The following is a 57671-nucleotide window of genomic DNA, read 5'->3' as shown; positions in this document are numbered from 1 at the left end:
CAGCATATTTGATCCTTATATCAGAACCGAAAGGTGGCACGTAAACGTTTGCGTGGCGATATTACTGTATAAATTTGCCAAGTAAAGGCAAACCACACGAATTATGTGCTGGAAGATAACAGATCTAAAGAGTCATTGCGCGAGATCAAATCTTAAACGAGCAAAATATTCGATCTGATTACCTTGAGCTGCAGTTATATTGGCGTTGAATACAAAAAGGGCTGCATATAGCAGCCCTTCAAGGAATGGGTAATCTCACTTGGCGTTAACCTCTAAGAGGTAACTACCTAATATGGTCGATTAACGATCCCAGTATGTTTCTTCTAAGCTATCTTCGCGTTCAGGTAATGCACGAGAAAGGCGAGGAGAGTGCTGAGTCAACACTTCGTAGCTTACACGGTTTGCGTACTTACAAATTTGAGACAGTGAAGAGTACGTCAGACAAGCGTGCTCGTGTTTCTCCGAGTTTGGTACATTCACGTGGTGGTAGCTGTTTGCTGCCATGTCGTGAAGTAGTGCTGAAAGTGCACCATCGCCAGCGCCATTGGTGTTCTTAATCTCAAGTGGGCCGCCTAGGTAAGGGCCAATGTGAGAGTACACTTTTACTGGGTCTTTACAGTCTTGCTTACGCATCGCACGGCTGAATTCGTATTTATTGAACTCAGGGATGTTACCCGGTAACAATGGCAGTGTGGTTTCGCGTTTCGCTGGTTCGTCAGTGTAACCTGCCATGTATAGACCAATAGGGCCAGCAGTACATAGAACGAGGTCAACCCACTCAAGTGCTTTGTTAGCAGCCAATAGAGGATCTTTTTCACCCGTTAGCGCTTCACCTTCGTCTTCGTTCATCGCGACGATGGTTACGTTTTCTTTCAGGTATTCTTGCCACCATTCAGCGTTGCCTTCGATCACATACTTAGTACCAAGTGTTAGTACAACAGGCACATTGTGCGCTTTCGCGTATTCAATCGCTTTTTGTACCGCTTTTGGCATCGGATCTTCAGGTTTGCCACGCATTAAGTATGACGACACAACCAATGCAGAAGCTTTCTCGAACACTTTTTCAGGAATGCTTTCTGGAAGAAGTTGGTTCATGTGGCCTTCGTTGATTGCAAACGTGCGTTCGCCATCTTCAGAAATCAGCGTGTAACAACGACCAATTGGACCATCAACAGTTTGAAGGTGGTTTAGATTCATACGAGAAGAAGTGCGGCAAAGGTAACGATAACCAAATGAGCCAACTTCAATCTTCTTAGACATTACGCCAAGCAGGACAGATTTACTGTCTGCAAGTACGGAATAGTTGTGCAGTGTGTTGCCGATAGTATCGCCAGGGTATTGATGCGTGATCAAACCGCGCTCAACTAACTCTTCATACAGCGCATCTGCTTTACTTTCTTCCAATACCAGTGAGTGACCTTTACTCAGCTCGTACTTTTCTAGGAACTCGTTATCAACACGGGCTTCGATGTCAACAATCGTTTGACCTATACCGACCACTGTCGCGCGGTGTAGTTTAGGTGTTTGTTGAATTTGGTTGACCAACGGATCACGTGCGTGAGTTGGAAAGTAGTGCTTAGATTTACGCTGTCCAGGAAACTTCATATGAAAAATACAGTGAAAAAATTTTGCCGCATGATATCACATTTTGTTTCTGTTTCTTTCATTTTTATTACATTTTGAATCACCTGCACAATGTCTGTACAGGTGAATCGTCTTACTTTGGCTTGAAGCTATTCCGCTGGAACAAGTGTTGCTGGATCTACGTAAGCCTCTGTACCCCAAAGCGGAACGGTTGAAAGGCTATGCTTGAAACTGCCTTCCGTTTCTTTGGTGGTGTAAGACAAGTAAAGCAGCGACTGATTCTCTGCATCGTAGATACGACGAACCTTCATTGTTTTAAAGAAGATACTTTTCGATTGCTTGAATACCACTTCGCCAGACTTACTCTTGTCTATTTGAGCAATCATTTCTGGTGTGATTTCACCTGTTTGACGACAAGAGATAGAGCTATCACTTGGATCTGAAAGGCTAAGGTTTGCTTCGATTGATGCGATATGACAGGTAACACCTGCGATCTTATCGTCATCTAATGAAGACATCTTGATATCCTTCATTGTGAAGAAACCCAGTGAGACGTCGCCAACCTCGTTGTCCGAACAGCCAGCTAACATTGTGACGATACCTGCTGCTATTAAGGCTTTTTTCATAAGAAGTCCTTTTTATTTATATAGTTCTGTTTACTATAAGGATATTGAAAGCTTGAATACGAGTGTAGAGCTTTTCGTTAAGTTCTTAAAGGATGTTGTTGGATAATGAAAAATATGAAGCATTTAAAGTACTTGTTGGCCTTGGTCATGCTCTGTATGCTCTCTGCTTGTAGCTCGGCACCTCAGCCGACCATATGTCTTCCAAATAACTGCGATATTTGGGGATACTAACCGTAGGTACTAAAAGAATGAATAACGAAATACCTGAAATTGCACACAAGAAAAACCAATGGCTGTTTAGCCAGCTCGATATTGCTTACCCCGCAAAAGATAGTCTTCTCGGCCGTGAACTTTATCAAAGCAAACTCCCATCCAAGACATACCAACTCCTAGCACAAGATCAAACTCCTTCCCAAATTGATGAACTTCATAAAGTCGATTTCCATAAATTGACCGTGCTTTTTTCACTTAACCAAGCAAGCGTTTACCAAGATGAAACGGAAAGGGCACACATGCTTGAGTTCCTGAGCCAAATTATGCTTTCTGACGATCATGTCTTATATATTGGTACTCAAAATGGTGACGTTGTGGCGAGCGCTATCGTCACAGAAGCAGATGGTTCCCTATTGATCTCGGATGTCGTTGCTGGAAGTGGCCAAAGTATCAACAACTTTGCTAAGCAGTTATACGATTTTTGGGCACAAGATCATGCTTCTTGCGATAAAGTGTGGATCGAGAACTAAAGATTCTTTGACAAAGCGTTAATCTAAGTACAATACCCCGTCTTATTTAAAGGGTATTGTATGTACAAGCTATTGATATCAATCGCTGTATTGTGTGTTAGCGCTTATTCTTCACTCAGCGTTGCTAACGACTGGGATATTAAACGCATCCTAGTTTTACACTCATACGAACCTTCTTATCAATGGACTGCTGACTTCCAAAAAGGGATAGACAGTGCGTTCAGCCAGTCTCAAACCGAAGTTAAACTCTCAATAGAGTATTTGGATTCAAAGCGTGTCCACAGCCCAGAGTATTACGACTCTCTCGCGAACTACTTACGTGCGAAATATGCGGGTTATAAATTTGATGGCGTAATTGCGACGGACGATAACGCGGCCAATTTTCTTGAATCTTTGCCTAATTTGATTGACCGCTCCACACCTGTCGTTGCAGTCGGCATCAATGATTTCAGCACCGATATGTACGCGGTGTCTGACAGAGCAACCGTGCTTTATGAGAACGATCAGATAGACGTTAATATTAAGCTGATCTCCAAATTAAGACCCAATCTAAAGAACCTCTATTTTGTAAATGATTACAGTGTCACGTCTGAGCTGATTCACAAAGAAATGAACAGAATGATGGCTGAGTTTCCGAATATCAATCTCGTAGAAATTCGCGATTTGTCGCTTGTACATACAAGCCAGTTTTTGGAAGGGATCTCTGCGGACGATGCGGTATTGCTCAGTCATTACAACACCGAGTTGAAGCAAGGGGTTTACCACACTTACCAAGAGATTGCGGATACGTTGTCAAAAGCAAGTGCTGCTCCGGTGTTTGCTTTGTGGCAGTTCTATATTTCGGGTGATGTACTCGGTGGCTACGTTAATCACTCACAAAGCATGGGTGAAGAGGCTGTCGATGCATTGGATAAATATCTTCCTCTTGGTTTTACGACACCGCTAACTCCAGGAGACAACAAGCGTTTTGTATTTAATTACCCTGCAATGAAACGATACGGGATTAGTGCAAACGCGTTACCTGACGAAGCAGTTTTCATTAACGAGCCTTCGTCCTTTATTCGCAAAAACTTCCAGTTGTTATTGGGGCTGTCGATGGTGATTGCGGGTTTAAGCCTGATCATCTTGATGCAATTCGTTACTCTGCGCCAAAAGAAAGAGTTGGCGAATAAGAACAAACGCATCTTAAAGCTTCAGAAACAGACCTTGAATATTCAAAAGGATATGATTCATGTTCTTGGAGAAGCAATTGAAACCCGCTCTGGCGAAACAGGTAATCACGTTAAGCGTGTAGCCAAGTTGTCTGCACTGCTTGCTAAGTATCGTGGCTTGAGCCATCGCGAGGTCGAGATGATTGAGATCATCAGCCCAATGCACGATGTGGGTAAGATTTCTGTCCCTGAATCAATCTTGGATAAACCTGGGAAATTAACCGACCAAGAGTGGGAGGTGATGAAGCTTCATACTACGGCTGGCTATAACTTGTTGAAGAGCGGATCTGGTGATATTACCAACCTCGCGGCAATCATTGCTCACGAACATCACGAGCGTTGGGATGGTGCTGGATACCCGAATGGCAAAGTGGGGGATGAAATACACTTGTTTGCTCGTATCACAGCCGTAGCCGATGTATTTGATGCGCTGCTTAGTGCACGTTGCTACAAAGAACCATGGCCGTTAGATATGGTGGTCGATTTGTTCGAGCGAGAGTGTGGCTACCAGTTTGATCCTCAGTTAACTAAATTGCTACTGAAACACTTACCCGAGTTTGTCGCTATCCGAGATTCGTATCCCGATACTGGAACCGTGGAATATACGTTTTCACCTTCGATTGAAGCTAAAGTCTTAGAAGAGTCGGTTGTTAGCTAACTGTCGCTCTATCTGAGTAGCCTATAAGCCGTATTTTTTATCGATTCACCACGATCCGGCTAGGAAGTGGTGATTTATATTTTCCCCTGAAATTGAGTCACTTATGTAAACCTCGCAGTATTTGGTTTCGTAGAATCTGGGTTAATTTGATGAAAACTGTTGCTTATGCCGAGCGATAAAGTGATCAACTCCATATTTCGCGAAGAGAAATAAGCCTGTATCCGCAAACTGTTACCTCAATCATCTCGCCCATTGAAAGAACACTATAGGATAAAACTTGGATTCAATCTAAGTGAGATACCTATGCGGTTAGAACAGACTAAATGTGTGATTTTCGATTGTGACGGAACACTTATCGATAGTGAAAAGCTGTGCTGCCAAGCTTTGGTGAACGTTTTCACTGGCTTTGGAGCGGAGCTCAACGTCAACGACTGCTATGCGCATTTCCAAGGTGGGAAGCTAGCCGACATCTTAATGGATACACAAGAACGTCTTGGGCTATCTATCTCGATTGATACACTTGAACCGTTATACCGTACTGAATTAGAAGCACTGTTCCAACGTCATTTAAAACCGATGGAAGGCGCTATCGAACTTATTGAATTCCTCAAACAACAAGACATTGAGTTTTGTATCGCTTCCAATGCACCGAAATCTAGAGTTGAATCTTCATTGGCGATGACAGGCATGCTAGACGACTTCAAAGGCAAAGTGTTCTCTGCTTTTGATGCTAACAGTTGGAAGCCAGAGCCAGATCTAATCATGTACACGGCCATGAACATGGGTTTTCTACCGAATGAGTGCATCTATGTGGATGATACGTTGAAAGGGATTGAGGCTGGTGTTCGCGCGGGTATCCAATCGTTTCGATTACGCCCGAGTATTGATGAAGCAATCGTAGATCCCGAAGCCGACTCAGCAGAACTCGCGGCTCAGGATATCTATAGTTTAGAAGAAATTTCAGTTTGGATTAATGGCAAGCACTGCTCAAATGGTGGTATATCGAATTCTGCAGCTTTGGTGGGGTAGAGCTTAATTGAAGGCTGACTACCTTACTAAATTGTTTGGTATGGAAACCGCAAGATGCACAAGTAAACTTCTCTCCACTTTCTGAAAGAAGATACTCGTCGTGTTGGCATAAAGGGCATGTAATGTCGTCGGTGTTTGGTGTTTCTGTTTTATTCATTATGTGTCACCTGCAGCAAGAGGGTAAGCGAAAAAAGACCCGTTCAATTAGATTACTCCTAAGCTCGAATATTAGACAGTTCTGACACTTCTTAATCTCTCCTTTGCGACTTGCTTCATGGTAATTGATAATGTCATCGTTATTGACCATGCCTCTTGTAATGTTATTAAACAAAAGCCAAAAAAAAGGACCCATTACGAGTCCTCATTAGTTTGTTTTCAATTCGCGCCGCTAGTTCGACAGTTGAGTCTTAAGTGCGGTAGCGTGCCAACGTCTGAGACAGAGAAACTGATGCTTCTGTTAGCCTAGAGACGCCATTTGAAGAATTCTGAGCCACGTCTTTAATCACATCGGATTGGCTGCGAATATCGTTAAGTTCAGCTGCAATCGTATTGGCAACGTTACTTTGCTCGTCTGCCGATGTTGCGATTTGGATACTCATGTCCATCAGTGCTTGAGCTGAATCTGCAATCGAGTTTACGTCGTGACCAATGTCCGAAATTAGTTGGCTACTGGTTTGCGCTTGATCAACCGTCTGTTCGGTGATCTTCGCGATATTTTGGCTCTCTTGTTGTAAGCGCTCAATCATCGCTTGGATTTCTACCGTAGCTGACTGAGTGCGGCTTGCCAGTGTTCTTACTTCATCAGCAACAACAGCGAAACCACGGCCTTGTTCGCCCGCACGAGCGGCTTCAATCGCGGCATTCAAAGCAAGTAAGTTAGTTTGCTCTGAAATAGCATTGATCGTCGTGATGACTTCGTTAATTTGGCTCGTGTTCACATTCAAGCTAGTAACAGAAGATGAGGTTTGCTCAATCAAAGAAGAAAGGGTGGTGATTTCCGAGATTGCTTGTTGAACTTTTGCGTGGCTATCGTTGATTTGCTGCGCGTCTTGCTCTGTTTGTTCCGTTGAACGTGCAGAGATGTTAGAGACTTCATTCGCCGAAGCTGTCATTTGGTCCATTGCTGTCGCAACAGAGTCTAGAGAGGCGTTTTGGCTCATGATTTGTGTTTCGCTGCGCTTCATCTCTGTTTCGAAAGAAGCCGACGTTTCACTTAGCGTTGCTGCACTGTGGTTTACGTTGTTAACTAACTCACTAAGCGTGTCCATTGAGCGGTCAAGCGCACAACCAATCGTGCCAAACTCGTCACGGCCAGGGTGGAAGCCAAGGCGTGATGTTAAGTCCCCATCCCCAATCTTTTGAGTGGTTGAGTAAAGAACCCAAAGTGCGCCGCCTAGGAAAGTCGCTACCCAGTAACAGAAAAGACCAAAAGGCACACACCACAAAAAGCTCAGTAATAAAGTGTACAGTGCTTGCTGCTTTTGGTTCTGTATATCGTTAGTTGAAACGGTAAGTGAGTAGTAGTTGCCATCTTGTGCGAGTGCTGTGGCAATCACCGAACCATTGTTTGAAATAGTGGTTTGTTGAGCGCGAGTTTGTTGGCTAACAGAGCGAACAGAAGCAGGGGAATCTGATGCTGATAAAATACCTTGCAGTTGATACTCGACCTGCTGTTTTGCAGTTACGTCAATGTGTTCCATTTTGTTGACGTAGTTCAGTCCAGCTAGGCTTGCCAAAGCGGCAAAAAAGATTAAGAAAATGACCCAAAACTTGTCGTTGATCGACATCTTGATAAACAGTTTGTCTATCGTTCGAAATTGTACTTCTTTCATAAAAACTCCACGGTAAATCCTTTACCGTGGACTCTAAATAACCGACCTCAATAAAAATGTGACTTCAATCGACTAATTGTGAAAATTAATGATAGTGACATGTTATTTATGAGATCTGTATCAAGTAAATTAGTTCTGTATAGGTTTATTAGCCCAAAGAAGGCAGTAACCCTACTGAAATAAGAACTTGAATGGCAATGATAAATACGCCAATGCTACCTGCTAAAAACAACGCTTTGCTACCGCCTAACACTTGGTAACTGGCTTCTGCAGATTGAGGTTTGACAGAGAAATCAGTGTAACGAACCTTGTAGACCATCACTGTTGGTAACAGAATCGCGAGCACTGAAAGTGCAATGGCTGCATAGCCTAAAGCCATGATGAAGCCTTGTGGGTAAAATAAGGCAAAACCCAGTGGCGGTAAGAAGGTGATAGCAGCTGTCTTAACACGTTTTGCGTCACCTAGTTTCTTGCTCAGTGAGTCGCCCATGAATTCAAATAAGCCCAAGCTCACACCAATAAAAGATGTCAGCAGTGCTAGGTCCGCGAATACACCGACGATCACGCTTAGGTTGGATTGATGAACAGTCTGCGATAGTGAGACTAATAGCGCGCCTAAACTTGTATCAGACAATAATTGCTCTTGGCTAATCACACCCAAAGTAACACTTTGCCAGAAAACGTAGATAACCAGAGGCAGTGCCGAGCCAATAATCATTACCTTACGTAAAGAACGAACGTCACCATCTAGGTATCGAACGATTGATGGGATGCTTCCGTGGAAACCAAAAGAGGTAAACACAACCGGAATCGCCGCCACAATCAGGCCTTGCTGTAAAGTCATGCTCATTAAGTATTGAGAGGTAATGTTTGGAGCTAGGAAGCTAAGTACCAACATCATTGCGATAAGCTTTAAGCCAAACAAAACGCGGTTAACTTTATCAACACTGTGTGTACCAATCGTCACAACGCCAGCAACTAATAGGGTAAATAGAAGCGTGGTGATTTGAGCGTTGAGTTCGATACCCGCGATATCCGAAATTCGTTGGTTAAATTGCGCACCGCCGCCAGCTATGTATGCCGCACACAGAGCGTAGAAAAGAAACATCACCGCGAAGCTCGCAATCCACTTTCCTTTTGTCCCTAAAATGGTGTGAGCTAACGTGTGTAGGGTAGCGTCAGATTCTGCGAATTGGTGAAGCTCTACCATTAATAGAGCCGTAAAGGCCATTAACGCCCATAAACCCAGCATCAAGAAAAGTGAAGTTGAAAAGCCAATACCTGCAGAAGCAAGTGGAAGAGCGAGCATGCCAGCACCAATGGTTGTGCCTGCAATGATCAAAGTACTACCAAAAACCTTTGATTTATTTATTGTATATAATTCTTTACGTTAGGGTGTGTTTTCATTGTAATTCTTCTAGCTTAAGCGCATAAACCCAAAGAATATCTCGATTTTGAAGTATTCTGATTGAGTTTAATTCCAAATGCAATACTTAATGTAATTAAAAATATCCACTGTAAATTAATATTTACACTCAGGGACGTAGCAGCATTCAAATGAGCAAAGCAAACGTTTGACCATGACCGGCTTCAAAATTTATAGAGTAATTTGTTGTACTTGGTGTAAGGTGGCAGTACATATGTCGTTCGCGTATACCCCTTTAGCGTAAAAAAGCGTTAATGATCGCGAGTAGCTTTAAGCTATGAATATGGAATGGGTAGAGTAGAGTGCGTTCATCAAAGTGACATAATATAAGTCCAAGATGGTGCACTAGTTAATAGGACATCATGTCCACATCAAGGAATAGAGGGGGCACAATGAGTGACCAATCTTATAATGACGAAAGTCTAGAGTTGTTAGATGCTATGGAAATTGGCATTGATTTGTCTGACTATGAACAGACAGTGAAACAGTTAGCAGAAGAGCTTTTCAAGTCTTCGAACTAAGCTTTTAAGATCTTTAGTAGAGTTTCAACTGAAACGTTTAAAGCTAAAAGTTTTCTTAGCTAAAGCTTCTCAAAGCAAACAATTCTAAACTGAGCAAATCTTATTCGCTCACACGTCATACCAAAACTATCCTCATTAAAGTTCGCGAAGATAAACGAGTACGTTTACCATGTTACTTAGTTCTCGATACTTTAATGAGGTTCAATGAACTTTCTCGCACACCTTCACATCGCCAAGCACTGTAACAGCAACTTAGCAGGTAACCTGTTAGGTGATTTTGTTAAAGGCGACCCTAATAAACACTATTCTGATTCCCTTTCTGACGGTATTAGGCTTCATCGATTTGTTGATAGCTATACTGATCGTCATGATGTATCTCGTTCTGCAAAATCACTTTTCTCAGACCAAACACGACGCTTTGCGCCTATCGCACTCGATGTATTTTGGGATCACTGCTTAGCCAATCATTGGGCTCAGTTTTCACAGCAGACATTAGAGCGTTTTTGTTTCGATAGCCATGAGCAGATCTTTGAACATCAAGAGCCACACTGGCCAGAAAATTTCGTTATGGTTCATCAGAAAATGGCTGAACACAGATGGTTAGAGAGTTATCAAGACATGTCGTCTATAGAGGTGGTATTGCAGCGAATGGCGATGAGAAGGCCCAAGCTCGGTATGCTCGAAGCATGTTACGATGACCTCGAACGTCACTACGATACGTTGCAGTGTCACTTTAATGAGCTTTATCCCAACGTCTTAGAAGAAGCGAAGCAGTTTAATGCGCTTCAAATGAAGAAAAATCAAAAGGAAAGGTAAACAGCGTAATGCAGGTTTGCTACAATCCGCGCCTATTTAATCTTTGAGCATCATACTATGTCTGAATCTACAAAATCTTTTAACCAACTAGGATTATCTGAGCATCTTCTTGCCACGCTGTCTGAGCTTAATTTTACGGCTCCTACCAGTGTTCAAGAACAAGCGATTCCATTGGTATTAGAAGGCAAAGATGTACTGGCTGGTGCTCAAACGGGTACAGGTAAAACGGCTGCGTTTGGTTTACCGATTATTCAAAGATTAATCGAGACGAAAGACAACGTTATTCCGAACCCTAAGCTCGTTCGTGCTCTTGTTTTAGTGCCAACTCGTGAATTGGCACAACAGGTTTTCGATAACTTAACTAGCTACGCAAAGGGCACCGACATTAAAGTCGTGGTGGCTTACGGCGGCGTCAGCATGAAGGTACAAACTGATAACTTACGCGGTGGCGCAGATATTCTTGTCGCGACGCCTGGTCGTCTTATTGATCACATGTTCACTAGAAACATCATGTTGAGCCAAACGGAAGTACTGGTACTGGATGAAGCTGACCGTATGTTAGATATGGGCTTCATGCCTGACATCAAGCGTATTCTTTCTCGCATGAACGAAGTGCGTCAAACTCTGTTCTTCTCTGCAACGTTTGATAACAAAATCAAAGCGATTGCACACCGTATGATGCAGAAGCCGAGTGAAATTCAAGTTACGCCAAAAAACAGCACCGCTGAAACCGTAACACAGATGGTTTACCCGGTAGATAAGTCGCGTAAAAGTGAATTATTAGCGTATTTGATTGGCTCAAAAAACTGGCAACAAGTGTTGGTGTTCACTAAGACTAAGCAGGGCACTGATGCTCTCGTTAAAGAGCTTAAGTTAGACGGCATTAAAGCGGCATCAATCAATGGCGATAAGAGCCAAGGTGCGCGTCAAAAAGCCCTAGACGATTTCAAGTCAGGTAAAGTTCGCGCGTTGATCGCGACTGACGTTGCAGCCCGTGGTATCGATATTCAGCAGCTAGAACAAGTTGTGAATTATGACATGCCATTCAAAGCAGAAGATTACGTTCACCGCATCGGACGAACTGGCCGTGCGGGCAACAGTGGTTTAGCGATCTCTTTGATGAGTCAGGACGAAGCTTACCTATTGGGTGATATTGAGCGATTACTTGATACTCGCTTGCCTCAAGAGTGGCTAGAGGGCTTTGAACCAAGCTTAGAAAAAGATCTAGCGCCCGATCGTGGTGGTCGCAGCAAAAGCCGTTCATCAGAAAAACGTAAGATGAAAGCGAAGCTTAAGGTTCATCAAAATCGCGGTAAAGCCCGTCGCTAATAAGCTGTACAAAGCTCCAGTTTAAAGATCTCTACATATAAAAACGCGCCGTTACAGTGACTTCTGTAACGGCGCGTTTTTGTATCTTATAAGCTCATAATGGTTATGAACCCGATTAAGCTTTGTGTTCCTGGTTACACTTCCATTCACATGGCACTTCATAAATCAGCTCTTCAATCGAGGTTGGGTTTAGAACCCACTCTTCATCAATATTGAACTTGCTGACCATCTGCGTGTTGAAAAGCTGCCAATGCTTAAGTAGGGCATCTTCAGGAGAGGTGACCATATCGCCTTCATTCCAAGTGCTTTCCATAAAGGGAGTGAGGCATACAGCGCCGTTTGCGTACATGATCATTTGCCATTTAACTTCGTAAATGTTGATCATTTTGTCTGGGTTAGCTGCATTGTACTCAGCGGCAAGGCCGTTAATCTCTTTTTCAACATCGCCGACATTGTCGATGAAGTAATCAACAAGGTTGTCTTCTTGGCGAACAGAGTCTGAAATAAGCTGCATTGGCCTACGTGAGTGAATCATGTTGGTGAACAGACGCATGCTAAACAGGTAGATAGCGATATTTGGCGCAACATCTTTTGGCAGCTCTTCCATAATCTTACTGATGTAAGACTGAAAATAATCATGTAAACAATCACTTATCGCATGCCAAATCTTTTCTTTACTACCAAAGTGGTGGCGGATAAGGCTATGTGATACGCCTGCCTTTTCACTGATGTTTCGCAGTGATACACGATCGTAGCCAAAGTCACAGAACATGTCTGCGGCAACGCTCATGATCAAAAAACGCGTCTCTTCGGCGTCTTTTGCACTTCTTCTACCTTGCTTTTTTTCGGTCATCTTCATTTCACATAATTACCTGATTACCACATTCTACACTGTTTTTACTGAAATAAAAAATACTGCACAGGTGGAAAGTAAAGCTTGAGAATTATTTAATATTAAATATACTGCCCACCTGTGTAATAAATCATAATAATTAAATGGAGAGACATCATGCAGTCCAATTTGTCTATCAATGCCATATCGAGCAAGCGCATGGGAGCTGTTATTGCAGCACTATTGCTCGCAGGTTCTCTAACTGGATGTGACAAAGTTCAGTCAGAGGAAAATGAGCAGGTAATCAAGCCTGTAAAGCTGTTCGAAATCCCGCAACAGACTGATATCGATCTTGATAGCTTCATTGCAAAGGTTGATGCAACCGACCGTGCGGCACTTTCTTTCCAAGTGGGTGGTGATATAGAAACCTTCGATGTTCGTATGGGACAAGAAGTGAAGAAAGGTCAGGTGTTAGCCGTATTAGACGCAACGGATTACCGTATTGCCGTTGACGCAGCCCAAGCTAAATTTGATCTGGCGAACAGCCAATACAAACAAGCTTCTGAGTTGTATGCGAAAAAACTGGTCAGTACCGATTACTACGACCAAGCCGTCAACACCTTTACTGCCGCTGAAGTTGAGTTGGACCAAGCAAAAACAAACCTTGGCTACACTACCTTAGTTGCTCCATTCGATGGCGTGGTATCGATGGTGTTTGGAAAGCAATATCAATTGATCGCAGAAAAGCAGCCTGTACTGAATATCTTGAATCACAGTGAAATGGATGTGACGTTTTCAATTCCAGTATCAAAGCTTGAAGACCGTTCTATTCAAGACCTAACGAGCTCAAACATGTGGGTTGTGATGGACAGCCACCGCGGCATTCGTATCCCGACTCGCTTTAAAGAAATCTCTACGCAACCAGATGAAGACACCAACAGCTACCAAGCGGTTGTGTCTATCGAAAAGCCAGAAGGCATCAATCTACTTTCTGGTATGACAGCGCAAGTTGAAGTTCAGAAAAGTAAATCTGACTACGGCATTGGTATTGTGGATTCAGCTTGGTTAAACAAAGACGCAGGCCATGGTGAACTATGGCGTTATAACCCTGACTCTCAACTGATTTCTAAAGTACAAGTCCTTCTAGATGAGCAAGGCAAGGTTATCGACGGATTGTCGTCTGGCGACCTTATCGTTGAAGCGGGTGTGGATGTGTTATCAGACGGACAACAAGTAAAAGCTTGGCTTCGTGAAGGCGGTATTTAATGAACCTTTCAAAATTATCAGTTGTTGTCGCGTCGGCTCTGTTACTTCAAGCCTGTAACAATGAAGCTGTGCACCGTGAGCAACCGCCTTTGTTGGTTTCTACCTTTGAAGTTGGCGCACCGCTGACTAATCAGTTCAGAAGTTTTAATGGACAGGTGATGCCAGCTGAATTGACTCCCTTGGCATTTAAGCTAGCAGGCGAGATTCAACAAGTATTAGTAGAAGCGGGCGATAACGTCGAAAAAGGGCAGTTATTAGCCACCTTAGATAACGCAACGTACGTACAAGATCTGACTGATGCTCATTCTCAATTCAAACTGGCGAGCAAACAGTTGGCCCGTGGAACGGAGATGTTTGGCAGCGAAATGTTATCGCAATCAGAACACGACCAATTGACGGCTAACTACAAGCTCGCATCGGCGAATTTGGCGGCGGCGAAACGCAAGCTAAGTTACACAGAACTTTTAGCGCCGTTCTCAGGAACAGTTTCAACTGTCGATAAGCAACGGTTCGAAAACACGACGCCTGGAGAAACACTACTGAGTGTGTACCAGAACGACAAAGTGTATGTGCGAATTCAAGTATCAGATTCGATCTTGGCATCAATTAGCCCAGACATGCGTTCAAATAGCTATCGTCCTGAGGCGACCTTTGGCGGTCACACAGGCCAATACCCACTGACGTATCTAGAGCACACCAGTGAACTACACCCGCAATCACGTACCTACGAATTTTGGATGCAGATGCAGCAGCCTGAAAGTGAAATTCTGCCGGGCACGAGCGTTACGGTCAATGTGGATATGGCGAAAGCGGGCCTGAGTGATGTTCAAGGCTATCAGCTACCAATGACAACGCTAGAAGCGGGCTCTGAAGCGAATCAGTTCTATGTGTGGAAAATGGAAGACGGACAAGCATTCAAAAGCGAAGTAGAAGTCGACAAGATCAGTGGCCAAGGCGCATTAATCGCTCATGGCGTTGAGCAAGGTGATCGACTCGTAAACTCGAATCTAAGAAAACTCCGTGACGGAATCCAATTGTCAGGAAAAGCAGAATGAACATCGCAGAATATTCAATAAAAAACAAAGTAATCAGCTGGCTGTTTCTAGTCATTTTAGCCATTGGCGGTGTGTCGTCTTTTGGCAACCTATCCCGTTTAGAAGACCCGGCTTTTACTATTAAAGATGCCATGATTATTTCAACTTACCCTGGCGCTACGTCAATGGAAGTTGAAGAGGAGTTGACGTATCCACTTGAAAAAGAGATACGACAGCTGCCTTATATCGACAAGATTACCTCAACCTCATCGAATGGCATGTCTCAAATTATGGTGAGCATGAAGATGGACTATGGTCCGGATGAGCTACCTCAAATCTGGGATGAAATGCGTCGTAAGATCAACGACCTACAGCCAACGCTGCCTAGTGGTGTTAATTCTGTTCAGATCATCGATGATTTTGGTGATGTGTTTGGTGTAATGATCATGCTGACGGGTGATGGTTACGATTATGTCGAGCTCAAGCAGTATGCTGATTATCTCACACGTGAAATCGAACTGGTTGAAGGCGTAGGCAAGGTAAGTATCGCAGGCGACCAACAAGAGCAATTGTTCGTTGAGATGTCACTTGAGCGTTTAGCGGCGTTAAACCTAGACATGTCGACAGTGACATCATTGCTCGCACAGCAAAATAGTGTGGTATCGGCTGGCGAGGTCATGCTCAATGGTCAAAGCCTAACCATCAAACCTAACGGCACGCTGAGCACGGTTGAAGAATTAGAAAACTTAATTATTCATGGTCGCGATACGGGTAACCTAATTCGCTTGAAAGATGTCGCTGAGGTTACTCGCGGAATCCAAGAAAAGCCAGGTAACGTATTAACTTACAATGGCAAACCAGCAATCAACCTAGGCATTGCGTTCTCATCGGGCGTAAACGTGGTGGAAATCGGTAATGCGCTTGATGCAGAACTTGATCGTTTAGAAAGCATTAAGCCAGCCGGTGTTGAGTTGAATTACTTCTACAACCAAGCACAAGAAGTGGACAAGTCTGTTGCTGATTTCTTGATCAGCCTAGTGGAAGCGGTTGCAATTGTTATCATCGTACTTCTGTTCGCGATGGGCTTACGCAGTGGTTTAATCATCGGTTTAGTACTGCTACTGACGGTGTTCGGTACGTTCATTTTGATGGACTACAACGATGTTGAACTGCACCGTATCTCGCTGGGTGCTTTAATCATCGCACTGGGTATGCTGGTGGATAACGCGATTGTTGTCGTTGAAGGTATTTTGGTTGGCTTGAAGAAAGGCAAAACCAAGCTTCAAGCAGCGAAAGACATCGTGAAGCAAACGCAATGGCCACTATTAGGTGCGACCATAATCGCTATCACAGCGTTTGCACCGATTGGTTTGTCGAAAGATGCGACAGGCGAATTCATGGGTTCGTTGTTCTGGGTACTGTGTTTCTCACTGTTTTTGAGTTGGGTAACAGCACTAACACTAACGCCTTTCCTTGCCGAGATGTTGCTTAAAGAAGAAGACAAGGTTGATGAAAACGAAGACCCATACAAAGGCATCCTGTTTGTGGTATTCGGTGCGTGTCTGAAAGTAGCACTTCGATTTAGATGGCTTACTGTAGTTAGCATGGTCGCGCTATTAGCAGTTTCTGTGGTCGGTTTTGGTATGGTGAAGCAGCAGTTCTTCCCACCGTCAAATACGCCAATGTTTTACGTAGACATGTGGATGCCAGAAGGCACCGATGTTCGTGAAACGATCAAGCAGACAGAAAAAGTTGAAAGCTACATTCGCCAGCAAGACGATGTAGAGTTCGTGACAACAACGGTTGGACAGGGCATGCAACGTTTTGCGCTGACATACCAACCCGAGAAAAGTTACGAAGCGTACAGTCAGCTACAGGTACGAACGACTGACCGAGACACCATGTTTAAAGTCCTAGAAGGGCTAGACAAGGACTTGGCCAATAAATTTGAACAACCTACGTTCCAATTTAAACTGATTGAGTTTGGCCCGTCGCCAGCTTCAAAAATCGAAGCTCGTATTAGCGGTGCCGACCCGCAGATTCTTCGCAGCATTGCGGTTGAGGTAGAAGATATCCTGTTGGCGGACCCTGGCTCTCGAAATGTGCGTCACGATTGGCGTGAACGTACCAAAGAGCTCGTGCCACTGTTTAACGAATCAAAAGCACGTCGCCTTGGCATTTCAAAGACAGATCTGTCTGAGACACTACAGATGGCGTTTGGTGGTTACAACATCGGCTTACTGCGCGATGGTACGCACATGTTACCTATCGTGGCACGCCTGCCTGAAGAAGAGCGTTTTGATTTTGAATCACTAAACAATGTGAAGATCTGGAGCCCATCACTGCAAACCTACATTCCTGTAGAACAAGTGATCGATGGAGTTGAGCTTCAATGGTCTGAGCCACTGATTCAACGTCGTGACAGAAAGCGTACGTTAACGGTTCTGGCTGATCACGATGTATTGGGTGATGAAACACCAGCTAGCTTGTTTGCTCGCGTAAAACCAAAGGTTGAAGCACTCGATTTACCAGCAGGTTACAACATTAGTTGGGGCGGTGAGTACGAGAGTTCTAAAGATGCACAAGAATCTCTATTTGGTTCACTGCCAATGGGTTACTTGCTGATGTTTATCATCACTATGCTTCTGTTTAACTCGGTTCGTAAGCCACTTGTGATTTGGTTTACGGTGCCACTCTCTATCATTGGTGTTTCGATTGGTCTGTTAGGTACTAATATGCCATTCAGCTTCACTGCGTTCTTAGGTCTATTGAGTCTAAGTGGCATGATTTTGAAGAACGGTATCGTACTGCTTGACCAGATCAACAGTGAGCTACAAACAGGTAAAGACCCATATTTAGCGGTTGTCGACAGTGCGATCAGTCGTGTGCGACCGGTATCTATGGCAGCATTAACAACTATCTTGGGCATGATTCCCTTGGTATTCGATGCATTTTTCGGCTCGATGGCGATTACCATCATGGCAGGCTTAGGCTTTGCTACCGTACTAACGCTAATAGTAGTACCAGTGATGTTCGCTATTCTATATAGAATCAAACCGTCCACTGCGGGTTATTAGGGATTGATATAAACCAGATTCTTTTAAGCCAGCCCAGTCAAATTTGACTGGGCTTTTTTATACGTATTGTCCCGTCCTGAAATGTCTTAACAAGTGAAAGTGGTAAGAGGGTACGAATAGATAAGCATTAAAAAAGCCGCTACCCAATGGGCAAGCGGCTTTAAGTAAGTTGAGGGGAGGCTCTAGATTGCTAGGCGTATGTCCAACTCAATCGGCTTTGGCATGGCTAAGTGGTAGCCTTGATACATATTGAAGCCTAAGCCTTGCATCGCTTCGAGTTGTTGTTGGGTTTCTATGCCTTCAATCACAGTCTTTGCGCCAATTTGGTTTGCAAGATCAAGCACTAACTCCATTTCTCGAGTGTCGCCTTTTTCAAAGTCCAACATAACCGAGCGGTCTATCTTGATGATATGAGGGTTAATGTGACGAACGCGCTGTTCGGTTGATGCTTGTGTTCCAAAATCATCGACCGCTATTTGAAAGCCATTATCCGCAAGCGAAAGGGCGGCATCCTTCAAACGCTCTTCACTTTCTGCATTCAACTCTACCAACTCCATCACTATCTGTTCGCATGAAAGGTTAAGCTCGTGAAGGCGTCTAGCTAACAAGCTATCGCTGACCTTTTCTGCAGCAAACAACTCACCCACGTTTGGAAGAACGTTCAAAAATAGATGTAAATGACGGATTGTCGATTGTGCGAAGTTACGGATATGAATGGCTCGACTCAGCCTCTCGACATTGATTTTGTCTGTGCTTGAGGTTTCGTCGGAATGGAAGAAGTGATCAGGACGAACAATATCACCTTTGTTATTTGAAATGCGCACCAAAGCCTCAACACCTATTTGAGTCATAGAAGAGTCGAATATAGGTTGATAGACGCTTCTAAGCGTCAGGTCTTGGTATTTCGCAATAAACTGCATATCAGCATCTACGGATATACAGCTAATAAATTCACTTCTGTCTGATAAAATCATAGTCGCTAGTAAAGAGGGCTTATTCAATGGCGGACGTACATGTCGCGGCTGTCACAATATTGACAGGTGTAAGTAAATTGTCAATTAATAAAAACTCATTTGTAGAGCCATTATTTAAATAAATATAATTAACGAAAAAACAGCATGATAATTGATATTAGTCATTAAAATTACTTATCATTCACCATTAATAATGACTATTGTGAATTTAATCTCTGAGTAATCTATCTCATATCAACACCAATCAATATAAGCTTTCAACGCCAATACACCAGGTGAAAGTAAGGATAAAGCCTCAGGTTATGGGGGAATGTCAAAGTTACATTATTAACAAACAACTCTGTTTGCATATAAATGATATCTACTTCTCAAAATATGAACGATGAGCTGATAAGTTATTATTTTATCGAAGATAAACTTTGATTGACTATTGGGTATGGCTTGAGTTAGGTTTTATAAAATATTGGGATGGAGGTCTAACTATTTACTTTCAAGACTGATTAAAAAAGTTGACCCGTATTCTTACTGCCATTGAAGTACTGCGTAAAGTTGCAGGTATTTACGAACCAGTTGTTGATTTCCTGACCGCTTTAAAGGGTGTCCAAATTTAATGAAGCAAGGGCTGATTTTAAAATTATTATTTAAGTCAGTAGCGAATTGAGAATCACTCTCTCTTAGCGTGATACCTTGTTGGCTATATTCAGTGATCTCGTCTGGGAGTTCACCCATCCACCAATGTAATAATTCGCCACTATTTTTACTTCGGCTAATCCAATGGTCGGAGACAATGATCAAAACGTCATTGGGTTGAATTGAAAATCCATACTCTTGTTGCCAATTATGGATGTCCAACATCAACTTTCTACGACAGGTTTTCCCGGCGCTCACCATATGATGACTGATCATCCAAACGGTACCAATTTCGGAAGATATTCGGAAGTGACGAGGCGTTTCGCCAGAAGAAAGCATTTCAAGTGGGCTGATGTTGCTTGCATGATTAAAGCTAACGAAGGTGTGCTCCATTCGGCGAGCAAATGCCTTTCCTATATGGTGCTCACTGATCCCTTGATTGTGCACCGTAGGGTAGTGGCGTTCACAGAGCTTTAGGCAATCGTCTTGAAACTGATTAACGCTTTTAATCACTAGATCTAATAACAATGAAGTCCCTTATACACAGCTACTATCTTATTGATGGGCAATAGTACGGTAATTGCGGTTCCGTTACCTATCGTCAAAGTGCGAGTTCTTGATCTCTCTATCAAAATTAACCATTGCTGAGTGATTTTATGGATAGCACTGGCGCTCTACTGGTCTGTATTCTAAATTATGAGGAATTCTAGCTAGTTACCTCGACTATAGTCTAGTCAGCAAATCACAATTGATCTACTTACTCTTTATTTGGAAACATTCATGACCATTCAATTAGATTCGAAACAAAAATCTGAGCTTACTCATACGCTCCAAAAGTACCTGCAAGATGAACTTGATGTGGAGCTTGGTCAGTTCGACACGGAATTCTTGGTCGACTTCATTAGCAAAAAGTTTGGTGCTGTTTACTACAACAAGGGGATAGAAGACGCTCAGAAAGTGATGGAACGCAAAATGTTAGACATCTCAGATGAGCTCTACGAGATCGAGCAAATTGTTGAAATTTAACGTTTAGCCCAAACTTGTTCAAATAATTTGAATAACTCGTTTAATTTGCAATGATGTAACTATTGTAAAGCTTGGTAAATAATATGTTACACAAACTTAGTGTAGGGTACGCTTGTCAAAACTACACGATTCGTTAACATTCGGAAGAGATGCATGGACAACAACGTTAGAAATTACAACCCTTTAGCTAGAGCGATGCATTGGATTTCAGCTCTCGCAGTATTTGGCTTATTTGGTGTAGGCCTGTGGATGGTTGATCTTTCATATTACAGCGAGTGGTACAAAACAGCGCCAGACTATCACCGCTCGGTAGGCATTCTTTTGGCTACTGTTACTGTTATCCGCTTGGTTTGGAAACTAGTTACCGTGTCACCTAAAGTAGAAGGTAAAAGCTATGAAGTTGCAGCAGCGAAGATCGCTCACGGCTTTATGTACATTAACTTAGCGGTTTTATTTATTTCAGGTTATTTGATTTCAACATCAGATGGCCGCGGGATCGACGTGTTCAACTGGTTCACTGTACCAAGTATGGGTGAACTGTTTGCAAACCAATCTGATCTCGCAGGAACGATTCACTACTATGCTGCATGGGTACTGATCATCATGGCATCAGTACACGCCTTAGCGGCGATAAAACACCACGTTATCGACAAAGACGATACGCTACGAAAAATGATAGGAGCTTCAAAATGAAAAAGTCAATTATCGCTACAGGATTAGCATTTGCAATGGCAATGCCTTTCGCTGCGAACGCCGCTGATTACGTGATTGATACAAAAGGTGCGCATGCTTCAGTTAACTTTAAAGTTAGCCACCTAGGTTACAGCTTTATCCAAGGTCGTTTTAACACATTCTCAGGTGACTTCTCATTTGATGAAAGCAACGTTGAAGCGTCTACAGTAAACGTAACGGTTGATACTACAAGCCTTGATTCAAACCACGCAGAGCGCGATAAGCATATCCGTAGCGGTGATTTCATCGACGCTGGTAAGTTCTCTGATGCGACATTCAACAGCACAAAAGTGGTTGATAAAGGTGACGGCAAACTTGAAGTTATGGGTGATCTGAAACTTCACGGTGTAACTAAGCCTATCGTTATCGAAGCTGAATTCATCGGTGCTGGTCAAGACCCATGGGGCGGTGAGCGTGCAGGTTTCGTTGGTACAACTCGTCTAGAGCTTGCTGACTTCAACATTCCAGTAATGGGCGCTTCAAGCTATGTAGATATGGATCTACACGTTGAAGGCGTAAAGAAGTAATCTAGCTTTCTAGCTTTCTAGCTTTCTAGCTCTCTGACAGGTATCAACATTTTTTAGAGACATCATCGATACTAAATAGGTCAACAGTTAGAAATAGAGAAAGGCGCAAAGTTTTCACTTTGCGCCTTTTTTATTGAGAGAAATGGCAACGTGTTTAGGTCTGTTTTGTGTCAAACCGTTTAGTACGTTAAAAGCCACCATTTACCTCTAGCCAGTCAACGTTGCCATGACTGAGTTATCTAATTGAACTACTAATCCCTAATAGTTCAACTTAAGATTAGTTAAGCTGTTTCTAGTTCAGCTTTAGGAACCACGTTTAGTCGGTCACCGTAGATTGGACGCAGTGCTTGCATCACTTCAATGCGAGTCAATACACCCGCCATTACGCCATTTTCTAACACTGGAAGCATATGTGGTTGGCTTACTTTCATCGCTTTTGCACGCTCTTCTAGAGAAAGAGATGTCAGGCGAGTAGCGAAGCCCATGCTTGTCGTCGGGTACAATTGCTCTTTGTCGATGCATAGGAACTCAGCAACATCTACTAGCTTGTCGTTTGCATCAATTGCCACAACGTCACGGCTCATTAGGTCTACGACTTTCTGGCCTTTAGTTGGGATGTAATCTTGGCACCAAAGGTCAACCATTACGTCATGAACAGAGAAGATACCCACTAGACGGCCTTCAACATCGCAAACAGGAGCGCTAACAAGTTGCGCGTCTAAAAGTGTATCAATCGCGACTGATGTTGGCATTTCTACGCTCAGTGTAATTGGTTGAGTGTTCATGATTTGCTTGATAGTAGTTGCTGTGTTCATAGTAATTTCCTTAACTGACGTAATTTCTGTTGTTTGTGTAATAGCGGTAATTTTTGCTGCTTTAAGTTGTGGGCGACGGTAGATACTCCAGTTGGCTAAGCCGACCAATACTGAACCACCTACGATGTTGCCGATTGTCACTGGTATTAAGTTTGCTGTGACAAATTGCATGACGTTTAAGTCTGCGTACTGCGCTGGTGTTGCACCGATTTGCATCCAGAAGCTTTCCGGGGCGAATGTTTGAATCGTGATGCCTAGCGGAACCATGAACATATTCGCCACACAGTGTTCAAAGCCTGAGCTTACGAACATTGCAACGGGTAACACGGTCATCATTGCTTTGGTCATTGCGTTAGCAGAGCTGAACGTTAACCAAATCGCTAAACACACCAACAAGTTACAAAGCACACCCAAAGCAAACGCTTGAACAGGGCTGTGGTGTAGCTTGTGTTGAGCAATGTTTAGAGCGTTTAAGCCCCATTGCCCGCCATCCAGTTGATATAAGCCTGCTGCGCTTACCAAAGCCAATAGGAACATGGCACCGATAAAGTTGCCGACATACACCTTGCCCCAGATAGACAGCATCTTCGTAAAGGTGATTTGCTTGTTAGCCCATGAGATGCTTGATAACACTGAGCTGGTAAATAGCTCACCACCGCAAATCACAATCAAGATCAAACCCATACTGAAGGCAAGACCGCCGGCTAAGCGACTTAATCCCCATCCAGCATCTGCGCTGCCCGTGGTTACCGTGATGTAGAATAGAAAAGCAAGCCCGATGAATGCGCCAGCCATGATTGCCAAACTCAATGTCATGCTGCTGGTTTTATTTGCTTTACTTAATGCAAACTTCTCTGCTTCCGCCATCATTTCTGTTGGTGAGAACAGTTGATGATTTTCAGAAGTGCTGGTTGCCATATCCCCCCCTTGAACAATCCGTCATGTGTAATTCCTAGTGTTAATGACCTGGTTAATCCGTAATGGTTAATCAGTAATGTTTTGCAGGGCTCGTTGTGTCCTGCCATTTCAGATTAGGGCGTTGAGGGGTAGAGGTAAAATTGATAATTTTTAGAAACCACATCAAATTTATTGATATAGATTTGGTTACGCGTAGAATGAAATTGATTGCTCATCGGCTTTATAAAAAACGAGCATCAGGACACAAATAATTAAAAGCATTAAGGATGAATTTTGCGTTATTCATTAAAGCAACTCGCGGTATTTGATGCAGTAGCAGACTCCGGGAGCGTTAGTCAGGCAGCAGACAAATTGGCGTTGACTCAGTCGGCGACAAGTATGTCTCTTGCACAGTTGGAAAAAATGCTCGGCAGGCCTTTGTTTGAAAGGCAGGGAAAGCAAATGGCCCTGACTCATTGGGGCATGTGGCTAAGACCAAAAGCGAAGCGTTTACTGCAAGATGCGCAGCAAATTGAGATGGGTTTTTACGAGCAGCATTTGTTGAGTGGCGAACTCAAATTAGGTGCTAGCCAAACTCCAGCGGAACACCTCGTTCCGGATCTCATCAGTATTATTGATAACGACTTTCCTGAGATGCGAATCTCGCTTGGCGTGCAAAGTACCGACGCAGTCATTGATGGTGTATTAGATTATCAATATGACTTGGGTGTTATCGAAGGTCGTTGTGATGACAACCGAGTACACCAAGAAGTGTGGTGTACTGACCATTTAACGGTGGTTGCATCGGCTCATCACCCGTTTGCGAAGCGTGAACGAGTCAGCTTGGCGCAATTAGAACAAGCAAAGTGGGTATTACGCGAACATGGTTCGGGTACTCGCAAAGTTTTTGATAGCTCTATTCACCATTTAATTGGCGATCTCGATGTTTGGCGAGAGTATGAACACGTTCCTGTTTTAAGAAGTTTGGTTGCAAACGGTCCATATTTAACGTGTTTACCTTATCTAGATGTCGAACAGTTTGTTGAGTCAGGTCAACTGGTGACGTTGAATGTTCCTGAGCTTGAAATGGAAAGAACCTTGTCCTTTATTTGGCGAGCTGACATGGCTGAGAACCCACTTGCTGAATGTATCAAGCGTGAAGGTAAGCGTATGATGAAAGGCAAGCCATCGGTTCTGTAAGGTAGATTTGATAAAATACTAATAACTAATCGTGTTGAATAAGCGATTCCGGTCTCTATCTAGTGATAAATGCACAACTGCATACATTATTAATGTGATCGTGATCGGCTAAATAAGGGCTATCTTCCCATAGTATACTTACTTGATTTTAAGTGAGGCTAAATCCGGTTGCGGACAATTACGTAATTAGGCTTTAGAAATAGTATGAGTACATTAGTCGCGATTTCATTAACAACAGGTATTTTGTCAGGTCTATGGGGATGGATTGCTATCTCTTTCGGCTTGTTGTCATGGGCAGGTTTCTTAGGTTGCACCAGTTACTTTGCTTCGCCAACTGGCGGCGTTAAAGGACTAGCCGGTAGCTTATTGACCAACATGACAGGCGTATTCTGGGCAATGGTGATTATCGAAAGCTCAACCTTCGCAGGGTTAGAGATTTTAGGCTACATGATTACTGCTATTGTGGCTTTCTTTATGTGTATTCAAGCGAAACAAGCGTGGCTAGGTTATATCCCAGGAACCTTCATTGGTTGCTGTGCGACGTTTGCTGCAGGTGGCGATTGGCAACTTGTAGTACCATCTTTGCTGCTTGGTGGTGTATTTGGGTACTTGATGAAAGCAACGGGGCTATGGCTTCACGAGAAATCGACTCAATCTTCGGAAGTTGTTGAACAACACGCTAAACAGGCAAAGGCTTAATTCGTTAACCTAACCTTAGTTAGTCACTGTGAACTCTTGCAAGATAACCCCCAATTAATTTGTATATCGATTTATACAGGCACACCATTTGGTGTGCCTTTTTTGGTTAAGGTGACTAGCTAAAAATTTCATCAGTAGAGCAACTGATAGCATCTATAAAACAAATTATGCTTAGGTATTTCCGTTCGCCATGGTGATCACGCGTTTTAATGTCCACCTTAATAAAAGCGGAATACATTCTTGTCCTTGATTCTCGCAATGAGAAACAATGGCGAGTGCAAGGTCGGGTTTTGCATGTTTCTTCAATACCTTGGCAACCACTTTCTTTGGAGGGATAGGGTGATCGTAGGGAATCTTAACCATGTCACGGAAAAAGCTCTCAAACCCATTCATATATAGGTAATGCTCGATATCTTTATCTGGCAGTTCGGTGAGTCGATGTCTTTCCTGATCATTACCGAGTTTCGATAACACCGTTGCTGCGTATTTTTTACCCGCCGCATCGCCGTCAGTCACCACATGCCAATCAATGCCAAACTCTTGCGCGACCTTAATCAGCGCCTTAAGTCCTGATTGGGCGAACTCAATAATCTGCACACCTTCCGCTGCCAGGTTATAGCCACATTGGTTGGCAAGTTCATTGAACAACCAAACCTCGGTTTCACCTTCGACTAATAGCCAACAGCGAGCAAACAATGCCCCTGAGCGGTGGAAGCGGATATGAAAACCAATTCGACGAAGTTCATCCTTACTGAAGTGGTTCATGTTGAGTTGATTGGCAATGGTTTTGTCTGACTGACGAACCAAGCGACGAATCGATTGAAGTGGAACAGCTGCAAGTAAGTCGCCACTGTTGGTGGTGAGGATTTTCTGCATGGGCAACTTCTGCATCAAGCTCCAAGCCCTTGCCAAGTGTGTTGGGTGCAATCGACCTTCTGGATCTTCAAGGATCAAAAGAGGGCGCGCACATCGCCTTAAGTCGTTTGGCCCTTTAGCTTGTAGATAAGCGTTAAGTAACCCCATGAATAATAAGCGAGTTTGCTTATTTTTGGTCTCTTCGACAAGTTGATGAATACTCTGGTCGTTGGCGCCAGCAGAATAAAGCAATCCGTCTCGCTGTTTTCTAGGATTACGACGAGAAGTACTTTTGAAAGAAAAATAGTGTTCAATCAAACTTTGCATCGACTCTAGGCTACTGCGCATTTCCCCTTTATTAACGTGACCGGGAATCGCCATTAGACGACGGCAGGTGTTGTCGATTCGTTTTTCTATTCTTGCTTGGCGACCATTACCGTTATTGGCGCCGTTTCCGTTTGTGCCATTGCTTGCGTGATGATTCCCGTTCCCGTTTGAATTTGCATGATTAGCGTGACCATTGCTAGGAAGGTGAGCATTGTGGTTAAGGGACTTGCCGTTGAAAGGACGATCAAAGTGCCTTGCATCACGCAAACGGATGACGGGATGTAAGGTCATTAATTCTTGAGCAAGCTTTTCAGAATGATGAAGCTTGAGCGGATTACCGTCCAAACCGAGAAATGCATAGTGTGTGGTTGTCTCATACTGTTCTAACGTCGCGCTGATTCGGTAATAGATGCGAAATACGCCAAACTCATCTTGAACCCAAATAGGTTTGAGTTTGCGATAACGACCTGCGTTAAGTTCGCTCTTATCGTTAGCTTTTAATGCGAGAACAATTTGAAGATGTTGAGACTGCGGGTGTGAAACAGAGTAATCGACATGAAAATCGGTCATTTCAAAGTGATATGGCACACCGTCTGAGGGCAGAACGACGGAAAGGGCATCCAATAATGAAGACTTACCCCAAGTATTTTCGCCAATAAGCGTGGTTAGCTCGTCAAACGCGAGTGACATGCGCTTGATACCTCGAAAGCCAGAAATCTCGATTCTTTCTAGTTGCATAGGCTTACTCCTAACGGAAGGCTCTGCTAATTATTTGAAAGCTAACAGATATCTTTAATCATAATCGAAAAATCCAAATCCGGTGTGCTCACCTGTCACAAAACCCGTTGTTTATTGATACGGTGCAAAATGAGATTTTTGATCTATCTCGAGTATTTTTTTGTAGTGCAGTTTCATAAAATTCACGATTCTGTCATGATTCTCGACCTAGTATGAAGGGACAAAGAGAGAAGAAAATATGACTAAAAAGAATAAGCCAGCAAAAATAGTGTTGGCACACATCAACGACACCCACTCATACTTTGAACCAACCTCGTTACAGCTATCACTTAAAATGAACAACCACATCATTGAACCTTATGTCAGTGCTGGTGGCTTTGCTCGAATTTCAACACGCTTCAAACAAATAGAACAAGATGCCCAGCGTCAGAAGGTTGGAACCTTGTTCCTACACGCTGGCGACTGCTTCCAGGGCACGTTGTACTTTTCTTTATTCAAGGGAAAAGCCAACGCCGATTTGTTGAATGCCCTTAATATAGATGCCATGACGCTCGGTAATCACGAGTTAGACATGGGTAATGAGCCCGTTGCGATTTTCGCGAAAAGAATCAAATTCCCACTGTTGGCCGGTAACTGGAATCTATCGAATGAGGATATCAATAAAACTCATACGCTAGCGGACAACGACATTGTTAAGCCTTATCTGCCTGAAACACGAAGTGCTTCTTTTATAACGAAAGAGTTTGATGGCGAGAAGATCGCAATATTCGGCTTAAGCATCGATAAGATGGCAGGCATCGCTAACCCAGATATCGATACACCGTTTGAAAATGCTTTGGAAACAGCAAAAGCGACCATTGAGCAAATCCATCAAGCAGGCATCAACAAGATTGTGTTACTTAGCCATCTTGGTTACGAAGCTGATTTAGAGTTAGCAGCTAACGTATCTGGTATTGGCGTCATCGTTGGTGGTCATAGTCATCGCTTACAAGGTGATTTCTCTGATATCGGCTTAGTTAAAGATGATGAATACGGTGTGAAAATTGGCGATACCTATGTTGTGCAAGCGGGTTTCCACGCCATGAGCTTAGGACACTGCGAAATCGAGTTCGATTCTCAAGGTAAAGTGACGCAATTCAATGGTAAGAATGAACTGCTATTAGGCCGTCGACTCTTTATAGACGCGAAACTGAGTGAAGTAGGGCAAGACGATGCCCACGATATGGCGTGTGAGTTTTTAAACAATCACCCCAATATCGCAGTGTGTAAGAAAGATCCTGAGCTGCAGAGCATTCTGACGGATAAATACCAGCCGCGAGTTCGAAAGCTTCAGCAACAAGTGATTGCTCATGCAGAGACTAAACTTCGCCATGTACGTATTCCAGATGATAAGGGCCCGAGCCAACTCGCGCCGTTGGTTGCTCAATCATTTCACCATCTAATGAACAAGAAAGGGCATCACGTTGACTTTGCTATTCACAACGCAGGTGGTGTTAGAAATTCACTGAATAGCGGCGATGTTTCAGTTGCCGATATTGCCGGAAAACTACTACCGTTTGCCGTACCCATTGGTGTGTATGAAGTAAAAGGTGAAACGATCGCTGGCATGCTTGAAGGTGCAATCAATAACGCGATTGATAATGGTGTTGTGGGCACAGGTTCAGGTAGCTTTCCTTATACGCATAATTTGAGGTTTTGTTACCATAAAGAAGCGCCTTTAGGACACAGGATTCACCATCTAGAAATCCACTCTGATGAATTGGGTTGGCAGACTGTTTCTCGCAACCGTATTTACCGTGGCGCGTCGTCAGCCTACACAATGAAAGGGAAAGAGGGTTATAACGCTGTGTTGGATATGATAGGTGATGGCACGGTAACCACTGACTCTATGGCAGACTGCTTCATCGAGTTTCTGCAAGACCACCCAGAGTCGCTTCAACACAATGAACCGTTGAATTGCATGGAGTGTTTTAGATAACCACAGCTGACGCTGATGCTTAATGTTATTACTTTGGGTTATTTATAAAATTGGCATTGTTTATGCTTCATCTCTGCAGGTCGCCTTCTTGTGGAGATATGCATGGATAAGAAAGATTGGTTAGATGCGGTAGCGGTTGTCGGTTGGGTATCAGTTTGGTCAGCATTAGTGTATTTGGTGCCTACTACAGGTTTGTAATGGTTCTGCGCGCCGGATAAGACTAGCTTTTGAACAGTCGCAGTATTCTTATTATCAATACACGCTATACCAAGCGTAAGTGAAAGAAATAAAAAGGAGCAGATTGCTCCTTTTTTGCTTTTTCCGTGCAAATTTATATAGACGAAACACAATCAGAGGATTATTATCCACGCGTTTGGGGAGTAGTTAGCGCAAGTTTACATATCGTCATCTCGTTAGGCCAAGAGTCTATCCGGTATGTAAAGGTGAAATCCCATATTTCACTTCAACGAGACCAACGCAATCACAGTCAAGATCCGTTATGGAGCTTGATATGCTTTGTTTGCGGAAGGTCTTTGTACAGTTCTTCCGCCCGGAGGAATAATGAACTCAACTCAATCTCTATTATCTACAAATAGTGAATCCTTTTTTTCATCGCCAATCATGACGACTTATGCGGGCTTTTTCCTGCTGACGGTTATTCTCGTCTCTATTGATATCTATCAGACTCGTGGCGGTAACGTTACTATCAAGAAAGCGGCAATCTGGAGTGTATTCTGGTTTGTACTTGCGTTTTTGTTTGCTGGCTCTATTTACCTGTTTTGGGACATTTATGCGCCGAACAGTGACTACACAGCGCAAAAAGCAACCGTGTCATTCATTACAGGTTACTTGTTAGAAAAATCCCTTAGCGTAGACAACTTGTTTGTTTTTGCGATGATCTTTGCTCAATACCAAGTTCCTGAGCATCTAAGACCTCGTGCGCTTCTTTGGGGGGTAATTGGTGCATTGGTGCTTCGTGCAATTATGATCGCACTAGGCGCACAGTTATTGGCGGAATACCACTGGGTACTTTACGTGTTCGCAGCGTTCTTGATTGGTACAGGTATTAAGCTGGCATTAGACAAGGGCGAAGAGGAGAGTGTGAATACACTGCCTGAAAAGCTACTTCGTAAAGTGATGCCGGTAACCGAAGATTTCCATGGCCCTGCGTTAATGGTTAAACAGGGTGCTAAATGGGCATTCACTCCAATGATGTTGGTCATCGGTGCGATCGCATTGATGGACGTGATGTTTGCATTGGACTCTATCCCTGCGATCTTTGCGGTAACACAAGAACCGTTCTTGGTATTAGCGGCAAACGTATTTGCGTTACTTGGCCTTCGTTCGTTGTATTTTGTACTGCAAGGTATGATGGATAAGTTCATCTACTTGAAACCGGCATTGGCATTCATCATGGTGTTTATCGGTGTGAAAATGCTATTGGTTGACAGTGAGTGGGCTATCCCAACTTATTGGTCGCTTGCTGTGCTGATTTCGACTATGACGATTGCGGTTATAGCGTCGGTTTATGCGAAGAAGCCAGGCATTGAACAAGTAAATTAAAAACAAATATAACTTATCGAAAAGTCGATAATGAACACGTGGCTGATGAAGTGGAAAATTTATTTGTGTAAATTTTCTGTGACATCGGCCACTGTTGTTTGCGGGGTATTTGTACTAAATGCATGATTTAAACACTATGTCGAATTTATATTCACATAGTGTGCATATCTATTTTGTGGTGTTGTTAATGGTTTGTTTTATTAGAAAAACTAATCCCAAAATCTAATTTTAGTCATTTTTTAACCTGCAAAAGATCACCTATTATTCTTGTCATCAGAACGAAACACATTAATAAATTTATAGAGAGGCAATCATGGCTCAAGCAGTACAAATGAATACTATCGCTGTTCCTAACTCTATGGATAAGAAGACCTACTCGGTTAACTTCAAAGGATTGATTGCACACATTTTCGATATTCTTTTCATAGACAACTCTCCACGTAGTTACTACGCAAGCGACCTATCTGGTCACATGCAACGCGATATCGGTATTAACCGTTAATCTCAGCGTTAACATGTAAATATAGAATTTTAAGAAAACGCCAGCTTCTAAAGCTGGCGTTTTTGTATCTGAAATAAACTCTATCTCTTCGTAAACTAAGCACCTGAAAGAAAAACCTAGGCATAACGGTCTGTATTTGAGCGCCATTCAATTTGCTTTGTACAAGGATCTCGGTATGTCACACGCCAAACGCAATTCATCATTGATTAAACTCTGTTTATTTGCCTTACCGATCGGCTTCTATTCCCCAGTGTCACTTGCACAAACCTGGAGTAATGAAGGCCAGCCCGCACAGGTTATCGAGCTTTTCACCTCTGAAGGTTGTTCAAGTTGTCCACCTGCAGATCAATACCTCAGTACTTTTGAAGACCATCCAAAACTGTGGACACAAATCATTCCGCTTGCCTATCACGTCGATTATTGGGATTACCTAGGTTGGGGCGATAAGTTCGCGAGTAAGGCGTTCAGTCAGAAGCAACGACTGTATAAAGCTTACGGCTTAACAAGTGGGGTTTATACACCGGGCTTTGTTGTCGATGGAAAAGAGTGGCGCGGTTACTTTAACTGGTTAGACAGAACGTTACCTTCGCTTAAACAACAAAATAACCCCAAGCTAACGGTCAACCATAAAGGCGATACGTTCAGCGTAAGTTACGAAGGCAAAGGGGATTATGTTGCTCATATAGCTTTACTGGCGATGAACGAAGTCACCAGTGTTAAGGCGGGCGAGAACAGGGGTAAGAAACTCGAGCATGATTTTGTTGTGGTTTACGACGGTTACCAACGTGGTGAGTCTGAATGGCAATTTAACATCAATTTTGAGCCACTCGTCGCTACACCAGATGCAGTAGCCGTTTGGTTAACCGAACCGAATTCGTATGCACCGGAACAAACGGTAGCAGGATGGCTGAACTAACTGCCACCCACGACAATTGAGTAGCTGGAATACTCTTAGACGAAGTTGGTACGGCGAGTATCGAGGTTCTCACATAGATAACTTCATTTCTGATGGGTATTAATCGGTGAAATAGAAGCGAAAAGGCGATTTAGTTACGTAATACTGCTGAAATACGTTAATATAGCGCGCTATTATTTTAGCTTTGAGTTCCCGCAATTAATGACTAACACCACGACACCAACCAACTTCTCTGATCTTGGCTTAATCTCTCCTTTGATGGCTCGTTTATCTGAGCTTGAATACCAACAGCCAACGCCTATCCAAGCGCAAGTTATTCCAAGTGTGTTAGCAGGACGCGATTTAATTGCAGGCGCAAATACCGGTTCAGGTAAAACCGCAGCATTTGCACTTCCACTGTTACAAACGATTCATGAAGATGCCCCTCTGGACCGTCGTTCAGGTAAAGGTAACTTTGTTTCTGGCCTTATCTTGGTTCCTACTCGTGAACTTGCTAAGCAGGTGGCTGACAGCGTTAAGTCTTACGCTGTGCATTTCAATGGCGCGATTAAAACGGTTTGTGTGTTTGGTGGTGTATCGGTAAACACTCAGATGCAGGCGCTACGTGGCGGCACTGATATCTTGGTGGCAACACCGGGTCGTCTGCTTGACCTTATTTCAAGCAACGCTATAAAGCTAGACAAAGTAAAAACGTTAGTGCTTGATGAAGCTGACCGAATGCTAAGCCTAGGTTTTACCGAAGAACTTGATGCAATCTTGAAGCTCTTACCGAGCAAGAAACAAACTTTGTTGTTCTCTGCAACTTTCCCTGAGCAAGTTAAAACGCTGACTCACGAACTACTAAGCGATTCAATTGAAGTTCAACTTCAAAGTGCCAATGCGAGCACACTGGTTCAACGTGTATTTGAAGTAGAAAAAGGTCGCAAGACAGCGTTACTCGCACACCTAATTCAACAACACGAATGGCGCCAAGCTCTGATCTTCGTTAATGCGAAGAACAGCTGTGAGCACCTAGCAGACAAGCTTTACAAGCGCGGGATCATCGCTGAAGTGTTCCACGGTGATAAAGGGCAAGGTTCACGTACTCGCATCCTAGAAGATTTCAAATCTGGCGAGATCGACGTTCTTATCGCGACTGACATCGCGGCACGTGGTCTGGATATTGAGAAGCTTCCTGTGGTAATCAACTTTGACTTGCCGCGTAGCCCATCAGACTACATGCACCGTATCGGCCGAAGTGGTCGTGCAGGCGAGGTTGGTCTTGCACTATCTCTGATCGATCACGAAGATTACCATCACTTCAAAATCATCGAGAAGAAGAACAAGATTCGTCTTGAGCGTGAGCAGATTGAAGGCTTTGAAGTGGATGAAGAAGCGACAGCTGAACTTATCGCAGCACTAAAGCCTGTTGCGCCACCGGCTGGTACAGGCAAGAAGAAAAAGAAGAAGAAAGCTCCACAAAACCAAGATGTGTGGCTGAACAACAACTGATCTTGAGTCAGCAAGCCATATAAATCAGTAAGTAATAGACATTCAAAAGGCGCTTAATTGCGCCTTTTTTCATTTTCTTATCTCAAGTTAAGCGATTCCGCGTAACGAGACTAAGCGATACTCTTGACCCTAAAGAGGTCTGTGAATAATTTTCCTATCATCAAAATGATGAGCAGTGTGGTTAACATTAGCAATGGTGTTTGAATCTGATAAACCGGTGTTAGATTAAGCGCGCCAGATGTCAGTACGACCAGCAGGTTTATACCAAGTATTCGATGCACCATAAGTTTAGGTGTCGCAAACACTTTCCATATCACTATGCTGTTGATGAAATAGAACAACGCCAATTGCCACAATTCAGTCATCATCGGCATGATAAAGATATATTGAAGCAAGATAACCGTGCCCGTTCCAATGACACCAAAAAACGCATCCTTAATAACACTTGGCGGCATAGTTGGAAGCATTGAAGAAAATATGCCAGCAATCATCGGGAAAATAAAGCCACCCGGTACAGGCAGGTATATCCAAACCAATAACGACGTGACGAACATCGAGACACCTTGTAAGACTTTTCTCCCATCTTCATTAAGGTGTTGAACAAACGTACGGTGCTCATGGTGCCAAGAAACGTTATTCTTCTCACTCATCACAAATGGCACATCATCAATTAGTGATGTGTTTGGCGCCATTAACTCGAGTTTTTCCATTTTTTGGGTGAGAGCGACCCAATCAATAGCTTGAGTCAGTTCACCCGAGGCGATCTCAAGCAGACGCTCTTGAATATGCGCCATTTCGTTGATTCGTAAACGCCATGCGTGAATATTTTCTTTTAGGTGATAACTCCCAGCGAGCGGCAAATCCAACAGTTGATAGAGCTTTTCAATATTAGCGGTATTGGACTCTAAGGCTTCTATATCAAGGTTGTTGGTATCGCTCATTGCTGTTATCAGCGTTTCTCTGCTTGTTTCAAATCGTTGTACAAAGTTCTGCTCAGTGTTTACAGGCCAGATCAGACGATAAACAATCGAGAAGGTGATAACACCTAATAGAGTTTCTTGTATTCGAAGCACTGCAAAATAGAATGTAATTTGGTTATCGAATCCACCCATACAAGAGATGATCGAGCAAACTGCAAAGCCTATAGAAAAGACATAACCGTATTTTTCATCACTCGACATGAAGATGCATGTACCGAGAAATAAAGTGAAAAACATCAAAAACAGAAAGCGATCCTGAGAAAACATCGCAATCAAGAAAAAGGCATAACCCGTCCCTAATAAGGTGCCCATTAATCGGTTGTGGCCTTTGTTTATTGAATGAGCAAAGCTCTCGTTCAGTGCCATGACCGCAACCGCAATTGCCGCCCAATAAGGTTTCTCCCATTGAAACCACAACGCAACACAGATAGAGATAACAATAGCGAGAGCCGCTTTAATGGCTTCTTTGGTTGATGCACTGAACATAAAAGCCATCCAACTATTTGATTATTTTGAGTGAAGCTGTCATGCCAACACGAAGTTGTAAGTCTTCAGGCACGTTATCAAGCTCTACTTTGACTGGTATACGTTGAGCAAGACGAATCCATTGAAAGTTTGGGTTCACGTTAGGAAGAAGGTCATTACCTGTGCTGCCGTCTTGTGTTGCAATACCAAAGCCAATGCTTTTGATATGGCCTTCTAATTGAATATTGTTGTGCATCATAAGAGTGACAAGCGCTTTGTCGTTAGGGCCAACATTCACCAGATCAGTTTCTTTGAAATAGCCTTCGATCCAGAAACTGTCTTCATCGATCAATGCAACTACCGGTGTATTGGCTACGACTTGAGAGCCTTCTCGTAGGTTTAAGTTCGTGATGTAACCGTTGGTTGGCGCGTACACTTTGGTGTATTCAAGATTTAAATGCGCTTCTTCAACGTTGGCTTTTGCTAGTGCAACGTTAGCTGCATTTGTCTCAACCGCGTTATTCAGGTTATTCAATGTCAGCACTGGCATAGCGCCAGGTGTTCTCTTTTCTAAGTTCAATGCGCGTTGCTCTTCGTTTTTAGCTTTTGCTAAGAGCGCGCGAGCCTGTTTCTGTGTCGCCAGCGCTTTATTGTAGGCCGCTTGATAAATGCTTGGGTCGATCTCAAACAGCAAGTCGCCTTTCGCCACCTGTGAGTTGTCTTCAATATGGACTTTAGTCACTTGCCCTGTAACTCGGGGAGTAATTGAAACTATGTAAGCGCTGACCTGACCATCTCTAGTCCAGGGATTACTCGAATAAGATTGGTAATAGCTATAAACAACAGAGCTTGCGGCAATGACCAGTAGTAGCGTGATGAGATAACGTTTAATCAAGGTGAATGCCTCAGAAGATGGTAATGAATTGACCGATAACGCCGACGAAAATCACGATTAGGCTTAATTCGGCAATTGCAGGAAAAGCGACATATTTATGTAGCCCAAGTTTTGTCGCGATTGAGCCAGTCAATATCGTCAATACATAAGCTAACGCGATAACCAATAGCAAAGGAGGGAAGTAGATCTCACCCCACACGAGTTCATGTGGCATTGTGTTCATGGGTCTGTCTCTATCGTTTTAAGAAGGTAACGATAAAGGAACTATGGCAATGTTAATAATCGTATATAGAGGATCAGATCCATCAAATACAGACAGGTTTAGGTATATACTAGGAAGGATAGGCAGCAAAGGTACAAATCAGTAGTTACGTTTGCGCTGTATTTTTATCATTATTATTCTGTTGCAGTAGATGTTTTTCTATCTCGTATGCATGACTAAGAAAGTAAGTACATCAAAATGAACTTTAGTATTGAACAACTTCTCGCGTTTGTGACTGTCTATGAACAGCGGTCATTTAGCAAGGCGGCGGTAAAGCTTAACAAGCACAGAACGACCGTGGGTCAGGTGATTACAAACTTGGAAGATCATCTTGCGGTGAGTCTTTTTGAAAGGGTCGGGCGCTCTGTTGAACCAACGGAGGACGGGCACCTCCTTTATCACTACGCAAAACAGACGATTGAACAAGCTCGTACTTTTGACAAAGTGGCGTTGAGCCTCTCTTATGGTGGGTTAGAGAAAATAACAATCGCGTATTCTAGTTTCGTTCCACAACGTGTTTTGGTCGATATACGAAAACGACTTAAGCACGATTTCCCAATGATGCGAGTGAACTTTCTGGTTAGGAATAAGAACGAAATTAAACAAGGAATACAAAGTGGGGAATATCACTTTGGACTTGTGAACGCCCATAATAGCCGAGCGATGCACAGTTTTGATTCTACTTTCCTTGGGCATTTTGAGTTCTATCCATTCGGACAGAGAGGGGGAGAACTCTCACATATCGATAAAGACGAAGTATTAGTCGCACTTAGGAACTCTAAACAGTTCGTATTGAAGTCTCTGATTGATGAAGGTATGTCTGAAAAGATTATCGTGAGCTCTGACTATGAAGAGATCGATCAGCTTTCGTTAATGATCAAAATGCTTGAAGAGGGTTTTGGATGGGCACTTCTTCCTAAGGCCTTTTTTACCGACTCTGAATTTTCAAAACATTCAATAGAGCCCATTCACTCTGCGCAAATGGTGGAAGGATTCAAATTTGGATTCGCGTTGTGGTGTCCGCACTCGAAACAAGTCAGTGGTATCAAAGGCTCTTTGGTGTCGGTCATTAAAGAGTACCGTGAGCAACTTATTGATAGTTTTAAGTCGTGAAAATTTGAGATATTAAAAAGGCGCTAATTATTCATTAGCGCCTTTTTAGATTTTGTTCAGCGAAAAGAAGAATTACTTCTTACGGCAGAACTCAGCGATTACGTACATTGATTGACCGCCGTTTGTTTTACCAGAAACAAGCTTAGGATCGTCACCAACGCTGATACCACGGATAACAGTACCTTGCTTAATCACTTGGTTAGTACCTTTGATTGGCAGGTCTTTGATTACTGTTACGTCGTCACCTTTCTTAAGTTCAACGCCGTTCACGTCAAGAGGTTTGTCATCAGCAGACATACCGATTTGTGCCCAAACTGATGTTTCTTCTTCAAGGTACATCATGTCTAGCGCGTCTTGAGCCCAGATTTCAGAGTTCAGACGAGTAAGTTGACGCCATGCCGTTACTTGAACTGGCGCTTCCTGGCTCCACATACTGTCAGTCAGACAACGCCAGTGGTTGATATCTTTAGGATCGTCAATCTCACCAAGACATTTGTCACATACCATGATGCCGTGATCCACTGTTACGTGGCTGTGTGGCGGCACTGCGTATGCAGTAAGAGAAGAATCAGAACCACATAGTTCACATTTAGATTGGCAGCGTTCTAGCATAGTAGCTTCAGAAGACATAATGGACTCACATTTATTAGGTATTAAATTACGGGGCTATTATCCACTTTATTTACAATAAAGAAAGAGGTCGTACGGTATTCTGTCTTGATTAATTTTAGCTGAGATCAACCATTTGTGTTTTAAAGTTTTATGCAAACGGTTAACTAGGGAAGGTTGGCTAGTCACAGGAACAAAAATGCCAGCGGTTAGGCTGGCATTTGATGTAACCATTAATCAATGGCTAATTTATTATTCAAGTAAAGATGTGTCAGTTACTGCGGTGGTTACGCTATCATTATCTAAGAAGTCAGCTGCTTGTGATCGCATTGATAATGTATGGTCTTTATCAGATAGATCGGCTTGTGGACCAATAATTGTAGAGTGCTGAGCTGTTTCGTTGTACTGAACGAACAAGCGGTTACCAGTTGTAGGACTCGCTTTTGTAGAGTCGCTCAACCCTAACGTTGTACCTAAGCCTTCAGAACCAACAAATGAAGCAGTAAAAGACGTTGCAATTCCGGTATTTGGAACTGTTTTGTCATTTTGTGACTGGAGCAACAACGTTGGGTAGCTAGATCTAAATGATGTCAGATCTTCAGTGTTTGCAAGTGAATGTGGATCAACGGTGTCAATAAGGGTTTGAGCTGCGACTTTAAATGCAACCAGCTCAGTTTCAATCGCTGCGGCGCTAGTTGGATTCCCAGTTGCAAAAGCGGTGTAACAGTCACCATCTTCAATGTTGTTGGTCGTACAAGCTGTAGCGACTGAGTCCTTGTAAGACGTATTCAGTTGTTTAGCTAGATTGTGTTTGATTTCAGGACCAAAGGTTTCCGATGCGAAGAGTAATTCAGCAATGTGCCCACCTGAATTAGCATATACCGCCGAGCCAAATTTATGTGTACCAGCAATTTCAGATGTAGCTACTGACGTAAATCCAGTAATACCGCCCAGTGAATGGCCCATAAATTTGACCGTTGCATCGTTTACGTTCACTCCGGCCAATGGTGTCCCAGTAAAGTCATTGCCCACTTTTTCAAGAGCCATACGAAGACCTATCACATCAAGTACACTTTGACGGATGTTGTCACGCGCAACGGGCAAAGCGCTTAGATTCAAGTAGTACAGAGCATTATCGTTAGTTGATATAGCACCGCCTGCAAGTGAACGCGAGCCATGAATAGGGTGATCAATGGCTATTACTGCAAGACCCTCGACTGTTAAATTAGCAGCGAATGCATACGCGTTTTCTTTTACAGAGGTAATACCGTGCTGATAAATGACTACACCTGAAGGCGTGCCAGTTGTGGGGGTAAACAAAAGCACATCAACAGCTTCGAGTGATTTAATTTGTGGTATTGGTGAATATTGAGTGACAAGACGTTCACTATCTAGAGCTGTTCCACTTGCGTCCTTTGTGAGTGTTTTTCCCATTAAAGTCGTCACATCAGCTGCGCTAAGGTTTGTTGGGTCTAATCCTAATTTAACCAACTCTCCACCAACGAAAGAACTTGTAGAGCTATCCGTTAGTGCGCTTTTGATAACCGCTATACTGTCCAATGCTGATGCAAATGGGGTTGTAGAGAACTTAGTTGAATCAGTTTCTAAGAAGTAGGGAAGCTGAATGGTACCTTTGGTTACATTTACATTAGCTCGGATAATAGCAGGGGTGTTTAAGGCGTAAATACCTTGGATCCCACCAATTAATGTTGCGGTTTCCGAATCACTGTCATTTCCGAGATATTTTTTGAAGTTGGCATCAGCAGCGATCGCGACGTCAAATAGTGCTGTTGATGACGTATCTAAACTAAGATTGTAAGCGTTTGTCAGATCAACATTATTTGGGTTTGCGCTGCCATTCCAATAAGTCGAAAGTGGGGCTCCAGCATCAATCATTCCACCAATCAACGATGCAGTAGAGGCAAGAACATCACCCACGGAAGTTGTAGTAAACCAAGCTGAATACACAATCTTTTCCGCATCGACACCAACAGCCGCAGCTATAGCTTCTTGACCTTTAATTAAAGTTTGCGCACTGGCTAAGTCACCTGTTGAATAAGTTTTCGTGTCTGTTTTTAGACCGGCATAGCTTTGAGATGTGCCTACTGGATTGCCATTTACATCGGTAACGTCATCAGTAATGACAAGCAAATATTCAGATTTTTCGTCAAACGGAGTGTTTGGGGTAACTGCTAGGTTTGAACCTACTTTGTAAACTGTGTATTCCGAACTGGCTACAGGTGTTGGTATTTGAGCCGTTGCAGACGTGTCGGTTAACTTCTTAGTGAGTTTTAATAATGTTACGCCAGAAGTAACAACTCCAGGAGTATCACCAAAACCGTCGCCTTCAAACTCGATGTAAATTGGCATGCTGGTCGAAAAACCATCGGCATAATTTAACGCTGCTTTTGGGTTGGAAATGCTATCGTCGCCACCTGTTGGGATCGCTAACGTGCCATCTGTAGAGTCAAATAATAGGTTATTACTTAAAGGAACTGATGCATTACTACCTTGCAAGAGCATTTTTTGAGTTGTCGCTCTTGCCAAAGACGTTTCTAGATAGGCTTCAAGTTGTTGGTTACTTGTTCCCGAACTTTCAGTGTTGTCGCCACAACCTGCTAGCAGGATCGCTGAACATAGTAGAGAAATCTTAAAGTTACGTTTCATGATACGATCCTGATTTAGTTAAAAGTGTAGTTAAGCTGAACTGAAGAAAGGTAAGCGGTACCTTCTGCTTCGAAAGTCCTTTCTTGCTGGGCGCCATTTGTCTCAGTGAACTCACCGTCATCACTTACAACAAGTGCGAATCCGGCATCGACAGTCATATTTTCGCTCCAAACATAAGTGAAGCCAGCGCTGTACCACATACGATCACTATCAGGAATACTTAAAGTTGCTTCACCAGCTTGTTCGTCATAAGCGTAACCAGCTCTTAATGTCCACTTGCTGTTTAGTTGGTACGTCGCGCCTAGTGAATATCGATTGTTGTCTTCATATTTTTCAGGTTTGTAGAAGCACTGACCAGCTACACCGTTGTCAGTACAATCTGGACTTGTTGCTTTTAACTCCTTAAAAGTACTCCAATCAGTTTGTTGCCAACCGTAGTGAATTGCCCATTGTTCGTTAAGTTGGTGAAATGCTGAAAGCTCCAGAATAGAAGGAAGCTCGATTTGAAGACGACCATCAACTTTGGGAGATGTTGCTCTACCTGAGTCGTAGCTGGTAAATTCACCGTCATCGAAATCAAGATCAACAGAAGAGCGATAAGCAATACTAAAGCGATTGTTTTCGTTCAGCTCATACATCGCGCCAACATTCCAACCATAGGCAAATGTTTCACCGGTCATACCTATAAGTTTGTCAGATGAATTTCCACCAACAAAGTTAGCGAGCTCGCCTTTATGGCGAGTAAGTTCAGCTTCCGCATACACAAGGTTAAAACCTGCACCAACGCTAAATGATTCATTCACGCGATACGCAATATTTGGATTTAGATTGACAGATAGAAGCGACGTATCACCAGCCATATCACCTGCCGAGATGTCATCAGGATAATCCGTAGCAACACCATAATTGGTGAACATACCGATACCCCAAGCCCACTTATCGTTGATTGGGCTGATGTAATATGCAGCTGGTACTACTTGCAACGGCGCAACATCTTTTGAATGCTCGTTAGCGTCAACGTCGTAAACGTTAACCTCTGGATCAACGATAGAAACCGCGCCTGAAAATTGGGCTGTATCAAATAGGGTCATTGCGGCGGGGTTTCTCGCTAGTACACTCGCGTTATCGGCTACAGCGCCTTCACCTGAGAATGCGCGACCAAGACCTGAGGCAGAATGCTCAGCAACTTGGAAGCCAGCCGCAAGTGAATTGCATGCAAATAGCACAGAAAGCGAAACGAGAGAGCGTTGTATTGTTTTCATCCTTGACCCTCCTAGGGCATCGAATTTCATTATTATTGTTTGAAAACACACTGAGCATTGTTGGTGTTGAAGCTCTAATGTAAACAGTATGTTAAATTCATGTTTTATATAAAGTCAAAGAAATAGTTGTTATTTTGAGAGGTTATATTTTTGAGGGGCGGCACTCTAACACTAATAATATAATTACAATCAATGCTTTATCCGTGGTTGGAGGTGTGACCAGAATGTTTATGTTAGCTATTGGTACAAAAAGTGTTCAATTGCTCAATATGTAACAACTTTGTTTATGTTTACCGCCGATCGCTAAATCGGCATAATATCGACACTCGTTAGAAGTCTTTAAATTGGAATTTAAGTTTGGAATTACTCGCGATAGAGTTTCTTGGTAAACCGCTTCGTTTAGAAGGGTCAATGGCAGGGTGGCAACAGTTGTATTGGGACAACACTCTGGTATCTCAATTAGATGCGACCACAGATCAAGAAGACGCACGAAAACACGAATTTACACTACGCGCTGGAGATGAAACGTTGCAGTGTCACGTTGAGTCGACCGTTCAGTGGCAACCGTTTGAAATGACGTATAAAGCGTCGGTGAATGGCCAAACCATTACCGAAGGCAATCGAAACACCAAAGATATCGAACAACAAACTCCTGTTATCGCTCCTAAACCAGAGAAGCGTTTTAGCCTAATTGGGTTGGTGTCGCTTGGTATGAAAGCGCTAAAAAGCGCCAAGCTAATCAAGGTCGTACTTGCTTCTGCGAGTTTAGCGGCCTATTCATGGTTGTTTTCAATTCAGTTCGCTTTGGCCTTAATCGCTTGTTTAATGTTCCATGAGTACGGTCATATTAGAGCGATGAAATACTTCGGCATGAAGACCAAAGGCATTTATTTGATACCATTTCTTGGTGGTTTAGCGTTATCCGATGAAAAGATTAATACGCGCTGGCAAGATGTGGTTATCTCAATAATGGGGCCATTGTTCGGCCTGATATTGTCGTTAGTATTTATGGTGCTGTATTGGGCTACTGGAGAAATGTTCTTTGCCGGCCTTGCGGTATTTAATGCTCTATTAAACCTGTTCAACCTATTGCCGATTTTGCCTCTCGATGGCGGACATGTTCTTAAAAGTATCAGCTTCTCGATGAACAGTGTGCTTGGTATTGTGTTGTGTGTCGCGGCTGCCGTTGCTGGCGTGGTATTGAGTTATCAGTTGAATTTAACCCTGTTTGGTTTCTTATTGATTATGGGCAGTGTTGAAATACTGTTCGAATGGAAAGGACGTCATCACAGTCACTTGTTACCGTTAGACAAATACGGGCAAGTCGTGTCGTTCGTTTGGTATGTGGGTTTAGTGAGCAGTTTGATCGGTGTTATCTGGTATTTTGCATCGACCGGTGACCAGCTATTAAGCCTACCATTACAAATTCTTGGTACTTAACCAGTGACTTTCTGTTGTTGGAATTATCCAGCTGCTTAGCGCACTTGAACTGTTAGAAAGCAAGAAACTAAAAATGCCCTAACCAATATGGATAGGGCATTTTTGTATTTACACCAGCTAGGCGATTCTTACTTAGATTACGCTTTGCAATTTGGTTTTGGTGACCCTGATTGAGGAAGCGTTTTTATCGTTGCTTGTAGATCTTTAATACGCGTACTGTGGGAAGGGTGCGTAGAAAGCAATTCTGGCGGTTGATTACCGCTTGATGCTTTCGCCATGTTTTGCCACAAGTTGACACTTTGGTTTGGATCGAACCCTGCTTGAGCCATATACTCTAAACCAACAACATCGGCTTCAGACTCTTGAGTTCGCCCATACGGCAGAATAACGCCATATTGAACGCCTAATCCTAACGCGGCCATCGTCATACCTTGATACTGTTTGTACTCAGATGCGCCTAACGCGACGTTAGTAATAGATAAGCCAGTATTAGCGATTTGAGACTGAGACAGGCGCTCATTACTGTGGTCCGCTAGAACGTGTGCCACTTCGTGACCAATAACCGTTGCGAGTTGGTCTTGATTGACTGCAACCTTAAGTAACCCTGTGTATACACCGATTTTTCCGCCAGGTAGGGCGAATGCATTAACTTGGTCACTATCAAACACAACAACTTCCCATTCACTAAAACCTTGTTTAGGAATATATTGAGTGATGCTGTTCGCTACGCATTGTACATAAGCGTTAGTTTTGGCATCTTTACTGATGGGTTGTTCTTTCTTCATTTGTTCAAAAGATTGTGCTCCGAGCTGAGACATGTCTTTATCTGAAAAAAGCAGCAATTGGTTTCTGCCTGTCGGAGAAGCGCTACACGCGGTTAGGCCTGCAAGTGTGAGAAGCGAGGCAAACTTCATCCATGACGTCATACAATATCCTCTGTGTATTCGGTTTTTATGCATGTTAACATCAACTTGCGTAATAGCTAAGGGCTGTAAGATAACTAACAGCGGTAATATAGAAAAAAGCTATGCACGCGATAACAAGATCAATAATTAAGGAACCTATATGAGTATTTGGAAAAAGCCCGTTGACCTAGATACCTTCAACGCGACCTCAAAAAATACCTTAATTGAACACCTCAACATTGTTTACACCGAAGTAAATGACAATTCTTTGGTAGCAACCATGCCGGTTTGTCACTTTACGCACCAACCACTGGGTATGCTTCATGGCGGCGCATCGGTTGTGCTAGCAGAAACGCTTGGCTCATTGGCTGCAAACTTCTGCGTACCAGAAGGCTATTATTGCGTTGGGCTCGATATCAATGCGAACCACGTAAGGTCAATGCGTGAAGGGCATGTCATTGGTACTGCTGAGCCTATTCACTTGGGCGTCTCTACTCAAGTATGGCAGATCAATATCACTGATGATCGTCAACGCTTAGTTTGTACCAGCCGTTTAACCATTGCCGTTAAGAAACATAAGCGATAACAGACTAGGCAGTCGTACGCTGGTTTTGTCTTTAGAAGAAGTAATCAGTACTTAGAACAAGCAATCAGTATTTAAAGAAGTAACCCGAGAAGCCCATGGTCATAACGTTTAAAAGTGGAAAAGTCATCGCAACCGCACATGAATTGGTTGTTCGTTTAGATGGTGAGCATAGAGTCACGCTGCAAGCCCAAGTCGATGCAATTCAATTGATCGGAAAAGGGGCAAATGTCATTTCAGCTAACGGTTCTGAGTGTAAATGGTCGATAAAATTAGACGATGAACAGCAGCTCCGTGAAATCGCTAATGAAATTGGCTGCGATGTAATGTAATCCTTTACGGTAAAAGCACTTAACCCTTAAGATTGAATAACATCTTAGGATGTCGTACTCATAATTCACAATAAAATTGTGTCAGTAATATTGATTTTACGCCATAAAATAGGGAAACTGAATTCAATGTCCTTTGAATAAGTTTTCCTCTTTATGAGCAGCCCAAGACTTCGCGTTCAATTTGAAACCCTGTTTGAATACTTCGATGGTAAAGATTCTGATGTTCAACTCGACGACATCACGGATGTGCTTTGTTGTACCCGTCGTAATGCCCGAATGGTACTCAACAAGCTTGAAGAAGAAGGGTGGGTAGAATGGTTACCTGCAGCTGGTCGAGGGAAGTTATCTCAACTTATCTTTAAACAGAATCGTTGTGATGTCAGTGAAAACTTAGCAAGACGCTATTTACAAGAAGGCAAAATTGGGCAGGCGCTGTCAGTGCTTGATCACAATGCTGCCAAACTCACCCAAGTTATTCAAAACTACTTGGGTGTACAGTATCAAGAGGGCGAACAAGTTATTCGTTTGCCTTATTACCGTCCGCTATCCACGCTTAATCCGACAAAGTCTATGCGTCGTTCAGAGCAACACATCGCCTGCCAAGTCTTCAGTGGTCTAACGCGTTTGGATGAAAACGATCAGCTCCAGCCTGATCTTGCGCACTCGTGGCAGCAGATTAGTGACTATCAATGGCGGTTCTTCTTGAGGCCCGGTGTTCGTTTTCATAACGGGGAACCTCTGTTAACCAACCATGTTGTGGATACACTTCTTGCCCTCGAACCTCTCAACATGTTTTCGCATATCAAAGATGTCTCTTCACCTGCAAATTGTGTCGTAGATGTCTTTCTCACACGTCCAGACAAGTATTTTCCGCTCGCATTAACGGAGTCGGTCGCTAAAGTCACGTTACCGATCACTTTACGTGGTGAAGATTACGATATTCGACCGATTGGAACAGGACCTTATCGCATTGAAAAGAACGACGAGAAACAACTCGTGTTAACCGCTTTTAATGGGTACTTTGGTTTTAGACCGTTAATTGATCGCGTTGAAGTTTGGGTGGTGGATGAAGCTTATTCTTCAATGGTTTACCCAAGCCTATCTAAGCCTGTTATGGCCGACCGTGGCGATAGCGATGAAGTAGAACTCGATCCTGGCTGCACGTATTTACTGCTTAATAGAAAGAAAGGTATTGCACAAGATCCTGCTTGGGCACAGTTTTTATCTAACGCGTTGAATGCGGCGGATCTGTTTGTTCATATTCCAAAAGAGACCGTTATCGATTTGGGCGTGTTACACGCTTATGGCATCAAGCCTGGTTGGTACGATATCAAGTTAAAGATTCCGGAATGTCCACCAGCCGATAGTAAGCCTGCAATAAAGTTAGCTTACCAATGCCAACATCCAATGTTTCCTACGCTCGCGAAGGCCATTGTTACTGTGCTTAAGCAATATAATGTTGATGTTGAGCTTTTGGGTTACGAAACCGATCCACCGCATGCTGATGATGTGGACATCTGGATTAACCCTATGGGAATTGCGAATAACAGAGACGACGCTTTAGCCGGTTGGCTAATGGACTACAGTTTTCTTGATGAATCTAGCCCGGCAGAAGACTTCGACCAATGGTGTCACATGATTGACCGTTGGCGTTCGGGGGAATTCGAGCAATTCCCAGCAAGACAACTCGGTAAACAACTTGTCCAAAGTAATCAATTGATTCCAATGTTCCATTGCTGGTTAGGCGTCAATAAAGATCAATGTGGTACGTTGCAAAACGCGAAATGTAATGCATTAGGTTGGTTCGACTTTAGCCAAGTTTGGGTGAAGCCTGACGTTGATTGAAATCCAAGAAAACTCAGTTAGGACCAAATAACTCATTTAGGAAAAAACGATGCAAACTCTGATGGTTACATTTATTACGCTGGTGGCATTTGCTGCTAATTCAGTTTTGTGTCGCTGGGCCTTAATGGATCAAACGATTGATCCTTTGAGCTTTTCGATCGTTCGCATCTTATCTGGTGCGCTTACGCTTCTAATTTTATTAGCTTTATCTTCCCAATCTAAAGCTAAAAGTGAGTTAGCAAGCAACACCTCGCTATACACAAAGCTCAAATCACAGTTTCAATTCACGTCAATACTGTCACTGCTCGTGTATATGTTTGGTTTTTCGTTTGCTTACTTAGAGCTCGGCGCAGGTCTTGGTGCTCTGGTGTTGTTTGTCGCGGTGCAATTTACGATGATTGCCGCGCACTTGTTTTCTGGCAACAGAATGTCACTCATTGAGTGGGGCGGATGTTTGTTGTCTGTCGCAGGGCTTGTTTACTTGTTAATGCCAACAGAATCAACTCAAGCACCCGACTTAGTTTCTATTATCTTGATGTCTCTGGCCGGAATTGGGTGGGGCATTTACACATTGGCAGGAAAGAAATCGTCAAACGCACTGCAATCTACGACCGCTAACTTTGGATTCAGTTCGCTAGTTATCCTTTTGGCATTAAGCTTGTTAGTTTTGATTCCTAATGCGTTAACGCAAGTGTCTATCACTGAGCAAGGTTTGATTTACGCGGTTATATCGGGCTCTGTGGCTTCAGGTGTGGGTTATAGTTTGTGGTATTACGTAGTGAAAAAACTGAATACCGTGGTCGCGTCTATTGCACAGCTTTCTGTTCCAGTTATCGCAACACTTGGTGGTGTATTACTGTTATCTGAACCTGTCACTATGCAATTTATAGTCTCAACAACCGTTATACTTCTAGGGATAAGCTTGGTTCTTGTCGCCCCTAAACTTAAGAAATAAAGAGTTCAATCATTAACTTCTATGGCTAAACCAAACAAGAAACAACCGACCAAGACGGTTCAGATTTTCTGTGCCAAATGTAAAACGCAACTTTTTAAGTATCGGAAAGGCGGTAAAGGTGCACTCGTGAAATGTTTTAAGGAGCGTATCGTTGAAGATTTCACGACAAAGCCATGTGTGTGCCCTGAATGCGGAATTGAATTTGCGCGAGATACTTTGGTTCGAGGTACACCAGCCTACAAGTTTGTTGGTGGCAAGGTAACGATGAAATAACCTGTCACGATGAAACGACCAGTCATATTAAAACGAGCAAACAATGCTGAAACTAAAAATGCCACAGCACGGTTTGTGTGTGGCATTTCAACGTTGCTTTTGATACTCAGAGTAAATAATTGAGCTTAGTAAGCTTTGACACGCCCTTGAAGCTTAAGAAGTAATAGCGAGACAATTGCGCCAGTGGTGTCACACAGCATATCTTTCTGTGCATCCCAAATATCGCCTTGTGAGCCAAGGAACGCGATACCTTCATCACCACCTGCAATCTCCGCGTACCACCACTCGATAATTTCATAACCCGCAGCAACACTCATGATCGCAAATAGCGCAAAGAAACATGCCAGTACCGGTTGAGCCAGTTTTTTACGAATCAAGAACTCAGCGAGTGGGTAAGCATAAAGGCCAATAGAGAAATGCGCGACACGGTCAAAGTTATTCCGTTCAGAACCTATCATGTTGTTGAACCAATCAAATGGCACTTCCGCGAAGGTGTATTTCGCGCCTATCGTATGCAAAATCAGCCAGATAAACATCAAAACGTAGGCTGTCTTAGTGAAGGTGAGCTTGGTTGATAACCACCAGATTCCCACCAATATCGCAAGCGCTGGGACAATTTCGGCAATCCATACCGCTCTTGAAGAGGGAGCAAACGCTGAAAATAGAAATACAATCAGATACAGCGTCGTCAATGACAGTAATGGTCGATTTTGAGCAAGTGGCGTGATTGTCATATCAAGATCTCTCGTCGAAGTTTTTATTAGTGTTACACAATAATGAACAGTGTTCAATTGGGCTTTAATCACCAGATTTGTTGAAAAGTAGCGTTATCGCCCAGTATCTAGACAAACGGTTGCTAGAGTTTCACAAAAGTTTGATTTACAACAAAGCGATCCTTAAAATCGCTCTATTACTACATAACAAGAAAGAAAGTCATGAAACTGGAAACTGTCGATTACCTTGCTGACGACGCAGCAGAACAATTCGTTCGCTCTCTACGTGAAACTGGTTTTGGTGTTCTTAAGAACCACCCAATCCCGAAAGAGCTTGTTGAGTCAATTTACGAAAACTGGTATCAATTCTTCATCTCTGAAGAAAAAGAGAACTTCCACTTTAATGTTGAAACACAAGATGGATATTTTCCACCTTCAGTGTCTGAAGTTGCTAAGGGCCACACTGTAAAAGACATCAAAGAGTACTTTCACGTATACCCTTGGGGCCAAATCCCTGAGCAGCTGAAAGAACAGATTCTAGATTACTACCAACGTGCGAATGCTTTTGCTCAAGAGCTGTTAGGTTGGGTTGAAGCTCATGCTCCTAAAGAAGTACAAGAGAAATTCTCTATTGCGTTATCAGAAATGATCAACGGCAGTGAACAGACTCTGCTTCGTGTTCTTCACTACCCACCAATGCAAGGTGATGAAGAGCCAGGTGCAATCCGCGCTGCGGCACACGAAGACATCAACTTACTGACAGTTCTTCCTGCTGCAAACGAACCGGGCCTTCAAGTTAAAGCGCAAAATAACGAGTGGTTAGATGTTCCATGTGACTTCGGTAACATGATCATCAACATCGGTGACATGCTTCAAGAAGCGTCAGGTGGTTACTTCCCATCGACAACTCACCGTGTAATCAACCCATCAGGTGAACGCCAAGAGAAGTCTCGTATCTCTTTGCCTCTATTCCTTCACCCGAAACCAGAAGTAGTGCTGTCTGAAAAGTACACAGCAAACGAATACCTAATGGAACGTCTGAGAGAGCTTGGCGTTATCTAGTGAGTTCAATGCTTCGTCCCTAAAATTGGGATAGATGTGAAAGGTCAGCTAAATCGCTGACCTTTTTTGTATTTGGACCAAAAAGAGCGGCTTTGTTACTAGGGCGTGTTGATCTTTCGAGCTGATTTTTGCAGCGAGTTGCTGGGTATTTATACAAGGCAGAGGCATCGATGTGTAGCTAGCCTACATGAGAAGCCGATAACGTAGTAGGAATGACCAACAAACGCTGCCCGAAGGGTTCGGCTAAAAGCGTTTTACTCTTTGTTGAGGGAGATTTGCTTAGAATGACTAGGCTACTTCTCCCTCGCCGCGATTAAAACGCTTTTATCTCGAACAAAATTTAACCGCGAAAGGTCAACACGCCCTAATGGTTGCATTCAACGAAATGGTACTCGGTTTTGACGATGAAAGGTGTCTTTAAGCCAAGCGATAGAAAGTTGTTTGTCCTTAAGCTCGACAAATCGTAGAAAATCGCTTTCAATTAAAGTAGATACGCAACGGATGCGAAACAGGTTACTTATAGTATCCACTGTTCTAGAAATCCATTAATTCAGAGAAGCTAACTGAGTCAACTATGTCGAATCATCAAGACGTTAGAGCAAACTTTCATTGCCATATGGAAAACCCATTGCTTTGGCCGATAATGGAAGTGCTCAAGCAAAAGCCAAGCGGATGGAAAGTACATACATTGGCGGCTCATCTGAACGACCTTGGGTTTGTGCCAGTGTTAGATGCGGTGCCTGAGAAAGAGTTGTTTAAAAAAAACTTCCTTATCATGAATGCGCTTTATCAGCTTCAAGAAACCTTACACCCTGATGGTTGGCTACAAGTCCAAGCGATGGACATTGAATTGATGAATGGTCGTTATCACGGAAGCAGTCACAGCATCGATCATCAAGACCCACTTCGAGAGTACTACATTAATTGGGTTAACTATGAAGCGGACGAGGGCGAAGTCAAAAGGCTGTTGAACGAGTTTTGGACTCGGTACAGAAAGTTTGTGGGTGGTGATGAGATCGATATGGACCGAAGCCGAGCATTGAACTTGTTTGAGTTACCTTTAGACGCCACTCACCATGAGATTAGAAAGCGTTGGCGACAACTGGCGTTGAGATGGCATCCAGACAGAGATGAGGGCAACACCGCAAAATTCCAGACGCTCTGTGAAGCATGGCATGTATTAAGAAGCTCATAATCGACCGGCATTTTTAGTTGCCTAGTTGAGTAGAACCATAAAACAGAAAGCCCCACATTGTGAGTGACACAAGTGGGGCTTTGTCGTCATTACGTTATGCGTTGTAGCGACTTGAGTTGTTGGTGCTAGGAATGATCTTTGCTCTCGCCACTATTATGCTCAAAGGCATAGTCGAATACTTTACGGATATAAGGCGCACCGACTTTTGAACCACCGTTACCGTGTTCAATAACCACAGTTGCGACATATTCAGGGTGCTCATACGGTGCGAAAGCCGTGTAAAGCGCGTGGTCAAGTAAATGCCTAGCGAGTTTCTTCGAGTTGTAGACCTGATCTTTCGCAAGATCAAAGACTTGTGCAGTTCCTGATTTACCGCCGCTCGTGTAGTCAGTTCCCTTAAATGCACGTCTACCGCTGCCTCGACTACCGTGGTTTACGAGTCGCATCGCGTTGATTGGCACATCCCAAATTCTATCCGGTACTTCGGTGATTGAAGGCATTGGCTCCGGTTCGACAAGTTGTTGCGTACTGAAATCTTCACCGTGATCTAAGGTGGCTCTCAAGATATGAGGTGGCATCACCTTACCATGATTAACCAATACTGATGTTGCTTTAGCAAGCTGCATTGGAGTGGATGTCCAATAACCTTGGCCAATACCAATCGGAACTGTGTCACCCTGATACCAAGGAGTGCGATAACGCATCATCTTCCATTCTCGAGTCGGCATGTTGGCAGTGCTTTCTTCATAGATATCGATGCCTGTCGGTTCACCAAACCCAAATCGGTTCATCCAACTTGAAATTCGGTCAATACCCAAATCAAAAGCGGTTTGATAGAAGAATGAATCTACCGACTCTTCAATCGCTTGGGTGACATCCACAGGTCCGTGACCCCAACGTTTCCAGTCACGCCACGATTTAGAGTTTCGTTTAGAGCCAGGAATTCTCCAAACGCCGTGGTCGTTACGAATGGTATCTTCAGAGATGACATGTTCTTGTAGTCCTGCCACAGCCATAAATGGTTTAACGGTTGATGCCGGAGGATAAACGCCTAAAGTCGTGCGGTTTACCAACGGGTGAGCAGGGTCATTCAATAAGCGTTGATAGTTCTTACTCGAAATGCCGTCGACAAATAGGTTAGGGTCGTAACTCGGGCTTGATGCCATTGCCAACACGCTGTTGTCTTTCGGATCGAGAATAATCGCGCTTCCGGTGCGGTGATCAAGTTGTTCAAAAACGTATTTTTGCAGCTCAAGGTCAATATTTAACACGATATCTTTGCCGGCTACTGGCGGCACGTACTCAATGGTTCGGACTATTCGGCCACGGCTGTTTACTTCAACTTCTTGATAACCTTTGGTGCCGTGCAGAATACCTTCGTAATAACGTTCAACCCCCAGTTTTCCTATGATTGTCGTGGCTTGATAATTCGCTTCTATACCTTGTTCTTCAAGCTTTCTGAGATCGCTATCATTGATGTGCGCCACGTAACCAAGAACATGGGTAAGCACCTCACCATTTGGGTAAAAACGCTTTAAGCTGGTATCGATAGATAAACCGGGGAACTGGTACTGATGCACAGAGAACTTAGCAATCTCTTCTTCTGTTAAGTTCTCTAGAATAGTCACAGATTTAAATCGGCGGGTGTTGTGATAGCGTTTTTTGAAACGAGCGATCTGCTCAGCATCACGGGGCACATATTTGTCTAGCTTGGCGAGCATTGCATCGACATCATCGGTTTGCTCTGGAATCATCGTCAGATCAAAGACAAGCTTGTTTTCTGCAAGCAACACACCGTTACGGTCGTAAATAAGTCCACGAGTAGGGGCGATAGGTAATACTTTGATTCTGTTGCCATCGGCACGAGTTTGATAGCTTTTAAAATTTTCAACTTGAAGTCGGTATAGATTACCGACTAAGACAAGAGTGAACATCAAGATCCCACAAAACGCGACGATTACGCGGTTTTTGAATAGGTTCACTTCGATTTTATGGTCACGCATCTTAACGCGTTTATGGTTCATTGAAGCCTCAAGAGATTGTTACATTTGGTTACACTTGTCGAATCGGGACTTTATCTGAATATCACTAGGGTTTTGTAAAAGCTATGTCATGATTTTTGGGATCGACAGTATTAGGTGGCGGTAAACAACGTGTCTAATTTTATTATTGCACAATATGATAAGTAATTGATGTAAATATTGGTTTTATGAATTTATAGCGTTGGAGAGTCTTGATAACAATAGAGGTTAGGTAAATAGAGATTAGATAAATTTACGGCCCTCAGAATGAGAGCCGTAGACAGTTAATTTGCTTAGTTAGTAGCTAGTGACTTAGAAGCTTTAGTAAACTAAAAGCTTAGAACTTCAAAAGCCTAGAAGCACAATAAATCCGATAGTTAACGAAATCAGTTCGAAGGCTTGAACTGAGATTTACGCATACGGTTCAGAGCAGCCATCACATCTAATGTTCTTGGTTTCGCTAGGTCACCGTAGTTAGGCATGTTAGCGTGCCATTCGTTTTCTAAAATAACGTTGAACTCTTTCGCAGGGTTGCTTGACCAACCTGGAGTTTGCGCGAATTGGAACCAAGCCCAACCGATCGCGTTCACTTCAGACGGCGATTCTAATTGCTCAAGCGCAGAAAGGTCCGCAAACTCCTTACCAAAACGCAGTGACTCTTTACCCTTCGCGTTAACACGGAACTTACCGTCAGTAAGAATGTTCATGAGTGAAGCACGGTTCAATGAACGCGGGACAAACGTTTCTAAAGCAGTTTCACATTCGTTAGTACGCTGAGTAGGGTGCTGAGCAATCACGTCCTTTGCTTTTTCAGTCACATCTACCGCTTGGTAGTCGTGCATTTGAATCACAGTGTTCGCGACATCTAGGTAATCACCAGAGCCGCCCATTACAACAATGGTAGAGATGTCCATCTCTTCACGAAGCTGACCAATGCGGTCGACAAGTGGTGTGATTGGCTCATCGCCTTTTGACACTAGTGCTTGCATACGCTCGTCACGAATCATGAAGTTAGTCGCTGACGTATCTTCATCAATAAGTAGAGTTTGAACGCCGGCTTCAATCGATTCTTGTAACCAAGCCGCTTGAGACGTAGAGCCTGACGCATCTTGTGTGCTGAAATCAGACGTGTCTTTCTGCATTGGTAAATGGTTGATGTAGTTTGACAGGTTCAAGCTGTGTACACATCGGCCATCTTCAGCGCGAATCTTCATCGTATCAATTGCAGTTACAATGCCTTCGCGACCGTCACCAGGAATATGGTTGTAGATAGAACGTTCAACGGCGTTCAACAGCGTCGATTTACCATGGAAACCACCACCAACGATCAGCGTTATGCCTTTTGGAATACCTAGGCCTGTCACGTCGCCTTGGTTTGGAGTGTTTAAAGTAACACTCAGCGATTCTGGAGCTGCGAAAGGTACCGCGTCTTTCATTGGAAGGTCGCAGTTACCTGCGATACGCGGTAACACACTGCCGTTTGCAACGAATGCCGCTAGGTTGTTTTCATCCAATTGAGCACGCAGCGCTTCTTGGTCTTCAATCGTTTCACAATGTTTGATCATTGCATCGATGTTTAACTCACGCTCAAGCGTCGCGCGACGAATAAACTTCGGTAAGTAGAAAGTGATGATGTTGTTCGCTTTCTTAGCAAGAATGCTACGACCATCAGCTGGTAGATTAATACGGAAACGAATTTCGATGCCGTGTTCTGTGAATACAACGGCTGTGTTGTCTAATACCGTTTGACCCGTCAGGGCGATAGAAACGGTCGATTCTTGTTTCGCGAACTCAGAGAAGCTACGTGCGATAAAGTCACGAGCGGCTACTTGGTATTCGTAAGATTTTTCTTTCAGCCAATCTAACCCGGTCAAAGACCACGCGCGCGTTGCACGAAAACGAGAAGCTGACGCGTATGGGTCACCTTGGATGTGGTCGATGTGTAATTCAAAATCAGCAAAGTCGTATTGACCTTTAATTTGTTGATATGCACGGTAGTTTTGTTTTTCGAGCTTTTTAAGCTTTGCAGTCAACTGATCCATAACGAGGAATGCCTATATAAGGGGAAAGATAAAAACAGAAAGGCGGCGATTATAAAAATCACCACCTTTAGAGTAAAGAGAAAGTAGGCCTAAATCCAAAACTAACTGCTCTTTTTCGCTTTAAGCGTAACGAGTTGTCCCCAAATAGTTTTGATTGATTAAGCTGTGTTCGAATTCTTGGCTCGGCATTGGCCTTCCATAAAGGTAACCTTGGCCCACATCGCAGCCTTCATTGATAATAAATTGCTCCTGAACCTCCGATTCTATGCCTTCAATCGTCACTTTTAGGTCGAGCTTTTTGGCAATTTGAACAATAGAACGAACAATTTCCGAGTCTTCGTGTGAGTTAAGCATTTGGTCGATGAAGCTCTTATCAATCTTAATAGTATCGAATGGGAATTTCTTCAGGTAACTGAAAGAGGCGTAGCCCGTACCAAAGTCATCCAGTGACAATGTAACGCCAATATCGTGCAAAGATTCCAAGGTATTCTTGGCAACCACTTCGTCGGCAATCAGGCCGCTCTCGGTGACTTCAAGTTCTAAGAAACGAGGCTCTAGATGATAGGTTTCGAGTAGGTGAACCACTTGTTCCGCAAAGTGTACGTTCTTGAGTTGAATCGCAGACACATTCACCGCCATTTTGAAATCGTCGACGTATTCGGACCACTCTTTGGCTGTTTCAATCGCATTGCGCAGCACAAAGCTGCCCACTTCGAAAATCAAACCGTTTTGCTCAGCCATGTGGATCAGGGTTTCGTTAGAGATGTCGCCCAAAACAGGATGTCGCCAACGAAGCAAAGCTTCTGCACCCACCCAACGATGCGTCAACGGACAGACTTTGGGTTGAAAGTAGAGCATAAGGTCATCATTACGAACGGCTTGAAGCAAATAGCCTTCAATCTTATTGATGTGGGTTTGTTCTTCAGTATGAGATTGAGAGTAGTAAGCGAACTTTTGTCCTGAATCTTTACAGGCTAACATCGCTTCAGAAGATTTCTGCAGAATGCTTTCCGCGTCATCTTCGTCGTTTGTAATTGCAATGCCTATAAAGGCGTGCAGATGCACTTTGTCACTTTCGATATCGAATTCTGAATGCCCAACTTTAACAAGCGTCTGGCAAAGCTCTTCAAGGCGATGGTGCAAATCTTTAACGCTAAACGCCAACACGAGATCGACCGAAGTAGGGCGTGCAGTTAATACATCGATATCAGAAATACTGTCGATACGTTTTCGGTATTCAACAAGCACTTGGTCTAACGCGTTATAGCCGTATCGAGCCTGAATACGTCTGCCGTTGGTAAAACCAATATGAACGACTGCAAATGAGCTGTCTGTCAGCCTTCTCTGTGACAGTAGCTTGTGGTTTAAGCGAGATTCAAATGCGTTTCGGTTTAAAAAACCGGTACCAAGATCGTGATTCTTTTGGAAATTGATCTTTTGCTCTGCTGCTTTTCGCTTATCAATCTCTTGATTTAATGAATAATTAAGACTCGCAAGATCTTTAGTCCGAGTGTAAACACGATTTTTTAAGTCTCTATTGATTTGAGTGAGCTTGGCATGCTGAAACAGGGTTTTAAGCTGAGACTCTATCGAGGTACGAAAGCTCTGTAAAAGCTTGATATAGGTGGGTGTGTAGTGGTTTTCTTTCGAGTCTAAAATGCAGATAGTGCCAAATAATTCACCATTCGGCCAAAGCAGCGGAATGCCACAATAAGAGACTAAACCGAGCTTTATGTCTGGGTTGTTTTCCCAGGCAGGATCAGCGAGGGCATTGGGCACAACAAGTTGTTGTTGAGACTCCATCACCGTTTCACAATAAAGCCCATTGCCTAAAGTTTCAGAATCACCTTTGTTGTATGGATTGTTTTTACTGCGACTAGTAGAGAATACTTCAATGTAGTTGGCGTGAACACGCATGATGAGCGCGGCAGGCACTTGAGTGATTTGAGCTAAGAGGTCAACAATGTTCTGCCAACCGGACTCCATATCGTCTGGAATATCTAAGTCTATCGTTTTTATTTTCTTCATATGACTCCGAGTCAATTATGCTAAATGCATCAACACATCCTGTGTTAATTATGATGAACCGAATAAACTGTGAACCTTGCGTTAATTAAGTATAAGAAATGTTGCACAAAAAAACCTCCGCAATTTTGCAGAGGTTTTCAAATGTGAATCCGGGTCTCAGTAATGAGATA

49 protein-coding genes (1 of these 49 running past the window's edge) are annotated in these 57671 nt (G+C 43.3%); 28 read left to right on the top strand and 21 right to left on the bottom strand.

All coding sequences use genetic code 11. The features are described from left to right. The 3 genes from HRQ85_RS06390 to HRQ85_RS06380 form a co-directional block, all read right to left on the bottom strand. Positions 1–6, bottom strand: partial view of a formate--tetrahydrofolate ligase gene (locus tag HRQ85_RS06390; RefSeq protein ID WP_172379053.1) — the 5' portion only. The gene continues 1743 nt to the left of window position 1, outside the view; only the first 6 of its 1749 coding nucleotides appear in the window; its start codon is at positions 4–6; its stop codon lies off the left edge, out of view. A gap of 294 nt (positions 7–300) precedes the next feature. Next, the gene (locus HRQ85_RS06385) at positions 301–1605 is read right to left on the bottom strand and encodes an inosine/guanosine kinase (protein WP_050644845.1); all 1305 of its coding nucleotides are present in this window, start codon (positions 1603–1605) and stop codon (positions 301–303) included. Between the two features lie 128 nt (positions 1606–1733). Continuing rightward, complete coding sequence (locus tag HRQ85_RS06380) at positions 1734–2210, bottom strand: CreA family protein (protein ID WP_017059837.1); 477 nt, start codon at positions 2208–2210, stop codon at positions 1734–1736. A 248-nt stretch (positions 2211–2458) separates the two neighbouring features. Between HRQ85_RS06380 and HRQ85_RS06375 the strand changes: the two genes are divergently transcribed. From HRQ85_RS06375 to HRQ85_RS06365, 3 genes are all read left to right on the top strand, one after another. Further along, entirely contained in the window at positions 2459–2953 is a 495-nt protein-coding gene (locus tag HRQ85_RS06375) for a hypothetical protein (protein ID WP_172379052.1), read from the top strand. A 60-nt stretch (positions 2954–3013) separates the two neighbouring features. Further along, positions 3014–4822, top strand: coding sequence for an HD domain-containing phosphohydrolase (locus HRQ85_RS06370; RefSeq protein WP_172379051.1), 1809 nt, complete (start codon positions 3014–3016; stop codon positions 4820–4822). A gap of 303 nt (positions 4823–5125) precedes the next feature. Beyond that, complete coding sequence (locus tag HRQ85_RS06365; protein WP_050620786.1) at positions 5126–5851, top strand: HAD-IA family hydrolase; 726 nt, start codon at positions 5126–5128, stop codon at positions 5849–5851. Between the two features lie 407 nt (positions 5852–6258). On the opposite strand, the gene HRQ85_RS06360 is transcribed toward HRQ85_RS06365, so the two are convergent. Continuing rightward, complete coding sequence (locus HRQ85_RS06360; RefSeq protein ID WP_172379050.1) at positions 6259–7683, bottom strand: methyl-accepting chemotaxis protein; 1425 nt, start codon at positions 7681–7683, stop codon at positions 6259–6261. A 148-nt stretch (positions 7684–7831) separates the two neighbouring features. Next, entirely contained in the window at positions 7832–9055 is a 1224-nt protein-coding gene (locus tag HRQ85_RS06355; protein ID WP_172379350.1) for an aromatic amino acid transport family protein, read from the bottom strand. A gap of 446 nt (positions 9056–9501) precedes the next feature. Here HRQ85_RS06355 and HRQ85_RS26385 point away from each other — a divergent pair, with 446 nt between their 5' ends. The 3 genes from HRQ85_RS26385 (at position 9502) to HRQ85_RS06345 (ending at position 11775) form a co-directional block, all read left to right on the top strand. Further along, a complete protein-coding gene (locus tag HRQ85_RS26385) occupies positions 9502–9630 on the top strand; it encodes a hypothetical protein (protein ID WP_017059831.1) in 129 nt (42 codons plus the stop codon). Between the two features lie 204 nt (positions 9631–9834). Continuing rightward, entirely contained in the window at positions 9835–10446 is a 612-nt protein-coding gene (locus HRQ85_RS06350) for an acyl carrier protein phosphodiesterase (RefSeq protein WP_172379049.1), read from the top strand. A 57-nt stretch (positions 10447–10503) separates the two neighbouring features. Next, positions 10504–11775, top strand: coding sequence for a DEAD/DEAH box helicase (locus tag HRQ85_RS06345; RefSeq protein WP_172379048.1), 1272 nt, complete (start codon positions 10504–10506; stop codon positions 11773–11775). Between the two features lie 115 nt (positions 11776–11890). Here the strand turns inward: HRQ85_RS06345 and HRQ85_RS06340 are convergent, their stop codons facing one another. Continuing rightward, entirely contained in the window at positions 11891–12634 is a 744-nt protein-coding gene (locus HRQ85_RS06340) for a TetR/AcrR family transcriptional regulator (RefSeq protein ID WP_050620783.1), read from the bottom strand. 150 nt (positions 12635–12784) lie between these two features. Here HRQ85_RS06340 and HRQ85_RS06335 point away from each other — a divergent pair, with 150 nt between their 5' ends. The 3 genes from HRQ85_RS06335 to HRQ85_RS06325 are packed head-to-tail and all read left to right on the top strand — an operon-like array spanning position 12785 to position 17984. Continuing rightward, positions 12785–13873, top strand: coding sequence for an efflux RND transporter periplasmic adaptor subunit (locus HRQ85_RS06335; protein WP_048612522.1), 1089 nt, complete (start codon positions 12785–12787; stop codon positions 13871–13873). Continuing rightward, positions 13873–14928, top strand: coding sequence for an efflux RND transporter periplasmic adaptor subunit (locus tag HRQ85_RS06330; protein WP_050633296.1), 1056 nt, complete (start codon positions 13873–13875; stop codon positions 14926–14928). Before HRQ85_RS06335 ends, HRQ85_RS06330 begins: the two co-directional genes overlap by 1 nt. Continuing rightward, positions 14925–17984: an efflux RND transporter permease subunit gene (locus HRQ85_RS06325; protein WP_050633297.1), complete on the top strand. Its 3060-nt coding sequence runs from the start codon at positions 14925–14927 to the stop codon at positions 17982–17984. The genes HRQ85_RS06330 and HRQ85_RS06325 overlap by 4 nt, the downstream gene beginning before the upstream one ends. 182 nt (positions 17985–18166) lie before the next feature. Here HRQ85_RS06325 and HRQ85_RS06320 read toward each other — a convergent pair whose 3' ends face one another. Together HRQ85_RS06320 and HRQ85_RS06315 are read right to left on the bottom strand one after the other, a co-directional pair. Then, on the bottom strand, positions 18167–18904 hold the full coding sequence (locus HRQ85_RS06320) for an EAL domain-containing protein (RefSeq protein WP_172379047.1): 738 nt from the start codon (positions 18902–18904) through the stop codon (positions 18167–18169). 576 nt (positions 18905–19480) lie between these two features. Next, positions 19481–20116 (bottom strand): hypothetical protein, encoded by a 636-nt coding sequence (locus HRQ85_RS06315; protein WP_017069925.1) that lies wholly within the window; start codon positions 20114–20116, stop codon positions 19481–19483. A gap of 252 nt (positions 20117–20368) precedes the next feature. Between HRQ85_RS06315 and HRQ85_RS06310 the strand changes: the two genes are divergently transcribed. From HRQ85_RS06310 to HRQ85_RS06300, 3 genes are all read left to right on the top strand, one after another. Beyond that, entirely contained in the window at positions 20369–20614 is a 246-nt protein-coding gene (locus tag HRQ85_RS06310) for a DUF2164 domain-containing protein (protein WP_017059821.1), read from the top strand. Positions 20615–20767: 153 nt separating this feature from the next. Further along, positions 20768–21307 (top strand): cytochrome b, encoded by a 540-nt coding sequence (locus HRQ85_RS06305; protein WP_172379045.1) that lies wholly within the window; start codon positions 20768–20770, stop codon positions 21305–21307. Continuing rightward, a complete protein-coding gene (locus tag HRQ85_RS06300) occupies positions 21304–21873 on the top strand; it encodes a YceI family protein (RefSeq protein ID WP_017059819.1) in 570 nt (189 codons plus the stop codon). Before HRQ85_RS06305 ends, HRQ85_RS06300 begins: the two co-directional genes overlap by 4 nt. Positions 21874–22154: 281 nt before the next feature. On the opposite strand, the gene focA is transcribed toward HRQ85_RS06300, so the two are convergent. Further along, positions 22155–23606, bottom strand: coding sequence for a formate transporter FocA (focA, locus tag HRQ85_RS06295; RefSeq protein WP_172379043.1), 1452 nt, complete (start codon positions 23604–23606; stop codon positions 22155–22157). Between the two features lie 273 nt (positions 23607–23879). Here focA and HRQ85_RS06290 point away from each other — a divergent pair, with 273 nt between their 5' ends. Together HRQ85_RS06290 and HRQ85_RS06285 are read left to right on the top strand one after the other, a co-directional pair. Further along, positions 23880–24785 carry a LysR substrate-binding domain-containing protein gene (locus tag HRQ85_RS06290; protein WP_048613690.1) on the top strand — a complete coding sequence of 302 codons (906 nt, stop codon included), beginning with the start codon at positions 23880–23882 and terminating at the stop codon, positions 24783–24785. 204 nt (positions 24786–24989) lie between these two features. Continuing rightward, positions 24990–25484 carry a DUF1097 domain-containing protein gene (locus HRQ85_RS06285; RefSeq protein ID WP_017059817.1) on the top strand — a complete coding sequence of 165 codons (495 nt, stop codon included), beginning with the start codon at positions 24990–24992 and terminating at the stop codon, positions 25482–25484. 171 nt (positions 25485–25655) lie between these two features. Here HRQ85_RS06285 and HRQ85_RS06280 read toward each other — a convergent pair whose 3' ends face one another. Further along, positions 25656–27404, bottom strand: coding sequence for an ATP-dependent endonuclease (locus HRQ85_RS06280; RefSeq protein WP_050620776.1), 1749 nt, complete (start codon positions 27402–27404; stop codon positions 25656–25658). Positions 27405–27642: 238 nt separating this feature from the next. Between HRQ85_RS06280 and HRQ85_RS06275 the strand changes: the two genes are divergently transcribed. The 5 genes from HRQ85_RS06275 to HRQ85_RS06255 all read left to right on the top strand — a co-directional run bounded on the left by HRQ85_RS06275 (position 27643) and on the right by HRQ85_RS06255 (position 33854). Continuing rightward, positions 27643–29382 carry a bifunctional metallophosphatase/5'-nucleotidase gene (locus tag HRQ85_RS06275; protein WP_172379042.1) on the top strand — a complete coding sequence of 580 codons (1740 nt, stop codon included), beginning with the start codon at positions 27643–27645 and terminating at the stop codon, positions 29380–29382. 561 nt (positions 29383–29943) lie between these two features. Next, complete coding sequence (locus tag HRQ85_RS06270) at positions 29944–30945, top strand: TerC/Alx family metal homeostasis membrane protein (RefSeq protein ID WP_172379040.1); 1002 nt, start codon at positions 29944–29946, stop codon at positions 30943–30945. Between the two features lie 313 nt (positions 30946–31258). After that, the gene (locus HRQ85_RS06265) at positions 31259–31447 is read left to right on the top strand and encodes a hypothetical protein (protein WP_172379039.1); all 189 of its coding nucleotides are present in this window, start codon (positions 31259–31261) and stop codon (positions 31445–31447) included. 175 nt (positions 31448–31622) lie between these two features. Further along, the gene (locus tag HRQ85_RS06260) at positions 31623–32363 is read left to right on the top strand and encodes a DUF1223 domain-containing protein (protein WP_172379037.1); all 741 of its coding nucleotides are present in this window, start codon (positions 31623–31625) and stop codon (positions 32361–32363) included. 201 nt (positions 32364–32564) lie between these two features. Next, entirely contained in the window at positions 32565–33854 is a 1290-nt protein-coding gene (locus HRQ85_RS06255) for a DEAD/DEAH box helicase (protein ID WP_172379035.1), read from the top strand. 110 nt (positions 33855–33964) lie between these two features. Here the strand turns inward: HRQ85_RS06255 and HRQ85_RS06250 are convergent, their stop codons facing one another. Genes HRQ85_RS06250 through HRQ85_RS06240 form a run of 3 tightly spaced genes read right to left on the bottom strand, consistent with a single transcriptional unit; the run spans position 33965 to position 36417 of the window. Next, a complete protein-coding gene (locus tag HRQ85_RS06250) occupies positions 33965–35320 on the bottom strand; it encodes an FUSC family protein (RefSeq protein WP_172379034.1) in 1356 nt (451 codons plus the stop codon). A 13-nt stretch (positions 35321–35333) separates the two neighbouring features. After that, entirely contained in the window at positions 35334–36194 is an 861-nt protein-coding gene (locus HRQ85_RS06245) for an HlyD family secretion protein (protein WP_048612510.1), read from the bottom strand. 10 nt (positions 36195–36204) lie between these two features. Then, positions 36205–36417, bottom strand: a complete 213-nt coding sequence (locus tag HRQ85_RS06240; RefSeq protein WP_004730923.1) for a DUF1656 domain-containing protein — start codon at positions 36415–36417, stop codon at positions 36205–36207. A gap of 237 nt (positions 36418–36654) precedes the next feature. Between HRQ85_RS06240 and HRQ85_RS06235 the strand changes: the two genes are divergently transcribed. Further along, positions 36655–37569, top strand: a complete 915-nt coding sequence (locus tag HRQ85_RS06235) for a LysR family transcriptional regulator (protein WP_172379033.1) — start codon at positions 36655–36657, stop codon at positions 37567–37569. A gap of 72 nt (positions 37570–37641) precedes the next feature. Here the strand turns inward: HRQ85_RS06235 and HRQ85_RS06230 are convergent, their stop codons facing one another. The 3 genes from HRQ85_RS06230 to HRQ85_RS06220 form a co-directional block, all read right to left on the bottom strand. Then, a complete protein-coding gene (locus HRQ85_RS06230; protein ID WP_172379032.1) occupies positions 37642–38199 on the bottom strand; it encodes a PhnA domain-containing protein in 558 nt (185 codons plus the stop codon). 231 nt (positions 38200–38430) lie between these two features. Continuing rightward, positions 38431–40845, bottom strand: coding sequence for a VolA/Pla-1 family phospholipase (locus tag HRQ85_RS06225; protein ID WP_172379031.1), 2415 nt, complete (start codon positions 40843–40845; stop codon positions 38431–38433). A gap of 14 nt (positions 40846–40859) precedes the next feature. After that, positions 40860–42107, bottom strand: a complete 1248-nt coding sequence (locus tag HRQ85_RS06220; protein ID WP_172379029.1) for a porin — start codon at positions 42105–42107, stop codon at positions 40860–40862. A 357-nt stretch (positions 42108–42464) separates the two neighbouring features. On the opposite strand from HRQ85_RS06220, the gene HRQ85_RS06215 reads away from it, so the two are divergent. After that, entirely contained in the window at positions 42465–43547 is a 1083-nt protein-coding gene (locus HRQ85_RS06215) for a site-2 protease family protein (protein WP_050644824.1), read from the top strand. A gap of 137 nt (positions 43548–43684) precedes the next feature. Here HRQ85_RS06215 and HRQ85_RS06210 read toward each other — a convergent pair whose 3' ends face one another. Next, positions 43685–44473: a M48 family metallopeptidase gene (locus HRQ85_RS06210; RefSeq protein ID WP_172379028.1), complete on the bottom strand. Its 789-nt coding sequence runs from the start codon at positions 44471–44473 to the stop codon at positions 43685–43687. 139 nt (positions 44474–44612) lie between these two features. Between HRQ85_RS06210 and HRQ85_RS06205 the strand changes: the two genes are divergently transcribed. The 5 genes from HRQ85_RS06205 (at position 44613) to HRQ85_RS06185 (ending at position 48440) form a co-directional block, all read left to right on the top strand. Then, a complete protein-coding gene (locus tag HRQ85_RS06205; protein WP_017060067.1) occupies positions 44613–45038 on the top strand; it encodes a hotdog fold thioesterase in 426 nt (141 codons plus the stop codon). A gap of 95 nt (positions 45039–45133) precedes the next feature. After that, a complete protein-coding gene (locus HRQ85_RS06200) occupies positions 45134–45367 on the top strand; it encodes a DUF3389 domain-containing protein (RefSeq protein WP_017064605.1) in 234 nt (77 codons plus the stop codon). 153 nt (positions 45368–45520) lie between these two features. After that, complete coding sequence (locus tag HRQ85_RS06195; protein ID WP_172379027.1) at positions 45521–47212, top strand: SgrR family transcriptional regulator; 1692 nt, start codon at positions 45521–45523, stop codon at positions 47210–47212. Between the two features lie 49 nt (positions 47213–47261). Further along, positions 47262–48167: a DMT family transporter gene (locus HRQ85_RS06190; RefSeq protein ID WP_172379026.1), complete on the top strand. Its 906-nt coding sequence runs from the start codon at positions 47262–47264 to the stop codon at positions 48165–48167. 21 nt (positions 48168–48188) lie between these two features. Further along, positions 48189–48440: a hypothetical protein gene (locus tag HRQ85_RS06185; protein ID WP_017060071.1), complete on the top strand. Its 252-nt coding sequence runs from the start codon at positions 48189–48191 to the stop codon at positions 48438–48440. A 125-nt stretch (positions 48441–48565) separates the two neighbouring features. On the opposite strand, the gene HRQ85_RS06180 is transcribed toward HRQ85_RS06185, so the two are convergent. Then, positions 48566–49174 (bottom strand): DUF2238 domain-containing protein, encoded by a 609-nt coding sequence (locus HRQ85_RS06180; protein WP_172379024.1) that lies wholly within the window; start codon positions 49172–49174, stop codon positions 48566–48568. Between the two features lie 201 nt (positions 49175–49375). Between HRQ85_RS06180 and HRQ85_RS06175 the strand changes: the two genes are divergently transcribed. Both HRQ85_RS06175 and HRQ85_RS06170 read left to right on the top strand, forming a co-directional pair. Beyond that, complete coding sequence (locus HRQ85_RS06175; protein WP_139685091.1) at positions 49376–50215, top strand: isopenicillin N synthase family dioxygenase; 840 nt, start codon at positions 49376–49378, stop codon at positions 50213–50215. Positions 50216–50789: 574 nt separating this feature from the next. Further along, a complete protein-coding gene (locus tag HRQ85_RS06170) occupies positions 50790–51410 on the top strand; it encodes a DNA-J related domain-containing protein (RefSeq protein WP_172379023.1) in 621 nt (206 codons plus the stop codon). A 125-nt stretch (positions 51411–51535) separates the two neighbouring features. Here HRQ85_RS06170 and mrdA read toward each other — a convergent pair whose 3' ends face one another. From mrdA to HRQ85_RS06155, 3 genes are all read right to left on the bottom strand, one after another. After that, a complete protein-coding gene (gene mrdA, locus HRQ85_RS06165; protein WP_172379022.1) occupies positions 51536–53434 on the bottom strand; it encodes a penicillin-binding protein 2 in 1899 nt (632 codons plus the stop codon). Positions 53435–53817: 383 nt separating this feature from the next. After that, positions 53818–55473, bottom strand: a complete 1656-nt coding sequence (locus HRQ85_RS06160; RefSeq protein ID WP_172379021.1) for an ABC-ATPase domain-containing protein — start codon at positions 55471–55473, stop codon at positions 53818–53820. A gap of 120 nt (positions 55474–55593) precedes the next feature. Beyond that, the gene (locus HRQ85_RS06155; RefSeq protein WP_172379020.1) at positions 55594–57501 is read right to left on the bottom strand and encodes a sensor domain-containing phosphodiesterase; all 1908 of its coding nucleotides are present in this window, start codon (positions 57499–57501) and stop codon (positions 55594–55596) included. Positions 57502–57671: the final 170 nt, after the last annotated feature.

The sequence above is a fragment of the Vibrio sp. Vb339 genome, from assembly GCF_902751245.1.
Taxonomy (GTDB): Bacteria; Pseudomonadota; Gammaproteobacteria; order Enterobacterales; family Vibrionaceae; genus Vibrio; species Vibrio coralliirubri.
This window is presented reverse-complemented; position numbering and strand designations above follow the sequence as displayed.

What these genes read in the sequence shown, in the direction of transcription:
- HRQ85_RS06380 (WP_017059837.1), bottom strand. Translation starts at nt 2,210, where the DNA reads ATGAAAAAAGCCTTAATAGCAGCAGGTATCGTCACAATGTTAGCTGGC.
- HRQ85_RS06235 (WP_172379033.1), top strand. Translation starts at nt 36,655, where the DNA reads ATGAACTTTAGTATTGAACAACTTCTCGCGTTTGTGACTGTCTATGAA.
- HRQ85_RS06250 (WP_172379034.1), bottom strand. Translation starts at nt 35,320, where the DNA reads ATGTTCAGTGCATCAACCAAAGAAGCCATTAAAGCGGCTCTCGCTATT.
- HRQ85_RS06285 (WP_017059817.1), top strand. Translation starts at nt 24,990, where the DNA reads ATGAGTACATTAGTCGCGATTTCATTAACAACAGGTATTTTGTCAGGT.
- HRQ85_RS06220 (WP_172379029.1), bottom strand. Translation starts at nt 42,107, where the DNA reads ATGAAAACAATACAACGCTCTCTCGTTTCGCTTTCTGTGCTATTTGCA.
- HRQ85_RS06275 (WP_172379042.1), top strand. Translation starts at nt 27,643, where the DNA reads ATGACTAAAAAGAATAAGCCAGCAAAAATAGTGTTGGCACACATCAAC.
- HRQ85_RS06305 (WP_172379045.1), top strand. Translation starts at nt 20,768, where the DNA reads ATGGACAACAACGTTAGAAATTACAACCCTTTAGCTAGAGCGATGCAT.
- HRQ85_RS06270 (WP_172379040.1), top strand. Translation starts at nt 29,944, where the DNA reads ATGAACTCAACTCAATCTCTATTATCTACAAATAGTGAATCCTTTTTT.
- HRQ85_RS06320 (WP_172379047.1), bottom strand. Translation starts at nt 18,904, where the DNA reads ATGCAGTTTATTGCGAAATACCAAGACCTGACGCTTAGAAGCGTCTAT.
- HRQ85_RS06345 (WP_172379048.1), top strand. Translation starts at nt 10,504, where the DNA reads ATGTCTGAATCTACAAAATCTTTTAACCAACTAGGATTATCTGAGCAT.
- focA (WP_172379043.1), bottom strand. Translation starts at nt 23,606, where the DNA reads ATGGCAACCAGCACTTCTGAAAATCATCAACTGTTCTCACCAACAGAA.
- HRQ85_RS06155 (WP_172379020.1), bottom strand. Translation starts at nt 57,501, where the DNA reads ATGAAGAAAATAAAAACGATAGACTTAGATATTCCAGACGATATGGAG.
- HRQ85_RS06205 (WP_017060067.1), top strand. Translation starts at nt 44,613, where the DNA reads ATGAGTATTTGGAAAAAGCCCGTTGACCTAGATACCTTCAACGCGACC.
- HRQ85_RS06265 (WP_172379039.1), top strand. Translation starts at nt 31,259, where the DNA reads ATGGCTCAAGCAGTACAAATGAATACTATCGCTGTTCCTAACTCTATG.
- HRQ85_RS06360 (WP_172379050.1), bottom strand. Translation starts at nt 7,683, where the DNA reads ATGAAAGAAGTACAATTTCGAACGATAGACAAACTGTTTATCAAGATG.
- HRQ85_RS06230 (WP_172379032.1), bottom strand. Translation starts at nt 38,199, where the DNA reads ATGTCTTCTGAAGCTACTATGCTAGAACGCTGCCAATCTAAATGTGAA.
- HRQ85_RS06365 (WP_050620786.1), top strand. Translation starts at nt 5,126, where the DNA reads ATGCGGTTAGAACAGACTAAATGTGTGATTTTCGATTGTGACGGAACA.
- HRQ85_RS06255 (WP_172379035.1), top strand. Translation starts at nt 32,565, where the DNA reads ATGACTAACACCACGACACCAACCAACTTCTCTGATCTTGGCTTAATC.
- HRQ85_RS06280 (WP_050620776.1), bottom strand. Translation starts at nt 27,404, where the DNA reads ATGCAACTAGAAAGAATCGAGATTTCTGGCTTTCGAGGTATCAAGCGC.
- HRQ85_RS06310 (WP_017059821.1), top strand. Translation starts at nt 20,369, where the DNA reads ATGACCATTCAATTAGATTCGAAACAAAAATCTGAGCTTACTCATACG.
- HRQ85_RS06195 (WP_172379027.1), top strand. Translation starts at nt 45,521, where the DNA reads ATGAGCAGCCCAAGACTTCGCGTTCAATTTGAAACCCTGTTTGAATAC.
- HRQ85_RS06370 (WP_172379051.1), top strand. Translation starts at nt 3,014, where the DNA reads ATGTACAAGCTATTGATATCAATCGCTGTATTGTGTGTTAGCGCTTAT.
- mrdA (WP_172379022.1), bottom strand. Translation starts at nt 53,434, where the DNA reads ATGAACCATAAACGCGTTAAGATGCGTGACCATAAAATCGAAGTGAAC.
- HRQ85_RS06225 (WP_172379031.1), bottom strand. Translation starts at nt 40,845, where the DNA reads ATGAAACGTAACTTTAAGATTTCTCTACTATGTTCAGCGATCCTGCTA.
- HRQ85_RS06340 (WP_050620783.1), bottom strand. Translation starts at nt 12,634, where the DNA reads ATGAAGATGACCGAAAAAAAGCAAGGTAGAAGAAGTGCAAAAGACGCC.
- HRQ85_RS06185 (WP_017060071.1), top strand. Translation starts at nt 48,189, where the DNA reads ATGGCTAAACCAAACAAGAAACAACCGACCAAGACGGTTCAGATTTTC.
- HRQ85_RS06325 (WP_050633297.1), top strand. Translation starts at nt 14,925, where the DNA reads ATGAACATCGCAGAATATTCAATAAAAAACAAAGTAATCAGCTGGCTG.
- HRQ85_RS06385 (WP_050644845.1), bottom strand. Translation starts at nt 1,605, where the DNA reads ATGAAGTTTCCTGGACAGCGTAAATCTAAGCACTACTTTCCAACTCAC.
- HRQ85_RS06330 (WP_050633296.1), top strand. Translation starts at nt 13,873, where the DNA reads ATGAACCTTTCAAAATTATCAGTTGTTGTCGCGTCGGCTCTGTTACTT.
- HRQ85_RS06350 (WP_172379049.1), top strand. Translation starts at nt 9,835, where the DNA reads ATGAACTTTCTCGCACACCTTCACATCGCCAAGCACTGTAACAGCAAC.
- HRQ85_RS06160 (WP_172379021.1), bottom strand. Translation starts at nt 55,473, where the DNA reads ATGGATCAGTTGACTGCAAAGCTTAAAAAGCTCGAAAAACAAAACTAC.
- HRQ85_RS06190 (WP_172379026.1), top strand. Translation starts at nt 47,262, where the DNA reads ATGCAAACTCTGATGGTTACATTTATTACGCTGGTGGCATTTGCTGCT.
- HRQ85_RS06335 (WP_048612522.1), top strand. Translation starts at nt 12,785, where the DNA reads ATGCAGTCCAATTTGTCTATCAATGCCATATCGAGCAAGCGCATGGGA.
- HRQ85_RS26385 (WP_017059831.1), top strand. Translation starts at nt 9,502, where the DNA reads ATGAGTGACCAATCTTATAATGACGAAAGTCTAGAGTTGTTAGATGCT.
- HRQ85_RS06260 (WP_172379037.1), top strand. Translation starts at nt 31,623, where the DNA reads ATGTCACACGCCAAACGCAATTCATCATTGATTAAACTCTGTTTATTT.
- HRQ85_RS06180 (WP_172379024.1), bottom strand. Translation starts at nt 49,174, where the DNA reads ATGACAATCACGCCACTTGCTCAAAATCGACCATTACTGTCATTGACG.
- HRQ85_RS06170 (WP_172379023.1), top strand. Translation starts at nt 50,790, where the DNA reads ATGTCGAATCATCAAGACGTTAGAGCAAACTTTCATTGCCATATGGAA.
- HRQ85_RS06375 (WP_172379052.1), top strand. Translation starts at nt 2,459, where the DNA reads ATGAATAACGAAATACCTGAAATTGCACACAAGAAAAACCAATGGCTG.
- HRQ85_RS06175 (WP_139685091.1), top strand. Translation starts at nt 49,376, where the DNA reads ATGAAACTGGAAACTGTCGATTACCTTGCTGACGACGCAGCAGAACAA.
- HRQ85_RS06200 (WP_017064605.1), top strand. Translation starts at nt 45,134, where the DNA reads ATGGTCATAACGTTTAAAAGTGGAAAAGTCATCGCAACCGCACATGAA.
- HRQ85_RS06300 (WP_017059819.1), top strand. Translation starts at nt 21,304, where the DNA reads ATGAAAAAGTCAATTATCGCTACAGGATTAGCATTTGCAATGGCAATG.
- HRQ85_RS06240 (WP_004730923.1), bottom strand. Translation starts at nt 36,417, where the DNA reads ATGAACACAATGCCACATGAACTCGTGTGGGGTGAGATCTACTTCCCT.
- HRQ85_RS06210 (WP_172379028.1), bottom strand. Translation starts at nt 44,473, where the DNA reads ATGACGTCATGGATGAAGTTTGCCTCGCTTCTCACACTTGCAGGCCTA.